Origin of the sequence: Halalkalibacter alkalisediminis (assembly GCF_028610705.1) — a bacterium.
In the GTDB taxonomy this organism is placed as follows: Bacteria; Bacillota; Bacilli; order Bacillales; family Bacillaceae_D; genus Halalkalibacter; species Halalkalibacter alkalisediminis.
In genome coordinates this window covers 57,672-115,342 of record NZ_JAQQWT010000008.1, presented here as the reverse complement: position 1 = coordinate 115,342, position 57,671 = coordinate 57,672, and the positions used below count along the sequence as shown (strand labels likewise).

The 57,671-nt window shown below is 38.1% G+C and carries 45 protein-coding genes, 1 tRNA gene, 2 pseudogenes and 1 riboswitch (2 of these 49 cut by a window edge); of the genes and pseudogenes, 38 read left to right on the top strand and 10 right to left on the bottom strand.

Annotated features, from left to right (window positions below; genetic code table 11):
• The 11 genes from PQ474_RS13825 to PQ474_RS13775 form a co-directional block, all read left to right on the top strand.
• Positions 1–286: the end of a glycoside hydrolase family 3 protein gene (locus PQ474_RS13825; protein WP_273844303.1), read on the top strand. It extends 3,185 nt beyond the left edge of the window; only the last 286 of its 3,471 coding nucleotides appear in the window; the start codon falls outside the window, past its left edge; its stop codon occupies positions 284–286.
• Positions 287–524: 238 nt separating this feature from the next.
• Entirely contained in the window at positions 525–2,267 is a 1,743-nt protein-coding gene (locus tag PQ474_RS13820; protein ID WP_273844301.1) for a sensor histidine kinase, read from the top strand.
• The gene (locus PQ474_RS13815; protein WP_273844299.1) at positions 2,268–3,755 is read left to right on the top strand and encodes a response regulator; all 1,488 of its coding nucleotides are present in this window, start codon (positions 2,268–2,270) and stop codon (positions 3,753–3,755) included. It begins immediately after the preceding gene.
• A gap of 328 nt (positions 3,756–4,083) precedes the next feature.
• Positions 4,084–5,394: an ABC transporter substrate-binding protein gene (locus tag PQ474_RS13810; protein ID WP_273844297.1), complete on the top strand. Its 1,311-nt coding sequence runs from the start codon at positions 4,084–4,086 to the stop codon at positions 5,392–5,394.
• Positions 5,395–5,465: 71 nt separating this feature from the next.
• Positions 5,466–6,350: a carbohydrate ABC transporter permease gene (locus PQ474_RS13805; RefSeq protein ID WP_273844295.1), complete on the top strand. Its 885-nt coding sequence runs from the start codon at positions 5,466–5,468 to the stop codon at positions 6,348–6,350.
• Positions 6,351–6,368: 18 nt separating this feature from the next.
• Positions 6,369–7,250, top strand: coding sequence for a carbohydrate ABC transporter permease (locus tag PQ474_RS13800; protein ID WP_273844292.1), 882 nt, complete (start codon positions 6,369–6,371; stop codon positions 7,248–7,250).
• An 85-nt stretch (positions 7,251–7,335) separates the two neighbouring features.
• Positions 7,336–8,013 (top strand): YesL family protein, encoded by a 678-nt coding sequence (locus tag PQ474_RS13795; RefSeq protein WP_273844290.1) that lies wholly within the window; start codon positions 7,336–7,338, stop codon positions 8,011–8,013.
• Positions 8,014–8,043: 30 nt separating this feature from the next.
• Positions 8,044–9,612: an alpha-L-rhamnosidase-related protein gene (locus tag PQ474_RS13790; RefSeq protein WP_273844288.1), complete on the top strand. Its 1,569-nt coding sequence runs from the start codon at positions 8,044–8,046 to the stop codon at positions 9,610–9,612.
• A gap of 347 nt (positions 9,613–9,959) precedes the next feature.
• Positions 9,960–13,751, top strand: coding sequence for a DEAD/DEAH box helicase (locus tag PQ474_RS13785; protein ID WP_273844285.1), 3,792 nt, complete (start codon positions 9,960–9,962; stop codon positions 13,749–13,751).
• On the top strand, positions 13,744–14,508 hold the full coding sequence (locus PQ474_RS13780) for a hypothetical protein (RefSeq protein WP_273844283.1): 765 nt from the start codon (positions 13,744–13,746) through the stop codon (positions 14,506–14,508). Before PQ474_RS13785 ends, PQ474_RS13780 begins: the two co-directional genes overlap by 8 nt.
• 91 nt (positions 14,509–14,599) lie before the next feature.
• Complete coding sequence (locus PQ474_RS13775) at positions 14,600–16,027, top strand: MFS transporter (protein ID WP_273844281.1); 1,428 nt, start codon at positions 14,600–14,602, stop codon at positions 16,025–16,027.
• A gap of 64 nt (positions 16,028–16,091) precedes the next feature.
• On the opposite strand, the gene ilvA is transcribed toward PQ474_RS13775, so the two are convergent.
• Positions 16,092–17,297 (bottom strand): threonine ammonia-lyase, encoded by a 1,206-nt coding sequence (gene ilvA, locus PQ474_RS13770; RefSeq protein ID WP_273844279.1) that lies wholly within the window; start codon positions 17,295–17,297, stop codon positions 16,092–16,094.
• A gap of 363 nt (positions 17,298–17,660) precedes the next feature.
• On the opposite strand from ilvA, the gene PQ474_RS13765 reads away from it, so the two are divergent.
• The 4 genes from PQ474_RS13765 to PQ474_RS13750 all read left to right on the top strand — a co-directional run bounded on the left by PQ474_RS13765 (position 17,661) and on the right by PQ474_RS13750 (position 23,310).
• Positions 17,661–18,296 carry an HAD-IA family hydrolase gene (locus PQ474_RS13765; RefSeq protein WP_273844277.1) on the top strand — a complete coding sequence of 212 codons (636 nt, stop codon included), beginning with the start codon at positions 17,661–17,663 and terminating at the stop codon, positions 18,294–18,296.
• A gap of 438 nt (positions 18,297–18,734) precedes the next feature.
• Complete coding sequence (locus PQ474_RS13760) at positions 18,735–19,121, top strand: hypothetical protein (RefSeq protein ID WP_273844275.1); 387 nt, start codon at positions 18,735–18,737, stop codon at positions 19,119–19,121.
• Entirely contained in the window at positions 19,108–19,746 is a 639-nt protein-coding gene (locus PQ474_RS13755; protein ID WP_273844273.1) for an O-methyltransferase, read from the top strand. The genes PQ474_RS13760 and PQ474_RS13755 overlap by 14 nt, the downstream gene beginning before the upstream one ends.
• 351 nt (positions 19,747–20,097) lie before the next feature.
• Positions 20,098–23,310, top strand: coding sequence for a DEAD/DEAH box helicase (locus PQ474_RS13750; RefSeq protein WP_273844271.1), 3,213 nt, complete (start codon positions 20,098–20,100; stop codon positions 23,308–23,310).
• 60 nt (positions 23,311–23,370) lie between these two features.
• On the opposite strand, the gene PQ474_RS13745 is transcribed toward PQ474_RS13750, so the two are convergent.
• Positions 23,371–23,883: a TetR/AcrR family transcriptional regulator gene (locus PQ474_RS13745; protein ID WP_390186851.1), complete on the bottom strand. Its 513-nt coding sequence runs from the start codon at positions 23,881–23,883 to the stop codon at positions 23,371–23,373.
• A 276-nt stretch (positions 23,884–24,159) separates the two neighbouring features.
• On the opposite strand from PQ474_RS13745, the gene PQ474_RS13740 reads away from it, so the two are divergent.
• The 5 genes from PQ474_RS13740 (at position 24,160) to PQ474_RS13720 (ending at position 31,344) form a co-directional block, all read left to right on the top strand.
• Positions 24,160–26,160 (top strand): efflux RND transporter permease subunit, encoded by a 2,001-nt coding sequence (locus tag PQ474_RS13740; protein ID WP_273844268.1) that lies wholly within the window; start codon positions 24,160–24,162, stop codon positions 26,158–26,160.
• Positions 26,161–26,162: 2 nt separating this feature from the next.
• A complete protein-coding gene (locus PQ474_RS13735) occupies positions 26,163–27,968 on the top strand; it encodes a YhgE/Pip domain-containing protein (RefSeq protein ID WP_273844266.1) in 1,806 nt (601 codons plus the stop codon).
• 21 nt (positions 27,969–27,989) lie between these two features.
• Positions 27,990–28,139 carry a hypothetical protein gene (locus PQ474_RS13730; protein WP_273844265.1) on the top strand — a complete coding sequence of 50 codons (150 nt, stop codon included), beginning with the start codon at positions 27,990–27,992 and terminating at the stop codon, positions 28,137–28,139.
• Positions 28,140–28,441: 302 nt separating this feature from the next.
• A complete protein-coding gene (locus PQ474_RS13725) occupies positions 28,442–30,379 on the top strand; it encodes an IucA/IucC family protein (protein ID WP_273844263.1) in 1,938 nt (645 codons plus the stop codon).
• Between the two features lie 194 nt (positions 30,380–30,573).
• Positions 30,574–31,344 (top strand): IucA/IucC family C-terminal-domain containing protein, encoded by a 771-nt coding sequence (locus PQ474_RS13720; RefSeq protein ID WP_273844261.1) that lies wholly within the window; start codon positions 30,574–30,576, stop codon positions 31,342–31,344.
• Positions 31,345–31,584: 240 nt separating this feature from the next.
• Here PQ474_RS13720 and PQ474_RS13715 read toward each other — a convergent pair whose 3' ends face one another.
• The 4 genes from PQ474_RS13715 to PQ474_RS13700 all read right to left on the bottom strand — a co-directional run bounded on the left by PQ474_RS13715 (position 31,585) and on the right by PQ474_RS13700 (position 35,088).
• Positions 31,585–31,830 carry a DUF2535 family protein gene (locus tag PQ474_RS13715; RefSeq protein ID WP_273844257.1) on the bottom strand — a complete coding sequence of 82 codons (246 nt, stop codon included), beginning with the start codon at positions 31,828–31,830 and terminating at the stop codon, positions 31,585–31,587.
• A gap of 198 nt (positions 31,831–32,028) precedes the next feature.
• Complete coding sequence (locus PQ474_RS13710; protein ID WP_273844255.1) at positions 32,029–32,367, bottom strand: hypothetical protein; 339 nt, start codon at positions 32,365–32,367, stop codon at positions 32,029–32,031.
• Positions 32,368–32,726: 359 nt separating this feature from the next.
• A complete protein-coding gene (gene nspC, locus PQ474_RS13705) occupies positions 32,727–33,854 on the bottom strand; it encodes a carboxynorspermidine decarboxylase (protein WP_273844252.1) in 1,128 nt (375 codons plus the stop codon).
• A gap of 1 nt (position 33,855) precedes the next feature.
• A complete protein-coding gene (locus tag PQ474_RS13700; RefSeq protein ID WP_273844250.1) occupies positions 33,856–35,088 on the bottom strand; it encodes a saccharopine dehydrogenase family protein in 1,233 nt (410 codons plus the stop codon).
• A gap of 666 nt (positions 35,089–35,754) precedes the next feature.
• Here PQ474_RS13700 and PQ474_RS13695 point away from each other — a divergent pair.
• The 10 genes from PQ474_RS13695 (at position 35,755) to PQ474_RS13650 (ending at position 48,574) form a co-directional block, all read left to right on the top strand.
• Positions 35,755–36,687: an ABC transporter substrate-binding protein gene (locus PQ474_RS13695; protein WP_337956360.1), complete on the top strand. Its 933-nt coding sequence runs from the start codon at positions 35,755–35,757 to the stop codon at positions 36,685–36,687.
• Between the two features lie 145 nt (positions 36,688–36,832).
• On the top strand, positions 36,833–37,921 hold the full coding sequence (locus PQ474_RS13690) for an FAD-dependent oxidoreductase (protein ID WP_273844248.1): 1,089 nt from the start codon (positions 36,833–36,835) through the stop codon (positions 37,919–37,921).
• Between the two features lie 262 nt (positions 37,922–38,183).
• A complete protein-coding gene (gene brnQ, locus PQ474_RS13685; protein WP_273844244.1) occupies positions 38,184–39,521 on the top strand; it encodes a branched-chain amino acid transport system II carrier protein in 1,338 nt (445 codons plus the stop codon).
• A gap of 955 nt (positions 39,522–40,476) precedes the next feature.
• Positions 40,477–40,591, top strand: a riboswitch (SAM riboswitch).
• A 91-nt stretch (positions 40,592–40,682) separates the two neighbouring features.
• Positions 40,683–41,060 carry a peptide-methionine (S)-S-oxide reductase gene (locus PQ474_RS13680; RefSeq protein ID WP_273844241.1) on the top strand — a complete coding sequence of 126 codons (378 nt, stop codon included), beginning with the start codon at positions 40,683–40,685 and terminating at the stop codon, positions 41,058–41,060.
• Between the two features lie 257 nt (positions 41,061–41,317).
• Complete coding sequence (gene dcuS / locus PQ474_RS13675) at positions 41,318–42,895, top strand: DcuS/MalK family sensor histidine kinase (RefSeq protein WP_273844238.1); 1,578 nt, start codon at positions 41,318–41,320, stop codon at positions 42,893–42,895.
• Complete coding sequence (locus PQ474_RS13670; RefSeq protein ID WP_273844235.1) at positions 42,888–43,595, top strand: response regulator; 708 nt, start codon at positions 42,888–42,890, stop codon at positions 43,593–43,595. The genes dcuS and PQ474_RS13670 overlap by 8 nt, the downstream gene beginning before the upstream one ends.
• 126 nt (positions 43,596–43,721) lie before the next feature.
• Entirely contained in the window at positions 43,722–44,912 is a 1,191-nt protein-coding gene (locus tag PQ474_RS13665; protein ID WP_273844231.1) for an NAD(P)-dependent malic enzyme, read from the top strand.
• Positions 44,913–44,942: 30 nt separating this feature from the next.
• The gene (locus PQ474_RS13660; RefSeq protein ID WP_273844228.1) at positions 44,943–46,274 is read left to right on the top strand and encodes a 2-hydroxycarboxylate transporter family protein; all 1,332 of its coding nucleotides are present in this window, start codon (positions 44,943–44,945) and stop codon (positions 46,272–46,274) included.
• Positions 46,275–47,000: 726 nt separating this feature from the next.
• Positions 47,001–47,945, top strand: a complete 945-nt coding sequence (locus tag PQ474_RS13655; protein ID WP_273844225.1) for an SGNH/GDSL hydrolase family protein — start codon at positions 47,001–47,003, stop codon at positions 47,943–47,945.
• 20 nt (positions 47,946–47,965) lie between these two features.
• Complete coding sequence (locus PQ474_RS13650) at positions 47,966–48,574, top strand: YpmS family protein (RefSeq protein ID WP_273844221.1); 609 nt, start codon at positions 47,966–47,968, stop codon at positions 48,572–48,574.
• 94 nt (positions 48,575–48,668) lie between these two features.
• On the opposite strand, the pseudogene PQ474_RS13645 reads toward PQ474_RS13650, so the two are convergent.
• Both PQ474_RS13645 and PQ474_RS13640 read right to left on the bottom strand, forming a co-directional pair.
• A pseudogene (locus PQ474_RS13645) lies at positions 48,669–48,873 on the bottom strand (transposase); the annotation flags it as partial.
• 375 nt (positions 48,874–49,248) lie between these two features.
• Positions 49,249–49,476, bottom strand: a complete 228-nt coding sequence (locus PQ474_RS13640; RefSeq protein WP_273844218.1) for a MarR family transcriptional regulator — start codon at positions 49,474–49,476, stop codon at positions 49,249–49,251.
• Between the two features lie 197 nt (positions 49,477–49,673).
• Between PQ474_RS13640 and PQ474_RS13635 the strand changes: the two genes are divergently transcribed.
• From PQ474_RS13635 to PQ474_RS13620, 4 genes are all read left to right on the top strand, one after another.
• On the top strand, positions 49,674–50,270 hold the full coding sequence (locus PQ474_RS13635) for a cell wall hydrolase (RefSeq protein WP_273844214.1): 597 nt from the start codon (positions 49,674–49,676) through the stop codon (positions 50,268–50,270).
• Between the two features lie 326 nt (positions 50,271–50,596).
• The gene (locus PQ474_RS13630; RefSeq protein WP_273844212.1) at positions 50,597–50,689 is read left to right on the top strand and encodes a YjcZ family sporulation protein; all 93 of its coding nucleotides are present in this window, start codon (positions 50,597–50,599) and stop codon (positions 50,687–50,689) included.
• A gap of 469 nt (positions 50,690–51,158) precedes the next feature.
• Positions 51,159–51,626, top strand: coding sequence for a hypothetical protein (locus PQ474_RS13625; protein ID WP_273844210.1), 468 nt, complete (start codon positions 51,159–51,161; stop codon positions 51,624–51,626).
• A 177-nt stretch (positions 51,627–51,803) separates the two neighbouring features.
• On the top strand, positions 51,804–51,989 hold the full coding sequence (locus tag PQ474_RS13620) for a hypothetical protein (RefSeq protein WP_273844208.1): 186 nt from the start codon (positions 51,804–51,806) through the stop codon (positions 51,987–51,989).
• A 534-nt stretch (positions 51,990–52,523) separates the two neighbouring features.
• On the opposite strand, the gene PQ474_RS13615 is transcribed toward PQ474_RS13620, so the two are convergent.
• Positions 52,524–52,598, bottom strand: a tRNA-Gln gene (locus PQ474_RS13615).
• Positions 52,599–52,833: 235 nt separating this feature from the next.
• Between PQ474_RS13615 and hprK the strand changes: the two genes are divergently transcribed.
• Together hprK and PQ474_RS26620 are read left to right on the top strand one after the other, a co-directional pair.
• A complete protein-coding gene (gene hprK / locus PQ474_RS13610) occupies positions 52,834–53,769 on the top strand; it encodes an HPr(Ser) kinase/phosphatase (RefSeq protein WP_273844205.1) in 936 nt (311 codons plus the stop codon).
• Between the two features lie 137 nt (positions 53,770–53,906).
• Positions 53,907–54,053, top strand: a pseudogene (locus tag PQ474_RS26620) (FIMAH domain-containing protein); the annotation flags it as partial.
• A gap of 117 nt (positions 54,054–54,170) precedes the next feature.
• Here the strand turns inward: PQ474_RS26620 and PQ474_RS13605 are convergent.
• Positions 54,171–55,115 carry an AraC family transcriptional regulator gene (locus tag PQ474_RS13605; protein ID WP_273844203.1) on the bottom strand — a complete coding sequence of 315 codons (945 nt, stop codon included), beginning with the start codon at positions 55,113–55,115 and terminating at the stop codon, positions 54,171–54,173.
• Positions 55,116–55,394: 279 nt separating this feature from the next.
• Between PQ474_RS13605 and PQ474_RS13600 the strand changes: the two genes are divergently transcribed.
• A complete protein-coding gene (locus PQ474_RS13600) occupies positions 55,395–56,438 on the top strand; it encodes an autoinducer 2 ABC transporter substrate-binding protein (RefSeq protein WP_273844200.1) in 1,044 nt (347 codons plus the stop codon).
• 55 nt (positions 56,439–56,493) lie between these two features.
• Positions 56,494–57,671: the 5' portion of a sensor histidine kinase gene (locus PQ474_RS13595; RefSeq protein WP_273844194.1), read on the top strand. The gene runs 577 nt beyond the window's last position; the window shows 1,178 of its 1,755 coding nt (coding positions 1–1,178); its start codon is at positions 56,494–56,496; its stop codon lies beyond the right edge, outside the window.

Sequence of the window (57,671 nt, the reverse complement as noted above, 5' to 3'; positions counted from 1 at the left end):
TGCAGGCGGAAAAATAACGTTACATGCAGATTCTGTTGATAACAAACCTTTTGCTGAAATTGAAGTTCCGAAGACTGATAAGAACACGTACACGATTGAAAATGCCGGTGTGACGGTAAATGAGTTAGGTTACACAGATGTAACGGTTGACCTGGGTAATAACATCCCTAGGGGACATGGGATAGTCTACGTTGTGTTTCACGACCCTGATGTACGAATTGACAGCTTAACGTTTAAAAATGCGTCAACTAATAAGGGTAACTCTAATCAAAAGGGTGCTAAATAATATTGATAATATGGGTTAAAGAATTTGAATGAAAGGAAACACAGCCGTTGCCGTAAGGCAGGGCTGTGTTCTATTTTTAAGCTGAGTCTTAGAAGGAACTACATTACTTTTATTAGCTGAGAGTAACTATTAATAAAGTAAACAAATACTAGATTATATCATTTTAATGAAAGAATAAGAGCTATAATAGAAAAGATAAAAAGAAAGAATGTTCTTTCAATCTTAGAGGATGATGGCAATGAAACAATTTGTTCGAGGCTTTTTTCAGCTTTTTCGCATTCAGAAAATTAAAAATAGAATTTTGGCAGCATTAATTATTTTGTCTGTATTTCCCATTTTGCTGCTGGGCTTGATCTCATACAATCTAGCAAACCATGCTTTAGTTGAAAATCATATTGAAAGCAATCAAAGTCATCTTAAAACGACAAGTGAAATTTCAGATATCATATTGCGTAATATTATTAATACGCAAAGATTAATCCTTTCAAACCGTGCTCTAAGACAGGAAATAATAGAAAGCGGAAATAGTCACAATGATCAAAATGTGATTGGATGGCAAACGTATATTCAACTGCAAAGAATATTATCTAGCTACCTAGTTGATCAAAGATACATTGATTCTGTCTGCGTGCTAGATAATTACTTTCGTTCTGTATGTTATGGACGATCTAACAAGATAAACTACTTTGAAAATAATCCTTCCTTGATTGCAGAAACAGCTTGGTATCAAAAAAGCGTTGAAGCAAGAGGGAAAGAAGTTTTTATAGATCATAACGTCCTAGAAGATCAGAAGGACACATTTTCTTCTGTGAAATTACTCTTAAACCCAGATCAATTTAGTCACGAACCCATTGGACTATTGGTCGTGAATATAAAAAAATCTATGTTCTCAAATATGTTAAATAAAGAAAACGAGGGGATTATTATTCTAGATTCCTCTGATGGTGAAGTAAGGACTGTATATGATTCGCGTCCACCAGATAAACATATTCGTTCAACTAAGAACTTGTTGTCTACTTTTACAGAACTAGAGGACAAGGGGTATATTCTTAGCCATTACACGAACCCTACAACAGAGTGGACATACTTATCAGTCATTAAAAATGAAGAACTATTAAGGGATTCTCGTCAGATTAGAACGGCTACTTTTTCAATAGCCTCACTCATTACATTACTCGTCTTGATTCTATCAGTGATTTTTACTAGTAAACTAACGAGTCCAATTCAACAAATAAAAAGAATGATGATGGATTGGTCAACGGGCTCAGGTAAAACGACTACTGCTAAGAATGAAGATGAATTCGAATTAATTGGAGGAACTTTCAAGGAAATCACAACAGAAAATAGAAGTCTGAATGAGCAGCTGATCCGATCTCAATTAAAGGGAAAAGAAGCTGAGCTACGTGTTTTACAAGCCCAGATCAATCCACATTTTTTGTATAATACACTCGATTCTATTTATTGGATGGCGATGATAGAGAAGAACGACCAAATTGCCAAGATGGCAGTAGCTCTATCAGAAAGCTTTAAAATAAGCTTAAATCATGGAAGAGAAACGATTCCACTTTATAGGGAATTGGAGCATATCAAACATTACTTGACGATTCAAAATATAAGATTTAACAATCGCTTTCAATATATTCAAGACATTGATGATGAGCTAATGGATAAAGAAATACTGAAGTTATTACTTCAACCTATTATTGAAAATGCTATTACTCATGGATTAGAAAGAAAAGTGGGAGAAGGAACTGTCAGGTTAACTGGAAGATTGAATTCTGAGACAATGGTATTCACAATTGAAGACGATGGTGTCGGGATAGAAGATGTGGCAGTGACTGAGAAAGGGTATGGGCTGCAGAATATCCGAGAGCGTTTGTCACTTTATTATGGGCCATCTAGTTCTCTCTCGATCTCCAGTGAAGTAAATAGAGGCACTGTTGTAGAAATTCGTTTGTCTAAAGTAAAGGAGGGTTCTTAAATGTTGAAAGCAGTCATTTTCGATGATGAATATATCGTGACACAGGGTCTGAAAACGATGATTAATTGGTCACAATATGGGATTGAAGTAGTTGGAACCGCTAGTGATGGGATATCAGCATTGAAGCTTTTTAAACAACTTAAACCCGATATTATTTTTACTGATATTAGAATGCCTGGAATGGACGGTTTAGAATTAATTCAAGAAGTGATGCAGGAAGTTCCTGAAACGATTTGTATTGTCTTCAGTGGGTTTAATGAATTTTCTTATGTTAAAAAGGCGATTAAATTAGGTGTAGCAGATTATTTAGAGAAGCCAGTCACCATTCCTATGATTGAAGAAGCGATTCAAAGAACACTCAAAAAAGTAAATGAGCAAAATGAAATGACAACGTTGAAGTTAGAGAGAGAAAAAACGCAACAAGAATTATTGGAAAAAGCGACGTTGGATTTGTTATTGAATCGACAAGGCGCTTACAGCAAATGGTGTGAGCATTTTGGTCCAGAAGTCAATCGTGTTGTGGCTGCTACAGTTATCGCATATTCTGGAGATGAAAAAGTCTCAATAACTAATGATTTATTTAGGATGGTACCAGTCTGGAATGGTTACAGAGATTTGTTGGTAGTCTTTCATTTTAGTGAAGAGTTCGGGCTATTTGAGAGGGAATTAGCAAGTTGGATGAAACAGACGAACGGATTAGTTGGGGCAGGGCACACGTATAAAAGGATAAGCAACCTATCAAAAAGCTATAGTGAGGCATTAAAAGCATTAGAATATGGCTCTTTTATTGAGGAGGAAGGATGGATACATGTTGGTGATCTTCCAGATGAAATGGTGATTCCTGAGTATCTTTCTGAACAGGTTAAGGGCATTCTCTCATCTATGCGTAAAGGGGATGAGGAAGAAACCGAGCACTCCCTCGATCAATTTATAAAGTGGATCGAGATGGAAAAATTTGACCGAGATATTTTAGAACGTGAAATACTAAAGATGATCTATTTAGGGATTGAGGTTGTAAAAGAAATTAGCGGAGGGCAACTATCTAATTGGATAGCATCTTATCAACCATATATTGAAATACGTAACGTTAAGACTAAAGATGCAATGGTGAAGTGGTTAAGAGATCAAATGAAAGAGATGATGGATCGGATCCTAAAACATAGTTCAACGAAAAAGCACTCCGCCATTAACCAAGCACTTGAATATATGAAGGAACATTTCTGTGAAGATCTTACTCTGCAACAAGTAGCTGAAAAAGTAGATATGAATCCTACGTATTTAAGCTATCTTTTTAAAGAAGAAATGGGTGAGTCTTATATTAAATATTTAACGCGTCTTCGTATGGAACAAGCTAAATCATTGCTCCGTTCTGGACAAAAGGTCTCCACCGTAAGTGAACAGGTTGGCTATCAAACTTACAGACACTTTTCGGAAGTTTTTAAAAAACATACAGGAATGACTCCAAGCCATTTTAAGGATTTTAGGTAACCTACGATCTATGTAACTGATCACTAGTAATTAAACTTATCATCACCTCATTTGATTTTTAGTGCAGGGTCTTGGTTTCAAGGCTCTTTTTCTTATATGGAACTTCTTCTTGCACACAACTAACTTATTTAAAAAACTTCTGCATGTACTCAAAAGAAGTAAAATAATGCAAAATTTACATTACATGACTGGTGCGCTCTTCCAACCAAAAAAACTCGGACACAATCAGAAAAATGAGGCACTTAAAAACGACCTTGTTTACGCTTACAATTACATTAAGAACAAAAACAAGTTCTTATTCTATTAAAAAAATGAAGGGGGAAACAGCATGAAGAGAAACAAATGGTATGTGCTAATGATGACTGTAATCGCTTCCGTACTTTTGGTTGTGGGATGTTCAAATGATAATAGTTCACAACAATCAAGTGGTGAAGGTGTTGAAACAGAGGGAGAGGCTAAGACAATTAAGTACATGTCTGAGAGAAATGAAAATGAAGGTCAACCTCGTGTAGTATTACCTATGGCAAAAGAGTTTGCAGAAGCAAATAATCTTGATTTTAATATTGATCTAGAAGTAGTAGAGCAAACAAATACAATACAGAGAATTCAGTTGCTTGCTTCAAGTAACGATCTTCCTGAAATGTTTACGTATGAACCAGGAAAACCACTTCAAGAATTAATTGATGCTGATCTAGTCGTTGATATGGAGGCAGCTTTTGAAGAAATGGGTATTCTTGATAAACTCAATCCTGGAGCGGTTGACTTACTTAAACAGTTAAGCGGCGGTAAGGGCTTATATGCGATTCCGATGGAACTGAACATTGAAGGTTATTGGTTTAACAAGCAAATCTTTGAAGAAAATGGTTTAGACATTCCGACAACTTGGGACGAATTGTTAGTAGTGAGTGAGACACTTAATGAAAATGGAGTTCAACCATTCGCAGTGGCTGGTCAAGAAAGATGGCCATTGACACGCTATATTAACGCATACGCAACTCGCCTATATGGTGTAGAAGCAATGGCAAAAGTAAATGATGGAGAATTATCTATTTCGGATGAAGGATTTGTTGAAGCTACTACAATGGTTCAAGACATGGCTCAAAAAGGCTATTTTGGACAGGGTTTTAATGCGATTGATTATCAAACAGCAAACGATATGTTTCTAAACGGTCAAGCCGCTATGCTTTATATGGGAAGTTGGGTTTTATCTGACTTGAATGATGAGTCAAGAAATAATATGGGTGGTGCTGAGAATATTGGTTTCTTTAATGTACCAGTTGTAGAAGGTGGAGTAGGTACAGCACAAGATTATAATATGAATGCCGGACTTGTAACCGTTTTCGCTAAAAATAAATTTGACGATACAATGAAGGAATGGGCTAAGTATCTATATTCCAATTATGCAGATCGTGCACTCTCTGATTATGGAATGATTAGCGGGTTATTGGTAGAAGAGACTCCTGAGGATTCTAGCTCGTTAACACAATTAGTAACAGAAGAACTAAACAAAGTCCAAAATGCATCGCTTTGGTTTGAGGCTTATTTTGATGCTAGAACGAAAGATGCAGCAGAAATAAATGCTCAGTTACTTGTGAATGGTGATCTAACACCTGAAGAATATTTAGCTGAATTAGAATAAGAAAGACAGATGAATGAAGGTCCAGTATTTGGACCTTTCTTCTTTATAGTCTGTGGAAAAGGAGTGGGAGTATGAATAAGGTTTTACAAGATAGAAAAGCAATTTTCCTTTTTATAGGGCCAGCAATGTTATTATATTTTTTAGTTTTATTAATCCCCACCTTTTGGTCTGTTGGGTATTCATTTTTTGAGGGATCCCCCATACGAGGTTTTGAATTTGTCGGAATAAGTAATTACTTAGATGTCTTTAGTGATAAGAATTTCATGAATAGTTTAGGTTTGAGTGTTAAGTACGCAGCATTAGTGACGACGGGTCAGGTTGTCTTAGGGTTAGCGTTAGCTTTATTATTTGTTTTTTATTTGAAAAAAGCATCATTTATAGTCAGAACCTTGGTGTTCTTTCCTGTTATTCTTCCAGCTGTTGCAGTAGCTGAGATGTTTTCTAAATTATTTGAATATACACCTCAATTAGGGTTAATTAATAGCCTTTTGGTCGGTTTAAGTTTAGACTTCTTGGTTCAACCATGGTTGGCACAAGGAGATACAGCTTTTGCAGTTCTTGTCATAATGGACATTTGGAAATCAATGGGTTTTTATGCTGTGATTTTATTTGCTGGTTTGATTGACATTCCAGAAGATATCCTAGAAGCAGCAAAGCTTGATGGAGCAAAAGGACTAACACTTGTATACAATATTGTTCTTCCGATGATTCGTCCGATCTTAATCTCAGCCATTATTTTTAGTTTAAACGGTACGTTAAAAGTATTTGAAACAGCCGTTGCATTAACTGGTGGAGGACCAGGGAATAGTACAACGATGCTATCGATGTATATGTATGATACATCCTTCACATATGGTCAATATGGTTACGGAAGTACGATTGCCGTGTATCTATTGTTGTTATGTCTAGGAGTCACTCTACTAGTTTATAGATTTGCACGTAAGGACGTTGCCTAATGAATGGAGGGGAAAAAGATGCAAACAAATGTAGAAATAAATAAGCAAACAACAAAAGACAAGACAAAGAAAAGTTTCCGATTTGGCTCCGTTATCGGAATGACACTGATCTTTTTGTTTGTACTTATTTTAATCTATCCAATTATATGGCTATTGCTATCCTCATTAAAAACACCAAATGAGATTGCTGTAAACCCAATGTTTGCTTTGCCACAAGGTTTTCATTTTGAAAATTATGTGACGGCGTGGACGTCAGGGAATATGAATATATATTTTAAAAATAGTGTGATTGCCGTGTTTCCTGCATTGTTTTTTATTATCATGCTAGGTTCCATGGCAGCATTTGCTATTGAAAAGATGAAGTGGAAATTAAAAGATAAGGTCATGCTCCTCTTTTTAGCTGGGATTATGATTCCTGTTCAGATCGTTTTATTACCACTCTTTACGATGTACTTTAACTTAGGCCTTCTGAACAACCTTTTCGGTCTGATGCTTATTTATACGGTTTTCGGGTTGCCTTTAACAATCTTTTTATTTGTAGGTTACTTCAAATCAGTACCTAATGAATTATTAGAATCATCCATTATGGATGGAGCGAACATTTACCAATTCTTTTTCAAAATAGCGTTTCCCTTATTGAAAAATGCGATTGTAACCGTTGCGCTTGTTCAGTTTTTCTTTGCTTGGAACGATTTAATTTTTGCTATGACCTTTATAAGTGATTCTAGCTTACGAACGATTCAAACAGGATTAATTAGCTTTACTGGTGAATATGGAGCTCGTCAATGGGGGCCTACTTTTGCGTCTATTTCATTAGCTGTCATTCCTACATTAATTCTCTACCTGTTCTTAAATAGGCTTGTCATGAAAGGTATGACTAGTGGTGCTGTTAAAGGGTAGGAGCTAATGGTTACTCTCTGTGCGTATCATCTACATGGGAGTAACCGATTAAAACATAAAGAAAGTAATTAGAGGAGGGTCTTATATGAGGTTTGGGGGGATGGTTGGAAAATTTCATGTGGTGACAGATTGGGTCATTAGATTTGTTTATGTCAATATTCTTTGGATCCTATTTTCCTTGCTTGGTCTGGTTTTAGTAGGCTTTTTTCCTGCTACAACGGCCATGGTCGCTATTGTACGAAAATGGATCATGGGAGAATACGATATTCCTATTTTTAAAAGCTTCCTAAAAGCATTTCAAACGGATTTTAAAAGGGCAAACACCTTAGGATACATTTTGATTGTGATAGGAGCTGTTCTCTATATCGATAGTCAGATTTTGCAGCAACTATCTAATCCATACTGGCAACTTCTGCATATCCCTATGGTCATTGTGTTCGTTATATTTGCAGTAATGGTTCTTTATATCATTCCTTTATACGTTCACTATCATTTGAGTGATCTATTCATCATTCGAAATGCGTTACTATTAGTTTTTAAACACCCTGTTATGACAATTTTACTCGGTTTATCTTTATATGGACTCTATGTCATTTCGTTAAACTACCCAGCTGTTGCCGTGTTATGTGGCGGAAGTGCGACCTCTTTTATTATCATGCGTTTCTCGATCATTCTATTTGAAAAAAATGAGCAGAGACAAGATGAAACGATAAAAGAAAAAACAGCCTTCTCTAAAAAACATATATATAGCTCAGCTGAATGAAAGCCATAAATAAAATAGGAGTGAGTAGGGATGAATATCCAAGTAGAAAAGGATAGAAAGATCATTCGAAATGAAGCGTTTATTAAAAAAGCGGAGGAGTTAAAGCCATCACTTAAAACCGAAGTGGCGAAACCCATTCATTTAGTAAAAACGATAGAGGATAAAGACATCATTCACGGTTGGAAATGTGTTGAGATTGAACCAGCTGTGAACCTTGTTGAAAAGGATTTTAAAAAAGGAGAAAGCTTCATCGTTGATTTTGGTAAGCACCAAGTTGGTTATTTATCCATGCGGGTCCGTCCTGTTGGTAGTCCGCCGGATGCCCCTTTACATATGAGGCTTACATTTGGAGAAATGCCAGTCGAGGTCTCTGTTCCTTTTTCCGATTACAATGGATGGATCAGCAGCTCATGGCTCCAGGAAGAAACCATTCACGTAGATGTTCTGCCCGGAACTGTCTCTTTCCCAAGGCGCTATAGTTTTCGTTATTTAAAAGTGGAGATTCTAGATACATCGGTGAAATATAATGTTGCTTTTGACGAGGTCACTTGTGAAACCGTAACATCAGCAGACAGTAGTACATTAACCGAGCTTCATCATCATGACAGAGAACTACAACAAATTGATGCCGTCAGTATTAAAACATTGGAAGATTGCATGCAGGATGTATTTGAAGACGGACCTAAAAGAGACAGACGATTGTGGCTCGGCGACCTCCGCTTACAAGCCCTTGCAAACTATGAGACATTTAAAAATAATGATCTAGTAAAACGTTGTTTATATCTCTTTGCTGGTGTTCCGAATGACCAAGGGCAAGTATCTGCTAATTTATTTATTGCTCCAACGTTGGTACCAGATGATACGTATTTATATGACTATTCATTATTCTTTACGACAACACTCTATGATTATTTTCAGGCAACAAATGATAGAGAAACACTAGAAGAATTATGGCCAATAGCTTACCGCCAAGTAGAATTAGCTTTAGAGAAGCTAAATGATAGAGGGATCGTAGAAGACAGTCCGACATGGTGGTCTTTTATCGATTGGCATGAGGAGTTAAATAAACAGGGCCCGTCGCAAGCTATCTTGATTTATGCATTAAAGAGGACGATTACGTTAGCTGAGATTCTCGTTGATAATAAAAAGAGTTTTTTAGAAAAGAAATTAACAGAGGTCGTCGATTCTAGTATTCAACATTTGTGGGATGAGCAACAGGGGTTCTTTGTAAGCGGAGAAACTCGCCAAGTGTCTTGGGCAAGCCAGGTTTGGATGGTGCTCGCGCAGGTATTAAGTCAGAAAGAAAACAAAAAGCTAATGAAACGACTACTTGAACAGAATCCAACAATAGGGATGAACACTCCTTATATGTATCATCATCTTGTCGAAGCTTTGTTATTGATTGAAGAAAAAGAGAAGGCCATTGACATGTTGAAAACATACTGGGGTGGAATGATTAAGGATGGAGCAGATACATTCTGGGAGCTGTATAACCCTAATGATAAAGCTTACTCACCGTATGGAAGTTATTTGATTAATAGTTATTGTCATGCGTGGAGTTGTACGCCGACTTACTTAATTAGGAAGTATGATTTATAAGCTACTGGCGGAATTCTGAAGTAGTAAAACAAACTATCTATTGTTCAAAGCCATACTAGGTGTGTAAGTGGTATGGCTTTTTGTCATATGTTTATAATAAGTCTGATTGAGGTGATACTTTTTATATAACAAAAAACGGTAATCATCATTAGACTAATCATAAGAAAGGTCTACTTCCATAAATTAGAAAAATATAACACACATACAAGTACCGGACTATCTTGTAAGTCTTCCATTACACAAAAAAAGTCTATCTTGCTAAAAGGTTGAGTTCACACTATGCTATAATTCATGTAGGTAATAACCATTTTAAATACTATTTGTTGCTGACAAAAGCAGGTGGACATATGATAAAGAGACAAATTACGCCATATCGTTGTCCGGTAACTTTGACAAGTAAGGCGAAGGACAAGATGCGGGAGCTCAGGCTTGATGAGCGCTCGTTTTTTTCGTTGCAGAAATCGTTTCACGTTTATATAGAAAAGTATCCGCCAGCGGCCGATCGCCTTATGTCGGTCGCATTGTTCTTTGACCATGAGACGAATGGGCGGATGGCCGATAAATACAATGAGTTTGTAGTCGTTCTGCATTGTGTGGTCGAGCAGGATCGGTTCATTGCGACGAATGTGACGACAAGAGCGTTGCATACTCCGGTGCAGACCAATTGGCGTCGACCGGTCGATCTCAAGATTGATTTGAACGTACAGCGTGGGGAGCGGATCTCGCTTGATTTGTTGAACTTGGTTCATGAAATGCCGGTTGCGCAGGAAAGTTCGATGTATGTGAAAAAGCGGATTGCGAGCTGGGAAGGCTATTTGAAAATCCAGGAGCGGTCTGCGGATATTCCGGACATGACGTCGCGCTACTTGCGTCTTGTGTTCAATGGTGATTTTAGCCGCGTGACGATTACGGGCTTGGAGCTCGGTGATAAGGAATGGAAGTCACTCAAAGATTTGAGCGTCAAACTCAAAGGGATGGACCAGGATATTGGGAAAGTGTTGAAAGCGAATCGTTCGGCTCGTACGGTTGAAGTGGAGCTGCACGGGTATATGGAGGAACGAGCTAGACAGCAGCGGCTTGACGTGAATCCTAAAGAAGTCGTCTTCAGCAACTTTGCGACATTAAGCCAGGTGAAAAGACTGCGGCAAGGGTTTAAGCATTTAGAAAACGGCCTGGCTGTGAATCCGGATCTTGAACGCCTTTTGTTTGAAAACAAGCCACCGGTCCGAGTGCCGAAAAAGCAAGTCGCGCTAAAGTTTCATAATCGATTGAACGAGTTTCAGCGGGAAGCCGTTACAGGGGCGATGTCTGCGGAAGACTTATACGTCATTCAAGGGCCGCCTGGAACCGGAAAAACAACGGTTATTTCTGAAATTTGCCTGCAAAATGCGAAGGCGGGACTGCGCACATTGGTCGCTTCGCAGTCGAATTTGGCCGTCGACAACGCCCTTGGACGGTTGCTTGCGAATAAAGACATTCGTATTCTTCGCGTCGGGCGTACAGAAAGCATTGAAGAAGAAGGCAAGAAGTTCATTGAAGAAAATGTAGGGAAGTATTGGAAAGACCATACATTACAAGAAGTCTCCACTCAATTTGAAGCACGAAAAAAACGAGAAGACGAGATCGAAGCTGACTGGGCTACGAATGAACAGAAACAAAAGGAGCTGCAGTCGGTGTTTATCCGTGTGGAAGCTGAACTAAAAGCCAAACAGGAAGCGGAAAAACAGTTTAAGGAAATTCAGTCAATCATCGATAAGCAAAAAAAGAACGTGCATGTAGCCGAACAGGAACAACAAGCGGTACAAGAGCATGAACAGGAGATTAGGCACTCTCTATCTTTATTGAATGCCTCCATGGAAAAAGACGAAACCTTTCTTCGTGACGAGCCGGACACTGGCGAAATTCAAAAAGAGTGGGAAGCTAATGAGCAGTTGATTGAGAGGTTGCAAAATAGCATCGCCATTCAAGAGCTTGAAAGTGAGATTACTGAGAAGAAACAATCCATCGGGGAAGTCTCGACTGAATGTGAAAAGTGGGAAGAGGCAGCGAAGCAAATAGAAGCTTTGACCGAAAAAGTAACAACGGTCAAACAAATTGATGGCTTAAGATGGATCATGCTAGAACAAAACATGAAACGCTCACTAACGGTTCAGCAATTGCTCGAAAAACTGGAGAACATTCGCGGCGAAATAAACCAGCTAAAAAAATTAAAAGAATATCACGACAAACTAAACAACGCGATTTCCTATATTGAACGACTTTTGGAGCAGAGAATATCGACTGGCCAGGTACAGCAGCGTGCGATGAAGGCGGCCGTTGGCTTTACCGCCGTGGAGATTGATCAATTCTTAGAAGAACTGAGAAGCAGATTAAAAGGGAATTCAACGATCTACCCGCAAATGCTTATGTCCTCTCTTGAAGGATTATACGCAAGGAGACACTTTATCCGGCAAAAAGAGGAACGGTTCAAGCCGTTTAACACTTATAAACAACTGGCGCAAGAAGCCTTTCAGTCGCTGAAGCAGGAACTGTTAGAGGGGCTTTTGCCTCAGCAACGTGATCACAAGTTGTTGCATCAAAGGTGGGTGAGGACGTTGGGCGAGGCGAGAACTGAACTTCATATTCTTCAAAACAAGCATAAGGAAATGATGGCGACAGCGGAATTGATTCCGAATGCAAAAGAAATGCTTTCTCAAAAAGAAGCAAAAGCGCTTGAACTGCAGAAGAAGAAAGAGCTGTATGAGCAAGTGAAGAAGCGGGTTGAAGAAAATAGCCAGAAACGCACAAGAAAAATCAATCAACTTCAGGAAGTGTTACAGACACTTGCTCAAATTGAAGCTCGCCTTGACCAGTTGCATGATGAGCTCGACCAAAAGGAAGAAGAACAAATTCCTTTAAATGGCATTTTGGCTACAGAACCAGAACGAGAGCATGAAAAGGTATTAACGCAATTGGCAAGTCTTTCTTTGAAACGGGAGTCCTTAAAACAGGAAAAGCAGAGACTTCCGCTATTTCAGTCCATCCAAGGGAAATGGATTTCTTTACTAGAAGAAGCAAGTGACCACGATTTGGATGAAATACGCAAGCTTTATGTGAAGCATGCCAACGTCATTGGGACAACATGTGTGGCATCGGCACGAAAAGATTTTATCGACAGTTATCCCGAGTTTGATGTCGTAATCATTGATGAAGTATCAAAAGCAACCCCACCTGAGCTGCTTTTACCGATGCTAAAAGGGAAAAAGATCATTTTAGTCGGCGATCATCATCAGCTTCCTCCTCTTTTAGGAAATGATACGCTAGAAGAGACGCTACAGGAAATGGCGGACGGAAGTGACGACTTTGAAGGAAAAGCAGAATTAAATAAGCTTTTAAAAGAATCGCTCTTTGAGAGGTTGTTCAAAAACTTGCCGAAAAGCAATAAAACGATGCTCGCCATCCAGTATCGAATGCATGAAAACATTATGGAAACCATCACGCCGTTTTATGAGCAGGAAAACGAACGCCTTCAATGTGGCTTGACCGATTCTGATTCGGACCGGGATCACTTATTGGAATCACCACTCATTAAGCGGAACAATCATCTTTTATGGCTGGATATGCCGAATGAGTCTGCCTTTTTTGAAGAAAGAATGAAAGGTGGAAAAAGCCTGTATAACCCGGCTGAATTGGAGAAGATCGGTGCCTTGCTGAAGGAATTGGATGAAGCAGCGGCACAGGCGAAGCAAGCTGGAAGAATGAAAAAAGATGAGAAAAAAAGCATCGGAGTCATCAGTTTTTACGGGGAACAAGTCAAAAGGATCGACCGCTTGATTCAGCAGGAGCTTCGCTTGAACCACTTGACGATTCGAACGGGAACAGTGGACCGCTTTCAAGGGATGGAAATGGATGTCATTTTAGTAAGCATGGTACGAAATCACGATCATCCAAAGGATGATATCGGTTTCGCAAAAGACTATCGAAGGTTAAATGTCGCTCTATCGAGGGCAAGGGAACTTCTCGTTTTAATTGGAAGTACAAAGATGTTTACCGAGCGAACGAAACAAAGAGACACAAGAAAGATGTACACGCACGTATTAGAAGCGGCAAAAAAACAAGATGGACTTCGAATGCTTGAAGAGGTGATTCAGCATGGATAAATGGATGAAACGTTTACGCGCAACCCTGCTTGAAAATCCAGCTGTCGAAATCAAAGAGTCGGCAATGTGGCATTTGCCGGTCGTGACATTTGATGTGGAATTTAAGCGGGTGAAGCGCTCGAAAATGGACATTCTCATGAAAATGATGCTGCTTGCGTTTGAGGAAGCGGATATCCGCCGGGCAGCCAATTTGTCTGAAATGCTGTTAGTAGAGGAGCTGTTCATCGCTGATTTAATTGGAAAAATGCAGCGAACAGGCTTAATTCAGCCGGAAAAAGGTATCTATAAGCTCACTACGAAAGGGCATGAGCAGCTGAAGACGGGCATCATTGAAGAAGAAATAGAAGAAGAGTGGACCGAGCTTCTTTACAATGCAGATCATGATGAATTTTGGCCGGAGATGACCGAATCAATGCCTGAAACAGACGAAGAATTGACGCTTTATCGGTATGCGAATGATCGGGATCTGATCAATGCGGATCGAATTTTGCAGGTTCTTTCCGAGAGAGAAAATGGGCTGGAGGAAAACGGCTTTCAAACGGTAGTGGCTGACATATTGAGCTTTGATCAACGGATGGTCGAACATGCTCCATGTCTAGAATTTAAAATGTACAACAAAGAACAGGACATGTTTTACGCGCGCGTCTGGAATACGTGGCTCGAACGCTGGGATGATACGCTTGAAAAGCAAATAGAAGAGGAAGAACGGGTGCAATGGCGGGAGAAGTGGGCGTCGGAAGTTGAGAGAGTTGAGTGAATACACTGTTCTATCATCGACAGGTACTTAGCACCTGTCGATGATAGGTTTTTCCCAAGCACTTTACTGGATTTTTTCAGTTGTTCCGTTTATGGTAATAAGTAGTTTACAAATTATAGAAAAAGGATCTGAGGAAGTGATGACTAGTACTGGGCAACAAAGTGCGGAATACAATCTAAATGAATCAGAAAAAAAGAAGATCATCTTCTTGATGTGTTCTGTCTTATTATTTTCTGCGATGAATGGAACCATGTTCATGATTGCCATACCTGATATTGCAAATTCCTTTTCCCTTTCGCCCTCACAAGTAAGCTGGGTTGTAACAGGGTATATCATTCTTTATGCAGTCGGGGCATTGATGTATGGGAAACTAGCCGATATATATCCATTGAAAATCTTATTAACAGTTGGGATTAGCTTCTTTGTGGCAGGTTCGCTTTTAGGCTTTTTTGCACCAACTTATTTGATTGTTATCCTTGCACGGATGATTCAGGCAGCGGGGGCAGCTTCTATCGTTGCACTTGCTTTTATTGTGCCAACTAGGTATTTTCCGGAAGAAAGAGGGAGAGTACTCGGGATTGTCTCAAGTACGATGGCCTTTGCCTCAGGGATTGGACCGGTGATCGGCGGTTTTGTTGCGGGTGCACTGAATTGGCAGTTTTTATTTTTAATATCTGCACTCATTATTTTTACGATTCCATTTTTTCGTATTTGGATGCCTGAAGAAAAAAAGAAAGAAGGCAAAGTGGATATCCTTGGTGCGTTCCTTATCGCCATTGCGGTAGCTACTCTTATTCTTTTTATTACGGCTTTTGTTTGGTGGTACATCGTTATTAGTATCTGTTTCTTTAGTTTGTTTGCTTGGAGAATCTTCCATAGTGATAATCCGTTTATTCATCCTGACTTGTTTAAAAACGCGCCTTATCGAATAACCATTATGGCCGGTTTTTTTGGAATCATGACGATGTTTGGCATGATGTTTATGATGCCTCTCATGCTAAGTGAGGTCAATGGATTAAATACCCTATTTATAGGATTAACTCTCTTTCCAGGTGCCATGGCAGCAGCGTATGTCGGTAAGTGGGCAGGGGTGTTAACGGTTAATAGGGGAAGTAAGCAAGTCGTCTATATTGCCTTTGTGCTCATGACGCTAGGATTCTTCCTGTTATCGACTTTTACGGGAAGTAGTGCTTGGGTGATCAGTATTGTCATCATTATAAGTTATATTGCTTTTCCCTTTATTCAGACGGGGACGGCAAGTTTAATCTCAATAGCTCTGCCTAGCAATGAAATAGGAGTTGGGATAGGGATCTATAATTTATTTAATTTAATGTCTGGTGCCTTTGGGAGTGCCATAATTGGGAAAATGTTAGATAATCAAAGCAGCATGGCCTTTAATGTGTTTTCTGTTGCCCAAGGTTCTGGGATCATCTATAGCAATGTATTTATCGGTCTTGCTTTGTTGACGATATTAAATGGAGGATTCTTTTACTTTGCTTTTAAAAAGCTAGTAATCTGAGCCTTATACGAGTTCCAGACCGCCAGTGCTTGCTAGTACTGGCGGTCTGGAACTTTTTTTCATTTTAGATCAATTCCGTTGTGTACCCTTTTTTCTGCAACGCTTTAAAGATTTCTTCGATATGGTGTCGATCTCTAGTTTCAACAGAAATGGATAATTGTGCATAGCTCGGATAAATTTTATCCCCCATATGGCTAAAGGAAATATCCAATATGTTTCCTTGATGTTCCGTCACAATATGTAAAACCTTTTCAAGGTTTCCTGGCTTGTCTTTGAGAATGGTATTGAACCGCATAAAACGTCCGGCCTCTACCATACCTCTTTCAATAATTCGAGAAATGAAACTTACATCTACGTTTCCTCCACTTATAACAGGCACAATTTTCTTGTTTTTTATAGGAAGCTTTTGATTTAACAGGGCAGCAAGTGAAACGGCGCCTGACCCTTCTACGAGTAATTTGTTCCTCTCAAGTAGCATGAGCATTGTTTGGGCAATTTCCGTTTCATCAACGGAGAGCATGTCATCTACGTATCGTTGAACTAAAGGAAAGGTGTGTTGCCCTGGCCTTTTAACCGCAATACCATCTGCCATTGTTGGGCTAGCATCGACTGTAATGGGTTCCATTTCCAATAGCGACTGGGCCATACTCGGACAAGCCACTGCTTCCACTCCATATACTTGGACGGATGGATTTTTTTCTTTCACTGCTGCCGCGAGTCCGGCGATTAATCCACCACCTCCAACCGGGCAGACAATGGCATCGACCTCGGAAATCTGTTCCATAATTTCGAGTCCAACCGTTCCTTGTCCAGCGATGATGGCCTCATCATCAAAGGCATGAACAAATGCAGCGCCACTTTGATCCTTTAGCTCTAGAGCATAGGCAAGGGCTTCATCGAATACGGCTCCTTGCAACTCAACGTTGGCACCATATTCTTTAGTTGCTTGTACTTTACTTAACGGGGCACCTGCTGGCATGATAATGGTAGAAGGGATGCCTAGCATCGTACTGGCATAAGCAACACCCTGTGCATGATTTCCTGCAGAAGCAGCAACGACCCCATTTTTCAATTCTTCTTTTCTCAATGAAATCATTTTATTGTAGGAGCCACGTACTTTAAAAGAACCTGTCTTTTGCAAATTCTCAAGCTTTAAATAAATATCGTTATCTGAATATTCGCTAAAGGTAAGTGAGTAGTCTAACGGAGTTTTATGTACAATGCCCATCATTTTTTCGTGGGCTGTTACAATATCGTTTAACGAAACCATTTGTGCCCCTCCTTGTTGTAGTTTAAACCAGTTGAACTAGTATTACGTTAGTTTTTACAAGAGGAAAAAGGTTATTCAGAACAAAATTCAAACATAATTGAATCTCTTATTTAATAGGGCATTAACTACTTTAGTATTTATCACAGTATCCGCTTGTTTCCACCTTAAATGAGTACATATTAGGGCTAGAAGTAATATCATATATAAGTTATAAGAGGCTATAAGGTGGGTAGAACGGAATCAAATGCCTGCATTGCGACCGTTCACGAATAGAAACACAAATTTTTACTGCTTATTGAGAACGGTGGATCATCTATATCTAATGTATGAACCATACTGGCTAAAGAGACGAGGTCACAACAAATGCTTAAATATATTATTTTCGATTTTGACGGAACGCTTGCCGACTCCAGACATGTTTTCATCTCTGCATGGAACAGTTTGGCGGACAAACACAAGTATGAGAAGATTAACCGTGCAGAATGGAATACACTTAGAAAACTACCAATCCTTGAGCGAATCAAGCGGTTGAACTTCCCAATCTTTAAAACGCCACTCATCATTTCAGATTTCTACCGTTTCTATCGAAAATATGCAAAAGAAATCAAGTTGTATCCTGGAATGAAAGAAGTGCTGGATACGTTAGAGAGGAAAGGTTACAACATTGCGATTATTTCCTCTAATTCTGAGGATGTGATCAAAGAGGTATTGCGGCGAAATAACGTAAGAAATATATCACAGATCATGAGTTCGAAATTCATTTTCGGCAAAGATCAATTAATCCGGAGATTTCTTAAGGAACAACATTTAAGAAAATCGGAAGTTATGTATGTGGGGGATGAACAAAGGGACATTTTTGCCTGTAAAACAGCAGGAGTCAAGATCATATGGGTGAGTTGGGGCTATGATGCTAAAGAGCTTGTACAGTCACAAAAGCCAGATTACTTTGTGGATTCACCAAAGGGGATACTAGAGGTTGTTTATCAACAAGATAGATAAAAGTATAACGGTAAACATAGGCGCAATCATTAAGGGGAGAGCGTCTTTTTTTGTGTGTAGAAGGATCCTAAAGAAACAGGGGGCAGGCATCTTTTTCAAACTTTCCATCTTCATTCTTCTCATAACCCTTCTCTCATAAGGATCGTCATCCTAATACAAAGGTGCTGCGGCAATTGAAAATCAGTAGTTTGTTTTTTGTGAGAAAAGATAAAAATGAACACAAAAAGCATCATATATTGTGCGAAAAATAGGTTGTGCTCCGAATAGGACAGCACCGATCTTAGATTGGTAATGTTCCTACAACAAAGTAGGGACACTTTAAAAAACAGATTACTTTAACTTGGTTATTTAATAAATAAAAATTGACAATGTGCATACAAATGTATACAATTACCTTTATAACAGAATGTATACATATGTATACAAGGAGGGTTTGTATTGAGAAACGACTTTAACGATTTTAAGAAAGAGGGACATCATCGCGGTGAACGTCACAAAGGAAGAGGTGATTTTTCACAACATCGTGGTCCTAAAACCTTTCGCCGAGGCAGAGCTATTGCTTTTTTAGAAATGATGAATCTCAAACGTTCAACGATAAAGCAACAGTTAGAGCAAGCAGAGTTTCAATCTATCCAGCAAATTTTAGTTGGTGAATTAAAGGCGATTGATATGGTCATTAACGAATTTGTTCAACTATTTGAGATCCATGAAACCGAAATAGAAACAACCAATAAGAAAAATGAAGAAACCGAACCTTCTGAGGTTGAAAGCAAAGAAACTTTAGATCATGAAGAGAGAGGAAGTGAAGAGAATGAAACAAATTAACAGCTATATCGATTTATGGTTTGGTAAACAGGACGATTTATTGGAAGAAGTCCTTTGTTCCATCAAAGAAAACGGGATGCCGTCGATTTCGGTATCTCCTTCCTCTGGAAAGCTTCTCACTATGCTTGTCTCGATTTCAGGAGCTAAAAATGTCTTGGAAATAGGGGCTCTTGGAGGTTTTAGTGGGATTTGCCTTGCAAGAGGATTTGGTCAAGAAGGGAGATTAACTTCCCTAGAATTAGAAGAAAAATACGCAAAACTGGCACAGAGCCATCTATCTAAAGCTGGCTTTGGCGATCAAGTATCCTATATGACTGGAGAAGCGTTGCACAGCCTTGAACAACTAATGAAAGATCAAAAGCGATTCGATTTACTCTTTATCGATGCTGACAAAGTAAATTATGAACATTACTTAAATTATTGTATTAGACTGGCGGAACCTGGCGCTTTAATCGTGACTGATAACGTACTTGCAGGTGGCAGTGTGGCAGACACGGGTGTTAAACCAAAACGGTACACGGAAATAATGAAGAAATTTAATGAAACTGTAGCGAATCATCCTCAATTAGAGTCTGTGCTTCTCCCGATCGGTGATGGGATGACCATTTCAAAAGTAAAAGAATAAATATGACAGGTACTTGTTCATTCTTTTAGAGTGAATCAGGTACTTTTTTTCATGAATGATCTGAATGATTTCAATTTGAATCGCAAGTCATATAAGGCTTACAAGACGTGAAAAGGTGCCAGCCAAAAACTTGAATTAGTTGGTTGCCACAAATGACAACCTGGAGAAAGACTCCCTTTATTTTTTAAGCGCAAGGAAGCCGTGATGCTAGTATCATTTTCGTGACTTAGAAACCTTTTGTGTTCATATAATTTGTGTTAGGGTTTAATAAAGCAGTAACCAAATGACTTTAATAGAGGATAAATACGAAGAGCTTGGTCTCGTTAAACAAAAAGGAAAGAGCGGAAGTGCATGGAGATAAAAATAAATCACAAGATGATTAAAGACATTTGCGGTACTGTCTCCTTTAAAAGAGGGGACTCTTTTTATCGCTCTAATAAAGTGACATTTAATCAGTATAGCCCGGATTTCTGTGAAGCCACCGTTAGTGGCAATGTTGACTTTCATGTCATCATTGCAAGAGGGCAAACAGGGGACATTCAGATGATATGCAGCTGTCCTACTTTAGCTAATTTTCAAAAAAAGTGCCAACATATTGCGGCCGTTTTATTAACCATTTATGGATTACAACGACAAGAGACGTCACCTTCTAGTGTACAAGTTGAACCATCTAATTATGGTGAGCTAACAGAAGACTTCATGTCTCTCTTTAAAGACAGACCGACACGAATAAGTGGACAACAACTTTATTTTGAAAAAAGAGCAGTTCTTCCTGTCAGGTTTACCAGTAAACCAGTCCCGCTCGGAAAGGATCAGTACTTGCTGGGAATGGAAGTTAAGATTGATAGTACAAAAGTACAAAACATACGAGATTTTCTACAAGATGTAAAACAAGGGAAACGTAGTGCAATATCACCTACCGTTACCTATGACCCAAGCATTCATTGCTTTTCAGTTGAAACAGATGCGGTTATTCAACAACTTATTCGGGTTATTCATGATGAAGTGGCCTTTCTAGAAGCGATGCCTTACGCTTCTGGCGATAACGTTACGAATCAGACATTATTAATTCCACCCTCGTCTTGGGAGGATCTTGTCCCAATACTTACAAAAGCCCCATTCGTTTCGCTAAGACATGATGGTCATTCTTTTGAGAGATTCCAACTGGTAGAGGGAACACCTCCTATACAGTTTACATTCGAAGAAACCGAGGGCGCTGATTATCAATTGACGATCAAAGGCTTTGAACGAATGGTCGTTTTACCCTTCTATCGTGCTGTGCTGTGTGACGGGAAAGTGTTTCAGCTAGAAGGACAGGATTGTGAACGATTATACGAGTTAAAACAAATGTTAGCCGCTCCGAGTAAGAACCACATTCCAATTCCACATGAACAAATCGATTTTTTTCTAAAAAAAATCGTACCAGGTCTGAAAAAAATGGGTGAGGTCAAACTATCGAAATCATTATCTCAGGAGATGTTGAAAAGCCCACTTATTGCCAAGTTATACTTGGATCGTTTGAGAAACCGACTGCTCGTAGGAATAGAGTTTCAATATGAAAATGTCATTATTCAACCATTGGAAAGCCGAGACATTCCAAAAGGACCCTTGATTATAAGGGATTTGGAAAGAGAAGAGGAAATCCTTCAACTCATGGAGGAAAGTGGGATTTCAAAAACAGATGGCGGTTATTTTATGCAAAATGAAGCACTTGAGTACGACTTTTTATACCATGTCGTTCCTAAGCTTCAGCCAATCACCCAAATCTATGCAACAACAGCTGTCCGAAATAGACTCTTGAAAAAGAATGCCCATCCAAGAATTAGAGTTAAGATCAATGAAAAAGAAAGAACGAATTGGCTGGTATTTAAATTTGAAATGGATGGGATTGCCGACAAAGAGGTGAAGGAAATTTTAGCGGCACTAGAAGAGAAGCGAAAATATTACCGTTTTCCAAACGGGTCACTCCTGTCTCTTGAGACGAAGGAGATGGAAGAAATTCATCGTTTTTTGAATGCTGTTCCTCTTCAGGATCAAGACTTTGAAGCTAGTCTCAATATGCCTATGATTCAAGGGCTAAAATTTCTTGATTCTATTGATGATAGCCAAGTCTTTCAGGCAGAGGAATCGATTCGTCAATTCCTTGATCAGCTACTGAACCCGGGAAATCTGGAATTTGAGGTGCCACAAGACCTAGATCTTGTATTACGGGACTATCAAAAGCGTGGATATCAATGGATGAAGACACTGGCAAGTTATGGGTTTGGTGGCATTTTAGCCGATGATATGGGGCTAGGTAAAACGTTACAAAGCATTACATTCATTGTTTCTGAGCTTTCGCGTATTCGAGAAAGAAGGGAACCGGTCCTTATTGTTTGCCCATCCTCCTTAACGTATAACTGGTTACATGAAATCATGAAATTTGCTCCGGAACTTCAAGCGGTCGTGATAGATGGACATAAATTGGATAGAGAACGAATACTAAAAGATACGAAAGAATTAGATGTAATAATTACGTCCTATCCTTTACTTCGTCGTGATAGTAAATGGTATGAGAAGCAAACGTTTCATACGGTTTTCTTTGATGAGGCTCAGGCGTTTAAAAACCCAGTGACCCAAACCGCTCGTGCCGTTAAAAGGATCAAGGCAGAACATCGTTTTGGGCTTACAGGAACACCGGTGGAAAATTCACTTGAAGAACTTTGGTCGATTTACCATATAGTCTTTCCGCAGCTTTTCCAAGGATTAAAGGAATACAGTCAGCTATCAAGAAAGAAAATTGCTCTTAGGGTTCGCCCATTTTTACTTCGTAGAATCAAAGAGGATGTGCTTTTTGAATTGCCTGAGAAAGTGGAATCACTTGTATCAGCAGAGTTGCTACCTGAACAAAAGAAGCTCTATATGGCCTATTTAGCAAAGTTAAGACACGAGACATTAAAGCATCTGGATAAGGAGACCTTGCGAAAAAATCGGATAAAAATATTAGCAGGATTGACCAGGTTGCGACAAATTTGTTGTCACCCAGCTCTGTTTGTAGACGGTTATAAGGGAAGCTCAGCAAAGTTTGAGCAGCTTCTACAAATCGTTGAGGAATCCAAACTTTCTGGCAGAAGAGTGCTGATATTCTCCCAATTCACGAAAATGCTTGAGCTAATAGGGAGAGAGCTCACAATGCGAGGTCAAACCTATTTCTATCTGGATGGACAAACTCCTTCAGAGGAACGATTGGATCTCTGCAATCGATTTAATGAGGGTGAGAGAGAGTTGTTTCTTATTTCCTTAAAAGCAGGAGGAACAGGGCTGAATTTAACAGGTGCAGATACGGTCATCTTATATGATCTCTGGTGGAACCCGGCGGTCGAGGAACAAGCGGCAGACCGAGCTCACAGAATGGGACAGAAAAAAAGTGTGAACGTGATCAAGCTAGTGGCCCGTGGCACCATTGAAGAAAAAATGAATGAGCTCCAAGATAAAAAGAGAGATCTCATTGCAGAGATTGTGGATTCAGAAGAACAAGCATCAGTAGCGTTAACGGAAGAGGATATTCGTGAGATTTTAAGATAGGGTGCCTGGGATCAGGCACCTTTTTTATGAAAAGCTTATAAATGATAGATTGAATGTTCATTATAACCTGAATAAAGAAGAAAGTCCTTTATTCGTTAAATTATTGATTATTTCAGCCAGTTCCTGAGGGGTTTTATCCATTCCGTTATCCAACCAACTTTTAATCACATGAATGCTTCCACTAACGACAAACATACTGATGTACTCTGAAATTTTTGGGTCGAGGATGTTGATAGCCATCCAGTTTTTCATGGTGAATTGATGAGTGATCTCCATGGCCCTTTTTTGAAAGCTTGTATCACTATGTTCACTTAAGAGAGTTTGAAAGATCTCTCTGTTTGCTGCGATATACTCTAATATTTTCTCCGTCATCTGCAATGCTTCTTCTTCCTTCGTAAAATTGTATGTACTTAGTGTCAGGTTCATATCCTCTATAATTTCTTCTTCAATTTTATTTAGAAACTCAAACTGATCCGAGTAGTGGGAATAAAAAGTGGAACGGTTGATATCGGCCAGTTCGCAGATTTCCTTTACCGTGATCTTGGAAATGTGCTTTTTTTTTAATAGTTTCATGAGGCTGTCCTTTAGAACCATGCGGGTATATTTCTTACGTCTATCTAATTTAGAAGTCAATGTGTATCACCTTTTTCTATATTTATTAACGTAATCCAACATAATGACGTAATCTGTTGGGCATAAAACGTATGCTTTGAAACTGTTTGTTGAATAAAACAACACTGTGTCTTTATAATGATAAAGTCAAATGGATATTAGCACAAGAGAGGGTGAATTCTTATTGGCTTTTCAGCACGAATTATCAAACAGAGTAAAGTAATTGTCCTTGTTTTTATGATCATTGCCGTTGTCTCGACCATAGCGCAGTTTTTTGTGTCGGTGAATTATAATATGGTAGATTATTTGCCTGATGATGCTCAGTCTACACGAGCGATTCAAATCATGGATGAAGAATTTACAGGGGCTGTCCCAAATACAAGAGTCATGATCAAAGATGTCACGTTGCAGGAAGCTCTCGTGTTTAAAGAACAGCTTGCCGCGATTGATGGTGTGACGGATGTGATCTGGCTTGATCATGTAATAGATGTGAAACAACCGCTTGAAATGGCAGACGAGAAGATTGTTGAAGATTATTATAAAAATGGTGACGCACTATTCTCGTTCAGTGTTAGAAGTGGTGATGAAGTCAAGATTACCGATGCCATTTATGAATTGATTGGAAAGGAAGATGCCCTTGCTGGAGAAGCGTTAGATACAGCGACTTCACAAAAAATGGCAGGGCAGGAGTCCTTTTACGCGGCTGCACTGCTAGTGCCAATCATTATTCTGATCCTTATTTTATCAACTACTTCGTGGATTGAGCCATTGTTTTTCCTTACCGCGATTGGGGTTTCGGTATTGATTAACCTAGGGACAAACATCTTTATCGGAGAGGTTTCCTTTGTCACACAATCGGTGGCCCCGATCTTGCAATTAGCCGTATCGTTGGATTATGCCATTTTTCTTCTTCATAGTTTTTCAGAGTATAGAAAGAAAACGAATAATCCGGAAGAAGCGATGCAGCTTGCGATGAAAAAATTGTTTCCGGCAATTGCCGCAAGCGCAGCGACAACGTTTTTTGGTTTTACAGCCTTGATGCTCATGAGTTTTGAAATTGGAGCAGATCTTGGGCTAAACTTAGTAAAAGGGATTTTACTAAGTTTTATTAGTGTAATGGTGTTCTTACCTGCATTAACTCTATGTTTCTATAAATGGATGGACAAAACGGAGCATAAAGATTTTGTACCTAGCTTTAAAGGGTTTGGGGCTAAGGTTTTTAAACTAAGAATTCCTAGTTTACTTATTGTTTTCGCTATTTTAGTTCCAAGTTTCTTGGCACAAAGCCATACGACTTTTACTTATGGTCTTGGAGATCAACCGGAGACGACCCGTGCTGGGAGCGATTTTCTCGTAATTGAAGAGGCATTTGGCGAGACCACTCCGATTGTTTTATTAGTGCCTAAGGGTGATTTAGTAAAAGAGATGGAGCTCGTGCAAGAGTTGGAAGAGATTGACCACGTTACAAGTGTCATTTCGTATGTCAATATGGTAGGGACGGTGATCCCAACAGAATATCTAGATGAATCGGTAACAGAAGAGTTCTTCTCCGAAAACTACAGCCGCATTATAATCTATACAAATGCTGCTAAGGAGGGAGATGTCCCCTTTGCCATTGTAGAAGCCGTTCAAGAGACAGCTGCCTATTATTATGGGAATGAGGCGCTGAGTCTCGGTGAAAGTGTCACATTATATGATATTAAAAATACGACGGCTAGAGACAACGTGGTGGTCAATATATTGACTGTCGTTGCGATCGCTATCGTTCTATTGATTACATTTAAATCCATTACGATACCTGTCGTTCTTTTAACAACAATTCAAGCTGCCGTATGGATTAATTTATCGGTTCCTTATTTCACAGATACTTCTTTAGTGTTCGTCGGATACCTCATCATTAGTACGGTGCAGCTGGCGGCAACGGTCGATTATGCGATTTTATTTACAGAGGCTTACAAGGAAAATCGGAAAGAAATGACGGCTGTTGAGGCCATTAAAAAAACGTTGGATGAAAAAACGTTTTCGATATCGATTTCGGCTGCGATTTTATCGAGCATTGGATTTATTTTATGGATTACCTCCTCGAATCCGATCGTTTCTTCGATTGGCTTACTTCTAGGAAGAGGGGCTTTACTTGCCTTTGTTATGGTCGTTTGTTTCTTGCCAGCGCTGTTATGGATCATGGATAAATGGATTAGTAAAACAACCTATAAAGCAAACTTTTATAAGGGGAAATGATGATGAGAAAAAAACAAATCATGCTAGTTGCCCTGACTTCGATGTTGGTCTTGCCTTCATTTGTTGTTGAGGCAGCCCCAAATAACCGTACGACAGAAAAAGTGGATGGGGAACTGCTTACCAAAGATGAAGTGGTTTATGCAACGCTAAATGCAAACGGAGAACTGAATGAAATTTACGTGGTGAATATGTTAGATGTTACGAAAGCTGGTACGATTATTGATTATGGTACCTATAGCAGTCTGAAAAATTTAACGGATTTATCGGAACTCGAACAAGGGGATCAGCAGGTTCAAATTGAAGCACCAAAAGGTAAATTTTACTATCAAGGGAACATGGATAGTGGCGAATTGCCATGGGATGTGACCATTTCATATGTATTAGATGGAAAAGAAATGGATCCAGACGTGCTTGCAGGAAAAGACGGACAATTAAGCATTCATATTCACACGTTCGCCAATGAAAAGGTAGATCCCGTTTTCTTTGAAACCTATTTACTACAAATTTCTCTTACGTTTGATCCTGATCTGTATAGCAACATTGAAATTTCAGAGGGGTTGATGGTAAACGTCGGAAAAAATAAGCAAGTGACATTCACCGTTATGCCCGAACAAGAGGGGGAGCTTAGCCTAACCGCTGGTGTGGTGGATTTCGAACTAGAGGGCATTGACATATCAGCCGTTCCATCCTCCATGTCGATCGACGCACCTGATATCGATGAGATGAGTGGGGAGATGGAGTCATTAACAGATGCCATCGAAGAGGTAAACAAGGGTGTTGGACAATTAAAGAGTGGTATTTTCGAATTAAATAATGGTGTAACTAGCCTTCGTAATGGTTCCGAACAATACAAAAATGGTATGTCTAATATCAATCGCGCATCTGCCGAACTGATTCAGGCGTCGGGTTCAATTGACGAAGCTCTAGCAACGATTAGTAATAGCCTTAGTGATTCAGAAGAATTCGATTTAAGTCAGTTGCATGATTTACCGGAAGGTCTCAGAAAAATGGCAAATGGTCTTAACGAAACAGCAAACGGATTAGCTATCTTAAGGGAGAACTACAATGTTGCATACAGCTCATTAGATGATGCCATGGAGGCCATTCCTTCCTATTCAATTACGGAAGAAGACATACACGGGTTATACGCGAGTGGTGCAAATGCTAGTGTAGTTGATAAATTGGTAGAGACGTATTCCGCTGCACAAGTGGCAAAAGGTACTTATTCAGGTGTGAAGCAAGGTTTTTCGGCTGTAGATACAACATTAAAGGAGATAAATGGCTCTATTAGAGAAATGGGCGGTGCATTGTCTTCGATCGCGAATGGACTTTCTTCCTCTTTGGAAGGAATGGATGATATGGGTTCTCTCACTCAATTACAAGAAGGGTTGGCGACACTGTCTTCGAATTATGGAGAGTTCCACTCTGGACTAGTGGATTATACAAACGGTGTAGGTCAATTATCAATCTCCTACAATGAGTTACATTCAGGCATTGTGGAATTGTCTGGTGGTACGAATGAATTAGCAGGAGGAGCAACGGAGCTTCACAACGGTACAGGTACATTAGCGAAATCAACTAGCAAACTACCGGATCAAATGCAAGAGGAAATCGATCGAATGATCGCAGAGTATGATAAATCTGATTTTGATCCCGTATCCTTTGTCTCATCCAACAACGAGCAAATAAGCACCGTACAGTTTGTGATCAAAACAGAAAGTATCAAAAAAGAAGAACAAGAAACAAACGAGCTTCAAGTAGTTGAAGAAAAAGGTTTTTGGAAGCGCCTATTGGATTTGTTTTCTTAAGGATGTGGTGCCTGAGCGCCAGTGCTATTAAGCACTGGCGCTCAGGCACCTTTTTTTAGTGAAAAGAGGATGGAAGAAAAAGATGAGAAACGAGCTATACAGCTGCAGGAAGCGAATCATCAACTTGTTGAAATTCAAAGCCCATCTAACAGAGCTGCATTACGTGATTAACCGAAAGAAAGGAGAAAAGCTACCTTTTTGTCTACCAAACAAGTGGATTCGTATCAGGAAAGTGAACCGGTTTTAAGGAATGGAATGGAATGGAATGAATGATACGTAATCATGATACATACAGGTTAATATCTGCTTTCAATATAAGGGTAACTTAAATTTCAACGATGACAGCCTCTCAATAGGAATTTGCCTAGCTTTATCCGAATAAATATTAAATACGTCCTCTTACTAAATACAATCGGTTATGTCTAAGAGTATGGTGCGTAGTAAATAGTGTGAGTTACAGGTGGAGGGATCAAATGTCATTAGCTGAATTGAATTTACAGAAAAGAGAAGAAGAAATCTATTTTTTTATTAAAGCTACATACCCTCAGTTTTTACATTTATATATTGAGACAGTCCCAAACGCACGCTTTATGATCATGGAACGTATGATTAATGCAATTCTGAGAGAAGGATTTGTAGAAAGGGAGGTAATTGAAAGGAAGGTGTCCCATTCGAATCATATTGAGCTTGATGTAGCAAACGGGAGACTGAGCATAGCAATAAAAGAACGGTATAGTTATAATCGCTTTAAGCTAGAGAAAAATCCTAATTATCATCATGAAACTGGAGAAGTCGTCGAGATTATCCACCCTTCTTTTCTACTTCATCTAATCAGGAAAATGAATGAAAAAGAGACCTATACGAATTTTGATGGGTTTCAGGCTGAATTGGCAGATAGTGTGGCAAATATGGGCTTAGCGTTATTTTTTCAAAAGGTTACCCGTAGAAAGCTACAGTCCTTGAATATGGAGCATGGCGGTAATACAATCTTAGATTTAGTGAACCATTTAGTGAAAGAAAATGATCGTCTATTCGATCCTTCTTTGTTTTTTGAACAATTATGTGTGTCAGGGCATTTTCTCCATCCTTGCACTAAATCAAAAATGGGGTTAAGCATTGAAGAGATTATGAATTTTTCTTCTGAGTATGATTCATCTTACCAGTTGCATTTTGTAGCTATACATAAAGATTATGCTTACTATAATCCTAAAATTGAGAGGAAGAGTATCAAGCAGTTTTGGTTAGAACAATATCCTGATCTCTATCTGGAATTCGAAAGAAGTTGCAAGTCACATGGTCACAATTGTGAAGATTTTTTCCTTCTACCTGTGCATCCATGGCAAAAGAAGCATGTACTTCCTCGGTTATATAAAGAAGAAATAGAAAACGGACATATCATTTCGATTCCGCATCCGATGTTAGTAAAGCCCACCTTGTCTTTTCGCACCGTGTTGCCAATGACAGGTGAGGCGAACTATCATTTTAAGCTACCGATTGAGATTCAGATGACAAGCGCGATTAGGACTGTTTCAGCGAATTCCGTTCATAATGGACCGGAACTGACCTTGATCTTAAATGACATCTTGTCGGTCGAACAGTATTTTGATCAAAGTTTTCATATAATAGGGGAAGAGATTGGTTTACGTTTTCAATCAAAAGAGGTGAATGAGCTTCATTTTCAAGACCGAAGCAAAAATCTTTCCTATCTAATTAGGCGAAACCCTACGTCTCTTGTAAGTACAGAAGAACAGGCCATTGTTGCTTGTGCTTTATTCAATCAATCGCCTATTACGGAACAAACACTAATCTGTGAAATAATTGAACAATTTCATTTGCAGCAGCAGGCTAATCAATCATTCGAAGAAAATATCTTCTTATTCTTTAAGTTATATGTCAAAAATCTGCTTGCTGGAGTGATTCCATTAATGTCCAAGTACGGTATTGGTTTAGAAGGTCATTTACAAAATACACTGATTGTTTTTAAAGATTGGAAACCTGTGAAAGTGTTGGTCCGTGATTTAGGTGGTGTCAGGATCGACCAAAGGCGTTTAGTGAAGAAAGGCTTTGTTGGAAGCTATTTTCCTGGTTCTGTCACCATTAATGACGATGAAGTGGAAATGCAAAATAAAGTAATCCATACGGTCTTTCAAAGCAACATTGGTGAATTAACTTATCATTTAGCAAGTGAATACAAGTTAAACGAGCAAGTTTTTTGGGAGATCGTCAGTAAGATCTGTCATGACATTTTCGACCAACTATCACAAGATCAGACGTTGCAAGGAAATGTTGATAAGGATAAAGAGGCGTTATTTAGTAAAACAGTTCAAACAAAAGCACTAACTTTAATGCGTTTGACAGACGATGTAACAGATTATGCATATATTCTTGTACGAAACCCGATAGCTAACTGACACATAAAGGCTGTGTGCGCTACCATCCTGCTATGAAGATGAAGCATAGCAGGATTTCTCTCTTTCGTCCAAGAATAAAGAAAGCAGTAAGAGCTTGTTTTCTTGAATATGTTTGACAATGAGAATCATTATTGTTTAAGATGTTACTAGTGATATGGATAAACATCCTTGAAGAGAAAAATAGGGAGGTTGCCATGCGGAAATGCTCATTACAAACCGAAGACCGGTTATTATTAGAAAACTACCGTATTTGTTTTAAAGACGAGCAAAGAACATCTTACATGGATGTGAACGATATATTAGATCAAGATAAATTATCGTCTTTTTTAACATGGGTACAAAACGAATTACAGGCACCCGACCTCCTTGTGGCGGCGTCGGCTTTTTCAAAAAGATATAGCTATCTTATGGTTGTACCAGCACTCTTTACTTTTTCTTTACTAAACAAACAATTAAATATGTCTGTTTCAAATTTAAGTCTATTGTCGTCTATATCTGAAAACAAATGGTTGCCTCGTCTGTTTATAAAGGACCCAAATGCTTTTTTGTTTGAGACTGACCAGGAACGAGCAGAGAGTAGGGATAAGCTAATTGAAACTATCTTTGCTCACCATTTAAGTCCTTTGTGGGACAGGTTGTCTGTGATCTCAAAAATACCGCAGTATATTTTGTGGGAGAATACAGCCGTGTATCTTTTTTGGGTTTATGAATCTTTATTAAACAGGGCAGACCTGACGGCGAACGATAGAGTTGTAATTAAATCAGATTTCAATTATATCATTTATGAGGCGCATGCCCGTTTATTTGGCTGCTTTACAAAAGATAATCCATTTGAAACGTATTATAATCATAGAAAAAAGATAGATGGAACATACATAAGAATCCGTAAAACTTGCTGTTTCTCTTATAAACTTTCTGCCGATCTGAAAATGTGTAACAGCTGTCCGAAAAAGGATCGCTGCTAACTTCTCGTTTGATCAGAAGGAGTAACCCAAATAAAAGAATCTCAACAGGTTAACACTGGACGACTGTAAATTTAAGCGATTCTGTTTGAGTCTATAGTAGCACTTGGGGTCAGGCACTGTTTAGTATTGCTATATTTAAGATGAGATAGTGTGGCTGCCTCATAAATGTGTAGACCGTTTATTTCTTCCATTATGGATTTAGAGGAGGGAGCTTTGCTTCTCACTCTAAATCAGCCCCACTCAAGCGTTTTCCCGGACTTCATAAAATAAATCCTCGAAATCAGACCATTTTATTTTTCGTTTTAAATACTCTCGAAAGGAATAGCAGCTTTTTTCCTCGGGGTTATTGTAAAGGGATGAGATAAAGATTTGCAAACGAGCTTGAATCATAAAATAATAACGATCAGTTGATCCTACTACAGGGATTTCAGTAACTTTTACCTTCTGACCCGTAACATTTCTGAACTCAATTCTCTTATAAAACACAGTATCAGCCTCTTTTTTACCCGTTTTATATTTATTATAACCAATATAGTTAGAACAGTCTAAATTTAATGTAAGTTAGATTGTACGTTTTTTGTAAAAACTAGTTCCTTTTTTATAAGAAATAAGGGTCGTGTCACCAAATATTATCCTCTTGACCTATCCTCATATAATAGATAACTAAGATATTAAATCCAGACTTTATTTACATTTTGTATGCTTACTTTTAATGATGACCTTCATGATGTTGTTCATTACTCTTCTTAGGCAATGAATCGAATCTAGTTCGGAAAGAGAACCAACGGTAAATTGTTTGGTTGGCATAACTTTAGATTCACTCGTATTTGCTACCAGCTTAACAAAGTATAGACCCTCGTCTTCAATAATCGTAGTAACTCTATATATTCCGTTCCCTACATCTGCATGTTCAGAAAAGTATTGCTTTTTCTGTTCTTCTCCGTTCTTCCAAATAAAAAACTCTATATGTCCTAATTCAGGAACTTCACCATCAAATTGTGACAAAAGGGCTTGGATATCCAAAACTTCACCTGGGTCTATTTTCTCAGTCATGAAAATTTTAGTATAGCCTGGTGAACTTTAAGTGTGTCATGGAAAAAGTGACTAATTATAGAGCTACTTATAAAAATGAGCAACTTTTTATCTATAGGAGCGAACAGTTTACTTAACGGGATCGAGTCCCACGGGGGCGACGTTCTACTGTTTTAATCAGACATATAGAAAAAGGTCAACCAGGAAAATCTGGCTAACCTTTTATTACGAATGGATGCATTATTCCGACAACAAGGGAAACAACAGAAAAATGTACCATGTCTTTGGAGTAAAATGAATGACAATCTGGTTCGTTAGAGGACTTCCTTTGTGGAGGTCCCGTTACTCTATTAAGCAAGTCTCATCTTAAAATCTTCATAGCCAAACTCACGCACGATACGATAATCTCCATCTTGATCTTTAACGGCAATCGCTGGTAATGGCATGCCATTAAAAGTGGTGTTTTTCACCATCGTGTAGATCGCCATGTCACCAAATACTAATCGATCTCCACTTTTTAATGGATGATCAAATGAGTATTCACCAATGACGTCGCCAGCAAGACATGTTTGCCCGCCAAGTCGATACGTAAATGATTTCTCATTGGCTTCCCCTGATCCAAGAAGGGGAGGGCGGTAAGGCATTTCTAATACGTCTGGCATATGGCAGGTTGCAGACGTATCAAGGATCGCAATCTCCATATCATTTTCTAGTTTATCAAGAACAGTCGTGACGAGAAAGCCTGCGTTAAGGGCAATCGCTTCTCCTGGCTCGAGATAGACTTCCAAATGATATGTATCTTGCATTCTCTTAATACATTTTTCAAGTAAGGCAATGTCATAATCTTCTCTTGTGATGTGATGACCGCCACCGAAGTTGATCCATTCCATTTGTGACAACCAAGGCCCGAACTTTTCCTCAATCGCATTTAACGTGGTTTCTAGGTCGTCAGAGTTTTGCTCGCAAAGTGTGTGGAAATGAAGACCTGACACACCATCGAGCAAATCTGGACGGAAGTTTTTGATTGTTACACCAAAGCGGGAACCAGGAGAGCATGGATCATAGATCGCATGCCCAACCTGTGTAGAGTGCTCAGGATTGATACGTAAGCCCACTTTTTTTCCAGCTTGAAGCACTTTGTCTTTAAACTTTTCAACCTGTGAGAAAGAATTAAAGATAATATGGTCACAATAGGAGATAATTTCATCGATCTCATCATCGCGATAAGCAGGGGCAAAGCAATGATTTTCTTTGCCCATCTCCTCATAACCAAGTCGTGCTTCATATAACCCGCTTGAAGCCGTACCACTTAAATACTTCCCAATTAGTGGATACATCGCAGACATCGAAAAGGCCTTTTGTGCAAGGATAATCTTCGAATCTGTCCGTTCCATAACTCCGTTTAGGATCTTAAGATTCTTTTCTAACAGGCCCTCATCTACTACATAACAGGGTGTTGGTAATTCCTCAAACCTCATCTTAACGGACAGTCTCCGCTTCTTTGATCGGTTCGTTATCCACAAGCACTGGGTTATTGCTTTCTTGCCATGGCAGACCCCATTTGTTTAATGCTTCCATGAATGGATCTGGATCGAATTCTTCGATATTGAATACGCCTGGTTGGTTCCACTTACCAGTCAAAAGCATCATCGCGCCAATCATCGCAGGAACGCCTGTCGTATAAGAAACGGCTTGTGAGCCTACTTCTTTAAAGCACTCTTGGTGGTCACATACGTTGTACACATAGTATGTTTTCTCTTTGCCATCTTTTTTCCCTTTGAAAATACAACCAATGTTTGTTTTTCCAACTGTACGGGGTCCAAGAGAAGCTGGGTCAGGCAATAACGCTTTTAAGAATTGAAGGGGAACGATTTGTTGTCCCTCGTATTCAATCGGCTCAATGGAAGTTAGACCAACATTTTCAAGACATTTCAAGTGAGTTAAATAACTCTCACCAAACGTCATAAAGAAACGAATTCGTTTAATGCCAGGGATATTTACAGCAAGAGATTCAAGTTCTTCATGATACAGTAAGTACATATCTTTTTCCCCGATCTCAGGGAAGTTGTACACTCGCTTAATTTCCATAGGATCCGTTTCGATCCATTCACCATTCTCCCAGTAACGTCCATTTGCAGACACTTCACGGATGTTGATTTCAGGATTGAAATTCGTCGCAAAAGGATAGCCGTGATCCCCTGCGTTGCAGTCAAGAATATCAATGTACTCAATTTCATCAAAGTGATGCTTTAAGGCATGGGCAGAAAAGACACCAGTTACCCCAGGATCAAAGCCGCTACCTAAAAGAGCTGTAATCCCAGCTTTTTCAAAACGCTCACGGTAATCCCACTGCCATTTATATTCAAATTTAGCCGTATCTTCAGGCTCATAATTAGCTGTATCCATATAGTTTACTTTTGTTGCAAGGCACGCATCCATAATCGTTAAATCTTGGTACGGTAACGCTAAGTTCATAACGATATCTGGTTTAACCTCTTCTATTAAAGCGATTAGCTCATCAACATTGTTGGCATCCACTTGCGCTGTCGTGATTTTTGTTTTTCCGCCATCTAATTTCGCTTTTAAGTCATCGCATTTAGATTTCGTACGACTAGCGATACAAATCTCTTCAAACACCTCGCTGTTTTGTACACATTTATGAATGGCTACTGATGCCACCCCACCACAACCAATAATAAGTGCTTTTCCCATTATCCATATCTCCTAACTAAATAGATTTTGCAAATGCAAAAGAAGTCCGTACAACTTGACATAGTAGTAGCTTAACTGTTGAGGATGTCTTTAGCAAAAATAACGCTCAAAAGACTTTTTCTACAACAAAAAAGCAAGTGTACAACGCGCATCATCGCGCACAACACTTGCTAAGATATCATCATCAATATTAAAAAAGCAGGAGTCATTCCATGACAAAAAATAGATGTATGGGATCTATATCATAAATAAAATGGAACCATTATGATAGAAAGCTCTTTAATATTTAAAATATCTTAATAGGATCAGAGTCTATATAGCAAATAATTACTTCTTAGCACTCTTATTGACCGTTTCACAAGTTGATGTGCAAATGCACTGGTTATAAAGTAACCAACTTATAAAATTTGAGCTTTTAACTCAATCAATAAGGCAACTTAAGTTGCCAGTCGGCATTTGACCCAGCTGTCCGTATGGCTTTAACTTACATAAGTAAGTGGTCAAAATTATCTGCTTGGAAAGACCTGATTTAGTAAGTAAATATTAGCTTTCCAATTAATGCTTCTCTAGATTATCAACTTATAATTAAAATATCAATAGGGATATAGAAAAAATGTGAAAAAAGATTGAAGTGCTAAAAATAGAAATAAGCATGCCGATACTCTTATTTACGAAGTTGATCCCGAAAAGCTGGGGTATTATGAAGAAGAAGGGCTCGATGTTGAAGTCGTCGCCTTGCCTGGACGTCCAGCAGAAACGACTGGATTGGTGGTAGCTGGCCAAGCTGACTTAACCATTGCTCAACCTGACGCCCACATTTATCCGATTGCTGAAGGGAATGATCAAGGTCTTATCTGGACTTTTACGCCTTACCAGGGTCCGGTGTTCGGCATTGTCGTAGACGAATCAAGTGAAATTACGGAAGCGAGTCAGCTTGAGAACAAGACGGTTGCGATGACGGCATTAGGGCCGCCATTTGAATCGTTCATGAATGCCAATGTCATCGAAACAGGAGGGGATCCATCAACCATTGATACGGTAGCGATTGGTAGTAACCCAGCTGCGATGGAGGCGCTTCGCAGTGGGGGAATCGAAGCGATCGTTGGAAATCGATCTGAAATGGCACTTGCATCCCAAGTGACTGGGACTCAAACGAGATTACTACCTTTGCCTCCTGAAGTAGCAGATGGTTTAGCAGCCGGATTCATCATACGGAAAGATTCTGATCAGACGGAACGAGAAGCAATTGCACGGTATATCCGAGCGGTTGTGAAATCAGCGATTTTCGCACAAGAAAATCCAGATAAAGCAGTTCAACTAAGCTGGGAGCTCTATCCTGCATCCAAGCCAACGGATAAGCCAGAGGAGCAGGCTTTGGAGGAAGCTAAAGTATCACTAGCGGAAACAGTCGATCAGTATCGCCCTTCGTCCGATGGTGTGTGGGGATACATTTCTGAGGAGCGTTGGCAGAAGTTTTTGGAATCTAATGGATTTAGTGATAAAATTCCAGACGTGACAACCCTCTACGATTACTCTCTGCTCGACTTGATCAACTCATTTGATGAAGAAGAGGTAAGGGAACAAGCGAGAAACAAGTAGAGTGATCGTTGCCTGCATGCTAGGTTTCTGACAATCTCTCGTTCAAGACAGAATCTTAATTGTAGCTTAAATAGTAGAGTGACTCGTGTATGTTCATTTAGTTCCTATAAAACTTATTTACACTAAAAATGAGGGGGAATTTAGTATGAAATCTAAGTCTGAATTAAGAGTTGCGATTATTGGAGGGGGGATTGGTGGTGCTGCGACTGCGGTTGCTTTACAACGAGAGGGCATTCGTGCAGATATTTATGAGCAAGCACCAGTGATCAAGGAAGTTGGTGCAGGAGTTGGGCTGCGTCCTCCAACTGTTCACTTTTTCAAGAATTGGGGAATCTATGAAGAAATAGAGAAGAAAAGTTCGAAGAGTGATTTTATGCAAGTAGTAGCGTGTAATGGGGATGTCTTAGTGAGTGAAAGATGGCCTTTGTTAACCGATAACCCAGAAGGAAAGTGGGCGAGATTGATTCATCGTGCCGATTTAATCGAGACTTTTCTGAATCAATTACCATCCGATTCCATCCATTTAAGTCACAGGTTAGAGTCGATAACCGATCAAGGAGATCATGCAGAAATTCTTTTTGAGAACGGTCATTCCATTGAAGCGGATTTAGTCATTGGAGCAGATGGGATTCGGTCCACGATTCGTTCAAAGTTATTTAGTGATACAAAGCCTATTTATTCCGGAACCCATGCATACCGGGCTATTGTGAATGACAAAGAGGCATTCGAATTAGTTCTTGATCACACCTTTAAAGTATTTGTCGATGGTGGCATTCAAATCTATATCTTACCGTTACACCATAGAAATCAAGTTTCATTTGATGTGACTCTCCAATCTAAAGATCCATCATGGAGACCGATCGTCGAGAAAAAAGACATTGTCAAACATCTAAAAAACTTTGACACTAAAATCCAGAAGATCGCAGAAAATGTAGAAGAGTACACCTGTCGATCCATATACGATATAGATTCCATCGAACGTTGGCATTCAAATTGTGTAACCCTGCTTGGTGATGCTGCACATGCGATGCTTCATCATACAGGTCAAGGAATACAAGATGCTGGAGTTTTGGCTGAAGCCCTGCGTGAAGCCGATTCCATTCCAGAAGCGCTCCAAACATTTCAGGCTCGAAGAAAACCAGTAACCGATAAATATCAAGAACTCTCTCGTCAGGAACCATCTATAGAATCTGAAACGGCTTTTCCGGAAAAAGGTCACTTTGAAAAGGCTTGAGGCTGGTTAAAATATGTTAAAGTCTTATTGAAATTGAAAAAATATAAGAAGCAGGTTTCCTACGAGGGAATACCTGCTTTTAAAATTTAATGTTCTAATATCATTTTATTTTCAGAAAAAAATTGTATTAGAACTTTTTTTGTGATATATTATCATCCGTCGCAAGATGAACCGCGTGCATTTCCAAAACTATAATTTAGTAATATTCTATTTAGTTTTGGAATTCAGGGTGTGGTGTCTGCGTATTTAGGAGGATTATAAAATGTCATCAAGAGATTCATTTGCAAATGTGATTGCAGTAGGGTTTATGTTGTTCGCTTTATTTTTTGGAGCTGGGAATTTAATTTTTCCTGTTATGCTTGGTCAATTGGCTGGTGAGAACATCTTTGCAGCCAATGCTGGCTTTATTGTGACTGGTGTTGGATTGCCGATCTTCGGAATTTTGGCTTTAGCCTATTCTGGTAAAAGTGATTTACAATCACTAGCCAGTCGAGTACATCCGTTGTATGGGATCATCTTTACGGTTGCTCTTTATTTAGCGATAGGACCACTTTTTGCCATACCTAGAACAAACACAGTTTCTTTTGAAATGGGAATCAGACCGTTTCTAGGTAATACCGATAGTTTTCTACCATTGTTGCTTTTTACGATTGTCTTCTTTGGGATCACGTTATATTTTTCCTTGCAATCTAGCAAACTTGTTGATATTGTCGGAAAGGTATTAACACCATTATTGTTAATTTTCATCGGAATCCTTATTGTTATTGCTTTTATCAATCCTATTGGACAAGTTCAAGCTCCGACTGAATTATATATGACCAATAGCTTCTTTAAAGGGTTCCAAGAGGGATATTTAACGATGGATGCCCTTGCTGCTTTTGTGTTCGGTATTCTTATTATTAACATTATGAAAGATCGAGGGGCGACGACGAAAAGGGTACTCATGGTTTCTACCTTAAAAGTTGCCTTGGTCGCTGGAATTTTGCTTGCAATCATCTATTCATCTCTTTCCTACATGGGAGCAACAAGTGTTACCGAGTTAGGGCGTTTAGAAAATGGAGGCGTCATTTTAGCTAGTGTATCCCAGTATTATTTCGGTGGATTTGGTAAAGTATTATTGGCTTTAATCGTTATTGCAGCTTGTTTAACGACAAGCATTGGGTTAATCACTGCTTGTGCCTCTTACTTTACAAAATTAGTGCCTGCGATCTCTTACAAAAGATGGGCTATTCTTTTTACTATTCTTAGTGCGGTCATTTCGAATTTTGGCTTATCGACCTTAATAGCGATCTCGGTGCCTGTATTATACATGCTTTATCCATTAGCTATTTGTTTAATGGTATTAACATTTTTACACCCCTTTTTCAAAGGGAAAACGGAAGTATATCAAGTTAGTATGTTATTCACATTGACGGTTAGCATTTTTGAGGGGTTAAAAGCAGCAGGTATCCAATTCGGGGTCATTGATGATCTATTCACTGCGATTCTTCCTTTGTATTCTGTTGGTTTAGGTTGGGTTGTTCCAGCTGTAGTAGGTGGAATCATAGGAAGCTTGATTCGTTTAAGAAAACATGAATCCCCCTTAGTGGATGGGAATTAATTGGGAATATTTTGAGTGAAATCCATGTAATCATTTGATTAAAAGGCTATCTAGCAACCTAATGTAATGGGTGTTAGATAGCTTTTTATATGTAGATTACAGATGAGAAGTTTCTTAAATACTTCAATCATCATATACTTGGTGTAATGAAAAAATGGTTAAAAAGAGAGTGGTGTGGAACATAATTAATAATAGGAAAAAACTAATAAATCTTCTAAGTAAAACGAACATGATGATTATTTTTGGTATAGCTTTCCTTATATCTCAAGTTATCATATTAAATATACTAAAGAACTTAAGCTTTCGAGATGTTTTTATTTTGCAAACAACCTTTGATCCTTTAACGTTTTCTTATATTGTGAATAAATGGATTTCAAGAGGGTTAATAGATGAGTATTTTTTACATTACTATTTTGATTTTATTCATCCATTTTTTTATGCTTCATTCTTGGGAGCCATTATCAGCAAGGCGTTAATGAAAGGAATAGTTTCAGCTAAATATAGTTTTATTGTTTATTTACCCTTTTTAGCAGGTTTGTTCGATATATTTGAAAACATTCTTCATCTATATATGATACATAAAAATATATTTACAACCGAAATAGTCGTGACAAGTGCCATTTTTACAAATTTAAAATGGCTACTATCTTTTTTTTGCTTACTAGTATCTCTACTATTTATGAAGAAACGTAAACAGTTGAAGAGTTAGGAATTGTAGAACCATTTGTTTCGAGGAATTTGAAAGTTTTATAAACTTGGTTAAACTCTTGCCCCGAGTGCTTTAAAGGAAGGCACTTAAGCACTCGCGGTCAGGAACCTTTTTTTGGCGCATTCCTTATCAGAAAATAGATCTTATTCATTATTCTTAAAATATTACTTGAATTTTAGATAAGTGGTTGTTAATATTAATAACAATAAAGTTGTTAAATAATAAAAAAATTAAATAGCGATAAACTTCTTATCCAGAGTGGTAGAGGGACAGGCCCTATGAAACCCGGCAACCATCAAGTTACATGTTGACTTGAACGGTGCTAATTCCTGCAAAGGTGTTAACCTTTGAAAGATGAGAGCAATGGTATTTAATTATACGAACCTCTCTTTAAATCAAAGAGGGGTTTTTTTAATGGATAGAAGGCTTATCGCTCAGGAGGAGCGGAAATAATGGAAAGAGCAGTGTTTGGAGCAAGCGAATTTTTCAGTCAAGAAGCATTTATTACAGATTGTCGTGGTATTGACTATGTTCAAATAGGACAATTAAAAGGGACAAATATAGATATAGTAGAAATTTGGTTTGATCCCTGGAAAGTATCTTATAAGGAATTATTAGAATTGTTTTTTGACTTACATGACCCAACAACTAGAGAAGGTCAGCCATTTAAAAATCAATCATTCATTTTCTTTTCTACTATTAATCAATTAACAGTAGCTAAACAAAAGAAAAACGAACTAAAACATATAGTGAAAGATGAAGTGATTACAGAAATTACTCCAGTATGGGAACATAGTAGTAGCTTGAAAGAGATCAAATTAATCTCTTAATGAAACCTTACATGAGCACCATATCAAAGATCATTTCATTACATGGATCTAAGCTAAAACGTACTTTAGGTGTATTACATGAGGAGGGCACTGTAGTCTAAGACTTTAATTGATATTTTATATCTTCAACAATAAGCAGCGAGATGCTTTCGACGAGTGTCAGGCACCGTTTCTAATTGAGAATAATGAACTTATTGACTATCATTAGATTTATATGTAAGAAGGAAGTGAGGAAGCTGTTAATAAGAAAGTTTAAAATGCGCACGATTATTCTCTGGCTTGTCTACATAGTCGTGGTTTTGTCCTTGTTATTTACTGATCTCTTAGTAAGTAGATCCATCAACGATAATAGTATAAGGTACGAGGAAGAAAAGGCGCTTACAGTCGCAAGAATTGTGTCTCAAGCAGAGGTGGTACAAAAAGGGTTGACAGAAGAATCGGCAAAAGAAATCCAACTGTATGCCAATGACATTCGTCAATCAGCAGATGTTCTCTTTGTTGTTGTGATGGATATGAAAGGAATTCGCTATTCTCATCCAAACAGCGAGCAAGTGGGAAAACATTTTGAAGGTGGGGATGAAGCTCCTGTGCTTGAGGGGGAGGAGTATAGTTCGATATCAGAAGGGACGATTACAACTTCACTTCGATCGTTTACCCCAGTGATGAATGAACAAGATGAACAAATCGGTGCAGTGGCTGTTGGGATTTCTCTAGAACATATACAACATATTATTAATCAAAACCATAGAAATATTATTGTCGGTTCTCTTCTTGGACTGTTAGTAGGGTTGATTGGTGCGTTGTTGATTGCTAATTACATAAAGAAAACGTTATATGGGCTAGAACCTCCTGAAATTGCAAAAATGCTAGAAGAGAGAAATATGATGCTTCAGTCTGTCCACGAAGGAATCATTGCGGTAGATAGGAATGGACGGATTACACTTGTCAATAAATCAGCTCTTAAATTGTTCAAAAAAGCTGGATTGCCAGAACAACCGATAGGGATGGATGTTACGATGTATTTACCGATGAACGGTCTTGAGCGTGTTTTAAAAACAGGAGAACCGGAGCTAGCAAGAGAGATCGCCATTAATGAAACCTCATTATTAGTGAACCGTGTCCCACTCATTGTTGATAATCAGGTGATCGGCGCGATTTCGACCCTCCGAGATAAGACGGAGGTCAAAGAGCTTGCACAGGAATTAACTGGAGTGAAGCTATATGTGGATGCTCTTCGTGCGCAGTCCCATGAGATGAAAAACAATCTTCATGTGATTTTAGGAATGGTGAGAATCGGAGAATATGAAAAATTGAAAACATTTATTCTTGAATTGGTGAATCATAAGAATCATGAAATTGGACAAGTGACAGACATTCAAGATGCGGTCCTATCAGGTTTCTTGTTAGGCAAGTTAAGTTATGCTAGAGAATGTGGAGTGAACTTATCCATTAAAAGTAAAAATGTGATTCCAAAAGCTGAGTCAAAAGACGTCATTCATGAGATTATTACGATCTTAGGCAACTTAATTAATAATGCGATCGAGGCTGTAGAAGATGGTCCATTTAAGAAGGTTGACGTGGTGTTACATCTTAAAGATCAGCAATTGAAAATGGAAGTGAAAGATACGGGAGCCGGTATAAAAACAGAGGATTTAGCCGAAATATTTGAAAAGGGGTTTTCAACAAAAGGAGAAGATCGAGGGTATGGTCTAGCTCTAGTGAAAGCAAGTATTGACGATCTTAATGGCAACTTAACGATTGATTCGTTTAAGGGGTCCGGGACAACGGTTACAGTTGAAATTCCATATGAAATAAAGGAGAATTCTATTGATTAAGGTGTTAATTTTAGACGATGATCCAATGGTAGCAGAATTTAATAAGCGCTATTTAAATGAAGTCGAAGGTTATGAATTAGCAGCGATGGCAAAGTCTTTCACTGAAGCGATGGAAGTCATTAAAACAGTAGACATTGATTTACTGTTATTAGATATTTATATGGCCGGAAAAAATGGACTCGAATTATTACAGCATATAAGAACGAAAAACAAATGGAAGATCGATGTGATCCTAGTGACAGCGGCCGATGACGTGGATTCGATCCAAACGGCACTAAGGTACGGGGCGGTTGATTATATTATCAAACCGTTTGAATTTGAACGATTCAACCAAGCCTTAACCACTTATAGGGAAAAGTATCATTTGCTTAACAAGCAAAATTCTTTTAATCAGGCAGAACTAGATCGTAAAATTCTTCATCAAAATGAGAGCAAACATGCATCGTTACCGAAGGGGCTAACACCAAATACACTAAAAGTTATTGTTGACGCCATTCTAGAAAAAAGAGACGAACCTTTTTCAACCGATGAAATTGCCGAACGAGTACAAGTGTCACGGGTATCTGTTCGAAAGTATATTAAATTTTTAAAGGAAATGGGTGTACTTGGAGAGCGAATGACATATGGGGCTATTGGAAGGCCGGTCTATTTATATGTAAACAAAGACCTGACTAAATTAACATTTCAGCACTTTTCTTAAGCGGCCTCTGGTCGCTTTTTTTAGTTACAAAAAGTTTCTTAAGTTTCATAAACTGTCACAAGTTATTCAAATTTATTAAACTATGTTTAGAATGATTGAAACCGATTACAACAGGGGGAGAATAAAGTGAATCATAAGAATTTAAAAGAACTAGCGATTCAATTACATCGTCAATATAAAGGGAAAATAGAAGTAGTTAGTAAAGTAGAGATTAATAGTGAAGCAGACTTAAGCCTTGTGTATACACCAGGTGTAGGAGATGTTTGTAAAGAGATAGAGAAAAATCCTGAGGAAATCAATCATCTTACATCAAGAGGCAATATGGTAGCGGTCGTAACGGATGGCACAGCGGTTCTTGGTTTAGGTGATATTGGGCCAGGGGCGGCAATGCCGGTGATGGAAGGAAAATGTATGTTGTTTAAAACGTTTGCCGATATTGATGCATTTCCTATTTGTTTGGATACAAAAAATGTAGATGAGATTGTCGCAGTTGTGAAAGCGCTACAACCAACGTTTGCCGGTATAAATTTAGAAGATATTTCAGCGCCACGCTGTTTTGAGATTGAAGAGCGGTTAAAAAGAGATCTTAATATACCTGTGTTTCACGATGATCAACATGGGACGGCAATTGTTGTGTTAGCTGGTTTATTAAATGGTGTAAAAGTAGTCGGGAAGCAAATGGAAAAGGTGGAAATTGTGATTAATGGGGCAGGAGCCGCAGGAATTTCGATCGCAAAATTGCTATTACGAGCAGGCTTTGTAAATATCACTCTTGTCAGTTTAGAAGGGGTTGTTCATAAAAGTGAAGACTGGTTAAATCCAAACCAGCAGAACATCGCTAAAGTAACGAATAAGAAAAACATTAAGGGGACATTGCAAGATGTCATTATAGATGCAGACGTATTTATAGGAGTGTCTGGACCAGCTGCCTTAAAGCCAGAACTGGTGAAGAAAATGGCTAAGGATCCCATTGTATTTGCAATGGCGAATCCGATTCCAGAAATTTACCCTGAGGAAGCACTAGCAGCAGGAGCGAAAGTAGTTGGAACAGGCCGTTCAGACTATCCCAATCAAATAAATAATTTACTCGCATTTCCAGGTATTTTTCGGGGGGCAATGGATTCAGGTGCTACAGATATAACGGTTGAGATGAAGATTGCTGCTGCTTATGCAATCGCAAACATGATACCAGAAAAAGAGTTGAGCTCAAGCTTTGTCATTCCGAATGCACTTAACAAGGAAGTTCCTAAAGTTGTTGCAAGAGCTGTTGCAGATTCAGTGTTAAAACAAGGTCAAGTAAGTATAAAAACAAGTTAATCATGGATATGAAGAGGGGAAGTGGGAAATATGGAACAAACAGCTAGAAAATTAGAAGAAAAAGAGTCTATAAAAAAAGAATTAAAACTACATGAGCTTAATCCCAATGCTCAATTAAAAATAATGGGTCTTCCCATTCTGTGGTTTGCACTCTTTTTACTCGTGACGATTGTAACCGTTTATACTGGTAACTTACCGACAGGGATGATCGGCAGTTTACTTGTAATGGTCGTGTTTGGTGAAGCACTTGGTTGGATTGGTGATCGATTACCAATTGTGAAAACGTATTTGGGTGGAGGAGCAATTGTCGCTATTTTTGGATCAGCTTATATGGTCTACAGTGGAATTTTGCCAGAGAGCGTTTCAACGGGTGTTAATGAATTTATGACAACGGGCGGCTTCCTTGACTTCTATATTGCTGCTTTAATTACGGGAAGTATTTTAGGAATGAACTCAAAAGTACTCTTGAAAATTGGTGTTCGTTATTTTGTGCCAATATTTGGAGCCGTTATTGGAGCGATGGCAATAGCTGGGTTAGTAGGGATTCTAATTGGTTTCTCTATTCAAGATGCCGTTTTAGTTATTGCACTACCAATTTTAGGTGGTGGTATGGGGGCAGGTGCCATCCCAATGGCACAAGTATATTCTGAATTTTTAGGGAACCCACCGAGTTATTATATTTCGATTTTAGTTCCTGCTTTAGCACTTGGGAATGTTTTCGCTATCGTGTTTGCAAGTCTTTTAAATAGTCTTGGTAATAAATTTCCTTCTTTATCAGGGAATGGACAGCTTATTCCAGGTTTTAAGATAGAAGAAAAAAAATCAAAGTTTGATCTTTCAAAAATGGGAATGGGATTACTTGCCGCATTACTATTCTTTGCATGTGGTCACTTGTTAGGGGCTATTATCCCACTTCATCCGTATGCTTTAATGATTATATTAGTAGCTATTGCAAAAATTGGGAATCTCATTCCAGAAAACATAGTTGAAGGTGCGAGCCAGTGGTATCAATTTGTTGCAAAGACATGGACCCTTGCTTTATTATTCGGGATTGGCGTAGCGTTTACCGATTTAAATGCTGTACTAGCTGCATTAAGCTTACAATACATTTTACTAGTTGCAGGTGTAGTGTTTGGTGCTGTATTAGGTGCAGCTCTACTAGGGAAGTTAGTTGGCTTTTATCCGATTGAATCAGCGATCTCTGCGGGATTGTGTATGGCAAATATGGGAGGAACAGGCGATGTTGCAGTGTTATCAGCAGCAAAACGTATGCAGTTAATGCCGTTTGCACAGATTGCTTCTAGACTAGGTGGAGCGCTAATTTTGTTATTAGCAGGTCTGATCATTCCCCTATTTGTTTAAACAATAGGTATAGCCATGCTACCCTTGGTTCGAGAGGTACAAAAAGATTGCTTTTAAATGGGTGCTCTATATGGGCACCTTTTTTTGTGTGTCCTCCATCTTTAATACTTGTCTTAGAAGGTAAGAAGATTTAGATGTTACAACGACCAGCTACCTCAACCAGACTGGGATAGTCCCTCTAGACATCGAAATAAAAGGATAAGGCACTTTGATTATCATAGGTGGTTGGCACAAATGGAAACAAGTACGTCAGCAGGAATATTACATGTTTTTGAGCAAAATGATCACGGATAATGCTCTTTAGTAAGAATGATGACTTTCAACAAGAGCTAACAAAAGCATTGGAATTGAATGAAATAACCTTTTGCTATTTCATCACAATTAAAGGCGACTATATGTATGAGAAACTCTCTTGCTTCCCGACAGGAACTGCAAGGGGGAGCGTGGAAGACAACTATATTCGGGTAGTCTTTTGATGAATCCCGTATGGAAAAAAGTGAAGTTCCCCTGTATACGGTAGTGTTAACCTAATTCATAACAATAAAAATTGTATGATACCTTCACTACATGTCTACCATTCTTTTGATTAAGCTACTATAATTTGTTGTTTTACGAAATATTGGTATGAATGATAAAATGAATTAACTGTTTTTCCTAAGGATTGAGTAGCTTTCGTTTAGAGAAATAGATGATGATATGACTATAAATGGTAGGTGTGATGTAACTGTGCAAGGAAAGAAAGCAGCAATCATGATTGCTAGTTTAATAGTAGTGTGTTTCCTTCTATATTTATTTCTTCCAGATTTTAATCAAACAAAACTAGAAAGAGAGAAAACGGTATCTTCAATCATTAAGGGATCAAAAATAGAGAATCATTTAGGAGATAATGTAGTAGAAGAAGAGGAACAACTAGTAGAAGAGAACCATCATGATAAACCAATAACTGAACAAATTAAGGATAAGGTCAGGGAAGTAGTAGAAGGAGCAATTAATTTAGTCAAAAAGGATCAAAAGATTGTGGCGATTGGTGATTCCCTCACTCAAGGAATAGGAGACGAGACAGAGAATGGTGGTTATGTAGGGATCCTAAACCACACGTTCGAAGATCATAACTTAAAACTCACAGTAGAAAACTTTGGAAAAAGAGGAAACCGTACAGATCAATTGTTAAAACGGCTGGACCAAGAAGAAATTGTATCCTCTATCAAAGAGGCTGATATTATTTTAATAACAATTGGTGCTAACGACATTATGAAAGTTGTACAAAACCATTTTACTAATCTTACTATTGAGCCTTTCCAAGAAGAAAAAGTGGGATATATAGAGCGATTAACTGGTATTTTTAATAAAATGAATCAGTTGAACCCAGATACACAAATTTTTTTGATTGGTTTTTATAATCCATTTGAACGTTATTTTAGTGAGATTGAACAATTAGAAATGATCGTGGATGATTGGAATGATGCAGCTAAATCAGTGACAGAAGAATTTAGCAATGTGTATTATATTCCAACAAAAGACTTATTTATTAATTCCGACCTAGAGTTATTAGCTGATGATCATTTTCACCCAAACACGAGTGGCTACAAACTAGTTGCAACGCGTGTTTTAGAATATTTGATAATGTTCAGTGAAGAAACCGAGATCGCCAAAGAGAATATAGAATTATGACAAAAGAAAGGTGAAATAAATTGGATCAACCAAGAAAAAAATCGAAATGGAAAATTTTATTTCTAAGTTTAGCAGGGATTAATGGACTTCTCCTTGGCCTTTTCCTACTTCTTCTTTTGTGGCCCGTTTCTCATTCAGAATTACCAGAAAAAGAGTTTATTGAAGAGGTTTCGGGGGCCGAGTTCACGGTCCATTCGAGTAAGCAAAATTTAAACGAGCTTGTGAATGGGTATGCAGATAAACTGCTGAAGGATAAGGATAATAAATATTTTGTTGAATTCGATGATGATGTCCATTTGTTAGGTTCGATTGAAGCCTTTCAAACTGACATTCCCTTTTCAATTACCTTGCAGCCCTTTGTCCAAGAAAACGGGGACCTTGTCTTACGTCCAACTGTCATGTCTCTCGGTTTATTACAGTTGCCGAAAAAGAAAATACTTGAATACGTTAAGAAAAATACCCCAACACCGGAGTGGGTAGAAATCGACCCTAAAAACGAAATGATCTATATTGCTGTTACGCAAATGGAAGTGAAAAGTAATTTCAAAGTAAAGGTACAACAATTTGATTTGAAAAACGATAAAATTTCCTTCCGTATTAAAGTGCCGAATAAAACATTAGGATTATAAGAGTGATTTCAAGTAAGGATAACTAAAGTTAAGTGCCTAGTCCTAGTGTAGTAAATATCTTATGTAAGAAGTCTGTACGCTAGTTTTAGATTTTCTCGCGGATACGAGCAACCTTTGCTTTTTGTTTACGCCAGTTACTTGAACCGAACACACGCCTTGATATGATTTGTTGAGCTTTCGCTAACTTTTCCTCTGAGGACTTAAATAACAGTTGCTGTTATATTTCGTACCATCTGATAGGATAGCGAAGTCCTTAATCCAACATCAACACCTGTATTAGAATTCGTTTTAGGTACCTGAAAACTAAGTGAAGAGGATTTTGAGGTAGGTAAAAGGAGGTTTAGGTACCTGAAAACTAGGTGAAGAGGATTTTGAGGTAGGTAAAAGGAGGTTTAGGTACCTGAAAACTAGGTGAAAAGGATTTTGAGGTAGGTAAAAGGAGGTTTAGGTACTTTAAAACTCGAGATTTCAATTTTGAGGTGCCTAAAGAGTCTCTATAGTCCTTCTATTATTTCAAAGAACTCAAAACCTAAAGTGCTTGGGGTAGGTACTCTTTTTATAGTCTATTCAACTTTAGTTACTTAGAGATTCATTTTGTTTCTTTAATTTCTTATGAAGAAGGTTTAATTGGTACATCAATTGTTCGTATTCTTCAAACTCTATATTGCATGAATTTAACTCAGTAGCGATTTTTCCCTGATTGCTTGTTTTTCTTCTAAAGCTTTTGATTGGAGGAAAATAGAGACTTTACGTTCATCGGCTGTAGAACGCTCTTTTTTCGCCCAACCATTGGCTTCCATCCTTTTAACCATTGGTGTTAAGGTTCCTGTACCTAAATTTAATCGCTCGCCTAATTCCTTTACGGTAAGACCGTTTTCCTCCCAAAGTGCTAATAAGGCCAAGTACTAAGGATCGGTAATAACCAAGGGTAATTGTTTTATCTAGTTTGCCCAACCAACAATCCCGGTAGGATCATCAGCAATGAATGAGGAACAACAACAATTGGTTAACCTACCAATAATCTACTAATGAGGTTATTAGGTAAACCTGTTAGCCTTTTAGATGGGCCTGTACCATTCTAAAAACAGGAGGTTAACAAATGAAAAAATTATTTACCTTATTACTTACAATGATCCTAGTAATGGGTTCTTATACTATTCTCCCTGCCATTCAAGGAAATGCTGAAGCAGAGAAATCTACTCAAAATGGTGACATCGTAAAATTATTATGCGGGAAATATGATATCGACAAGACAGAAAACCACTTAAAAAACGTATGTTTAGACGATGAGATTAATCCTTTACTGACCTTGCCTGAAAACATAGAGAAGGCTCTAACTATCTCAGACAAAGAAAAAAAGTTACTAGCTCAACTGGTTCATGCGGAAGCAAAAGGTGAGCCATATGTTGGTAAAGTAGCGGTGGCAACGGTTGTATTGAATCGTGTAGAACACGAAGAATTCCCTGATACAATTGCGGAAGTGATTTATGAAGAGAATGCATTTGAACCTGTTCAAAATGATTCTATAAATGAACCAGCTGATAAGGATGCGTATAAAGCTGTTACAGAAGCTTTGCTTGATCAAGGAAATGAAGAGGAGGCACTCTTCTTCTATAACCCTGATACAACAACAAGCGATTGGATTTTTACTCGTGAAGTGATTAAGATCATTGGAAATCACGCATTTGCTATTTAAAAAGGTCGTACAGTTCATTTAAATGAAACTGTACGTTTTTTTTTTGACTTTATCTTTTCTCAAAAATCAAATATTCACACGAATTCTATAATCATAAGTATATTAGTAAAAATGAAAAGGTAGATAAACAAATGACTCGTGTACCACTTCTATTGATGGTCCAACCCCCACAGAGACAGATATGGTGGTAGAACAAGTTTGTAATTTTAAAAAACATTAGTTTGAAATTGAGTAAAAAGCCGTCAACATACATCGTGTCCATATAATTTCGAACAACATAAACTAGTTAGTGCGAAGGATAGTTCATTAAAAAGGAGTGACATGATATGTCTTACGCACCTGTAAATAACTTTGCGTTAATCGTCGTGCTGTTTATCTTATTGATCATTGTCGGAACATCGTTTGTTAAGTCTTACTAAGCACGTTGAAAAGAGTCAACATTTATACATGTTGACTCTTTATTTTTTCAGTGGGTTTGGTACGGAAGTGAAAAATGATGTGCAACAATTGATCATTATGTCATAGTCGTTCATATTCTTTCTCTAGAATCAGGCACCTTTTCTATGGTTGTATAAGTATAAAGGAGAATGATGTAGTGTGCCAAAGCTGTCACAGTAATGGTTTGGGTAGGTATCACTTAGTTGGACAAAGTGACTAATGAAAAAAACTTGATAAAAACCCTAGAGGGAGTCTGTTTAAATCAGAGTTTGATTAAAAGTTAGTAACCTGTGATAGCTCATAGCAGGAAAATATTGTGTTTAAAGCACCACAGTAATTGTAGGTGCATTTTTATGATTAATGATTATGGGCTAAAACAGATATGAATATAGGGGCAAAAATCTAAAAAAAACATAGGATATAATGAAATCTTAAAAGTGGGTGAATGAATTGAATGATTATCCTTATCGACAAGATTGGTCTTCTGTTTTAGAACTTTTAAATTACAGTTTATATGGCGAAGGAATGGTTTGTTCCATGAGTACACAACTATTTCACATCCCAGCTACAGAAAATCTAGAAGGTAACCCTGAAATGCATAATCATCTGGTTCCAGCTTCTTATCATCGAGTAACAGCAGTAGGTTGTGTCCAACGATTACAACGTGACGAATATCATAATTCGATAATTAAAACTTTAATTTCCTGTGTGAATAATGGATTAAGAGAAGACCAAGAAGTAATGAGATGGTTACACGTAATGAGAGACAATGCACCTACTGAATATAGGTCGTTTATTGAAAGCATTATCAGTTGGCAGCAACAAACCGAACAAAGTTTAGCTTCTGCTCAACAGCTTTTAAGACAAATGGGATTTGAAACTCAAGATCAAAACCAATATGGAGAATTTGTTTATTAGTATTTCTTAAGCCAACACTTTTTAGAGGTTGGCTTCTTATTCTTTCTGGATTTAAGCTTAGCAGTCTTTGATAAGCGGGTTATTAGCGAAGTTTGCGGAAGCCTCTTTAATATGCCAAAAACGATAACGTATAATTCTCTTTCTAATTCTCATAATAAAAAAGAAGGAGTGATACAAATGGCGAAACGCAATGGCAAGACAAACGCAGATCAAAAGAATAAACAAGGGTTTGACTCAAGTAAAACCGATTCAGAGTTCTCTAAAGAACTAGGCGGCAGTGCAGCTGCTAATCGAGCGCACAAAGAAAAAGCTAAAAAAATGAAATCATCGAAAAACCAAGGAGAATGGAATGGGATGAATTAATTTATTTTTATGATTTTGCACCGCAGTCATAATGAGTAAGTTATGACTGCAGCATAAAGTCTTCCTGTTACCAAAGGCAGGGGACTTTTTTGGTTGGAGCTTAGTTAAATGCAATAACAATAGCTTGCGTTAATTAATAAAGGCTGTTGAGAAGAGATAATCCTATCTAAACAACCTGAGGAATGCACATAATTACTGAATTTACTGTGGTTGTCTGTGTATCAGTCCCTTTATAATCATATCAAGAATTTAACCAATAGTTAGTTAGTGGTAGAAAGGTGAATAGCAAAAGGATGGATGTATAGAACCGTGTACCAAATAAAGTGCCTGTCCCTCGGCTCATTAAAGCATTACCGTACTGGAGGACAGGCACCTTTTACGATTTATTTCTAGCATCAGAAGAGTCCGATTTTATTAAATGGGCTGTATTGAATGTAGATGGTGGGATGATAAAATAACTATTTTGTTTCCTGACCTCCAGATATTAAGATACTGGGAGCCCGGGACTTTTTTATATAGGGATTAATAAGTAAATGGCTGGGCTAGCAGGATTCGAACCTACGCATGACGGAGTCAAAGTCCGTTGCCTTACCGCTTGGCTATAGCCCAACAACATTTTTATTATGGATTTTATTAAACGAATTATTCGTTTTAAATTTTTTTCTTTTGAAGTAGAATAGGTTCCTGACCGTCCAGTGGATGAAAGTGCTAGGGCAGGAACCTTTTTTTTTACATATTGGTCTAGCTGGTAATAATCTTAATTGTGCCGTATCATGAAAGATGCACTTTTAGAGTATTTATTTAGGGGAAGAAATAAGCAGGCAATGATGGTGGTGAATAAAAAATGAAAAAACTAACTGTAGAAGACTTGGTAAAGAAGTTTTCATTGAAAGTATTAACTGGTGAAGATCAGTTACAAAAAAACATTACTCAATCACGTTCGCATCGTCCCGGTTTGGAATTTGTTGGACATTTTGATTTTTTTCCGACGGAACGCGTTCAAATATTAGGAAGAAAAGAAATTAACTATTTGCATAAGTTAAGCAAAGAGGAACGAAGAATAAGGATTGGTAATATCGTTCATTACCACCCTCCATGTTTCATCGTGACGGCTGGTGAAGTAGAACTTACCTATTTAACTCATTATTGTAAAGAAGATCGCATCCCTTTATTGGTAACAGATACAGTAGAAACGACATCTGAATTTATTATCATGTTAGATGCCTATTTACTAAAAAACTTGGCACCGGAAATCTCGATCCATGGAGTTTGTATGAATGTGTTTGGGGTTGGGATTTTGCTTCGTGGGCAATCGGGGGTGGGAAAAAGCGAGCTTGCACACACTCTCATTGGGCGAGGACATCGTCTTGTGTCAGATGATCTGGTCGTCTTAAAGAAGCTTAGTCCGCGAACCCTTCTAGGAACCCATGATGAAAAAACAAAGGAATTTTTGGCTCTCCGGAGTATTGGGTTATTAAATGTTGTCAGGATGTATGGTCGAAAAGTATTTCAAGATGAAACAAGAATTTCTCTCGATATTAACTTAACGAAATGGGAAAAAGATTCCTTGAATAATGAATTGGAACATGATGCTGCCTATACAGATTATATGGGGGTAAAGGTTCCTTCCATTGAAATTCAACTTCAGCCTGGACGAGACATAGCAGGACTTATTGAAGCAGCAGCAAACAACTGGTATTTAAGGCAGTCAGGATACAGTGCGGCAGAGGAGTTTATGAGTAGGATTGAGGCGGATTTGTCGAATGATAGAGGGGAATGAGCTGTGGGATGAGACCGAAATAGGAACATCCCTTTTTCTGGAGAATGTAATTAAACTTTTAAAAGAGTATATTAGCTCTAAATATGTAAAAATTCCTTTTACGAATCAACTAGAAAATACTTTGAAAACAAGTTCAACACCATCTAAATAAGAGATCAAAGAAACAAGCAGAACAGCATATGAACAACTTCTTAAAGCATTTAGAAAATAAAGATGCAAACGTAACAGAAGTAGCAAAGATTCATCTGCTAATAGGAGCTCATTCGCGAAGTAGCAGTTGGTAGTTATTTTTACTTTTAACAGCTCTACTAGAATTAGTTCAATTGATACTCGCAGCCAACCCGTCATACAAAACGGTTTGGCTGATTTTCTTTATATAAATTTCTTGCTACGTTAAGTTCTTAAAGCTTGCTTGACTTTCGGTATTTCGAAGGAGTTGTATGATAAACTTTTTGAAATTGTTTATAAAAAAAACTGACATTGTTATATCCTACTTCATTGCAAATTCTCTCAACTGTTAAGTCCGTGTTGTCTAATAAAGTGGCCGCCTCTCTAATTCTTTCCCCGTTCATTATTTCCTTAAGAGTTTTAGAGGTTTTTCGTTTTAATAAGCTGCTTAGATAATTTGGGTGATAATTAAAATGCTCTGCCATAGATTGTAAAGTCAGTGTTTTAAAATTAGCCTCGATATAATTTAGAAGGGTAGAGATAACAACCTTTTCCTTGTCTTTTGACTTACCTATCATACTAGTTTGATAAACTTTTAGTAATTCTGAAAAAGTTAACACTAAATAACAATTTATAATTTCTTCGGAACAGATAGACTTATCGTAGTATTCACACATTAATTCCACCATAAAATGGTGAATTTTTTTATTCCCACCACTCTTGAAGTGGATATAATGTTGTTTTTTATTTTCATACATTGCATTTATTAAGAAATTAGTCATAACACGGTTATTAGCAAGTCTACTAATTAATGAACTACTAAAATAGTTCTTTCGTAATAAGATATTTATGATTATGTCATTTTCGCCGACTGCGGGAAGCGAATGCTCAACACTCGTGTCTAAAATGCATATTTCTCCTTGTGATAATATGATTTCCTCGTTATTAATAATTTGGGCGATGCTACCGGAATAGACATAAATCATTTCAATATAGTCATGAGCGTGTTTGGGCGTTGTAACAAATCTTGGATGTTTAAGTAAACTTATATTTTCGTTATGGGGAATTAAATGATCGGCACTTAAAATGCTTTTAATAAATTTCCCTTCAAAGTTTTTGGGGTTTTCTTCTATCGGACTCATTTTGAATAACATTTTATCTAAATCTTTAGGATCCATGTTTGTCCCTTCTTTATTCAATATCTTAAGTTTGGTTAGTTTCATCTTAATTTTTGCTATTATATAAGGTGATTATAAAGTATAAAATGGTAAAAGAAAACGTCTTATAGGATTGTCTCCATATATACGATCTAGCATGGCATCATAGCGACTTAATTGATTGAATAATCAAAAAAATCAAGTCAGACGTTAAAGCTATTACATAATGTGAGGAAGGAACTTTTTCTTTTAGGGCTAAGTCTTATCGACAAAATGACAAAATCGAAGGGGCATGGAACTATGAGACTCTCATTTTTACTCTTATATACATTATTAATTGTAAGCGGTTGCACCCCTTTGGGTGATCCGAGTGATAATCAGTATGAGGTGGTTTATAAGATTAATGACATACACTCAACGGAAATTGAAAAATGGAGGAGTGAAGAAATTACGATTGCTTTGGTGCCGAAATTGATCAATATTCCTTATTTTAATGCGGTTAAGGAGGGAGCGCTAGAAGCTGGAAAAGACTTAGGGGTTGAAGTGATTTATACAGGATCCCTTCTGGCAGATGCCAAACAGCAAATAAAGATCATTCAGGATCTAATAGAACAGAGAGTAGATGTCATTGCCGTTTCAGTAAATGATCCAAAAGAATTAGCGCCTGTCCTATTGGAAGCACAAGCTCAAGGGATTATCGTGATAACTTGGGATGCCGATGCAGTTCCTGAAGCAAGAGATTTCTTTATCAATATGGTTGATCCTGAGGTACTCGGTCGTCATTTAATGGACATATTAGCCTGGAATACAAGTGAAGAAGGAGAGTTTGCTATTATGACAGGTTCTATGTCAGCTGCCAATTTAAATGAGTGGTTGGATTGGATAAAAGTTCAACAGGAAGAAAACTATCCAAATATGAAGCTAGTTGAGGTAGTGGCAACAGATGATGATCCTAATAAGGCTTATACGAAAGCGAAAGAGTTATTACTCGAATACCCCAATTTAAAGGGGATTATCGGAAATTCATCGGTAGGCCCACCGGCAGCAGCACATGCCGTGAAAGAGCAAGGAAAGCAGGGAGAGGTTGCAGTCGTTGGGTTATCTTCGCCTAATCAGATGAATGAACATTTAAAAGATGGTTCTGCGCAGATTGTTACCTTATGGAGTCCAAAAAAGTTAGGCTATTTGACGGTTGCCCTCTCAAAAAATGCAGTGAATCAAACGAATCCGTATGACAGACAATATATTCCAAAAGTCGGAAACATTCATGTCATTGACGATGTGGTGATCATGGGAGAACCAATCGATTTTACGAAAGACAATGTGGATCAATATGACTTTTAATTGGCGGAAATTTAGTAACTACCAGCTACGAACCAAATTACTAGTGTCCTATATCATGTTGACAGTCATACCAATGTCGTTGTTAGGCTACATTGCATACAGCCAATATGCAGCTTCGATTGAGGAGCAGGTTGGTGAATATATTCCCAAGTTGCTAGATCAAGCAAATGTGAATATCTCAAACCAGCTTTATGAAATAAAGAGATTGCCAGATTTACTCTATAATTCTAGTCAAGTCATAAGTATTTTAAGAAAAGACCCTTATGATATACGTTCCAAAACATTACAGGATGAGTTTACAGTAAATAATTATTTATCTAGAACTTATATTAACGGGGCCAATCCGCATATTTTAGGTGTATTTATTTTATCCAATAATCGTGTCTATCAAAGCGTCAAGGTCCCTTATTATGATTTCGGCTATGAGTCTCTTCCTTATGGAGAGAATTTTGAATTAAAAGGGAATGAAGAGATGATCATTCTTCCCCATCAAACAACTCTTCATTTTGAAGGAAAACCTCCTTATATCCTATTAATGAGACAATTAACCGATTTTGAAAACCGAAAGAATCTAGGAACCATGTTGATTGCGATTGATAGTAAATTTCTAGAAGGAGTTATAAATAAATTAAATTTAAATTCATATAGCCATGCTGATCTGTGGATGATGGATCAAAGTGGGCGGATCATCTATCATACAAACCCCGAGTACATTGGGAAAGTGGATGAGGAAATCCATCAATACCCTAAAATCAATGGGAGCTTCCGGGCAATGACGGATCATGAAACGAGCCTAATAAGTACGAATCATTTAGAATCTCAGGAGTGGATTTTGGTACATCGCATTTTGGCTAAAGACTTGATGGGAAGAGCAGATATTGTCCGCAATGTAACCATCATAGCGTTTGTGATCTTTGTCATGATTAGTACAGCTATTTCTATTTTAGTAGCATGGCAGGTTTCGAAGCCGCTGAATCGTCTTGCCCGACAAATGGAGCGCGTAGAAAAAGGAACATTCGATGTTGTCCATTCCGATTCTGGAAAAGATGAGGTAGGCATGCTTACGAATCGGTTTAATTCCATGGTCTTAGAAATAAAACATTTAATTAAAGAAAAGTATGAAATTGAGTTAAAGCAAAAAGAAGCTGAGCTATACGCCTTACAATCACAAATCAATCCGCACTTCATGTATAACACACTCGAAACGATTGCTATGGCTGTAGAAGACGACGA

Coding starts and splice junctions, on each gene's coding strand:
- PQ474_RS13600 (WP_273844200.1), top strand. CDS start 55,395: ATGAGACTCTCATTTTTACTCTTATATACATTATTAATTGTAAGCGGT.
- PQ474_RS13690 (WP_273844248.1), top strand. CDS start 36,833: ATGAAATCTAAGTCTGAATTAAGAGTTGCGATTATTGGAGGGGGGATT.
- PQ474_RS13810 (WP_273844297.1), top strand. CDS start 4,084: ATGAAGAGAAACAAATGGTATGTGCTAATGATGACTGTAATCGCTTCC.
- PQ474_RS13680 (WP_273844241.1), top strand. CDS start 40,683: ATGGAAAGAGCAGTGTTTGGAGCAAGCGAATTTTTCAGTCAAGAAGCA.
- PQ474_RS13815 (WP_273844299.1), top strand. CDS start 2,268: ATGTTGAAAGCAGTCATTTTCGATGATGAATATATCGTGACACAGGGT.
- PQ474_RS13750 (WP_273844271.1), top strand. CDS start 20,098: ATGGAGATAAAAATAAATCACAAGATGATTAAAGACATTTGCGGTACT.
- PQ474_RS13630 (WP_273844212.1), top strand. CDS start 50,597: ATGTCTTACGCACCTGTAAATAACTTTGCGTTAATCGTCGTGCTGTTT.
- PQ474_RS13790 (WP_273844288.1), top strand. CDS start 8,044: ATGAATATCCAAGTAGAAAAGGATAGAAAGATCATTCGAAATGAAGCG.
- PQ474_RS13660 (WP_273844228.1), top strand. CDS start 44,943: ATGGAACAAACAGCTAGAAAATTAGAAGAAAAAGAGTCTATAAAAAAA.
- PQ474_RS13805 (WP_273844295.1), top strand. CDS start 5,466: ATGAATAAGGTTTTACAAGATAGAAAAGCAATTTTCCTTTTTATAGGG.
- PQ474_RS13800 (WP_273844292.1), top strand. CDS start 6,369: ATGCAAACAAATGTAGAAATAAATAAGCAAACAACAAAAGACAAGACA.
- PQ474_RS13725 (WP_273844263.1), top strand. CDS start 28,442: ATGTCATTAGCTGAATTGAATTTACAGAAAAGAGAAGAAGAAATCTAT.
- PQ474_RS13780 (WP_273844283.1), top strand. CDS start 13,744: ATGGATAAATGGATGAAACGTTTACGCGCAACCCTGCTTGAAAATCCA.
- nspC (WP_273844252.1), bottom strand. CDS start 33,854: ATGAGGTTTGAGGAATTACCAACACCCTGTTATGTAGTAGATGAGGGC.
- brnQ (WP_273844244.1), top strand. CDS start 38,184: ATGTCATCAAGAGATTCATTTGCAAATGTGATTGCAGTAGGGTTTATG.
- PQ474_RS13740 (WP_273844268.1), top strand. CDS start 24,160: ATGATCATTGCCGTTGTCTCGACCATAGCGCAGTTTTTTGTGTCGGTG.
- PQ474_RS13775 (WP_273844281.1), top strand. CDS start 14,600: ATGGTAATAAGTAGTTTACAAATTATAGAAAAAGGATCTGAGGAAGTG.
- PQ474_RS13635 (WP_273844214.1), top strand. CDS start 49,674: ATGAAAAAATTATTTACCTTATTACTTACAATGATCCTAGTAATGGGT.
- PQ474_RS13620 (WP_273844208.1), top strand. CDS start 51,804: ATGGCGAAACGCAATGGCAAGACAAACGCAGATCAAAAGAATAAACAA.
- PQ474_RS13745 (WP_390186851.1), bottom strand. CDS start 23,883: ATGAAACTATTAAAAAAAAAGCACATTTCCAAGATCACGGTAAAGGAA.
- hprK (WP_273844205.1), top strand. CDS start 52,834: ATGAAAAAACTAACTGTAGAAGACTTGGTAAAGAAGTTTTCATTGAAA.
- PQ474_RS13605 (WP_273844203.1), bottom strand. CDS start 55,115: ATGGATCCTAAAGATTTAGATAAAATGTTATTCAAAATGAGTCCGATA.
- ilvA (WP_273844279.1), bottom strand. CDS start 17,297: ATGGTTTCGTTAAACGATATTGTAACAGCCCACGAAAAAATGATGGGC.
- PQ474_RS13765 (WP_273844277.1), top strand. CDS start 17,661: ATGCTTAAATATATTATTTTCGATTTTGACGGAACGCTTGCCGACTCC.
- PQ474_RS13735 (WP_273844266.1), top strand. CDS start 26,163: ATGAGAAAAAAACAAATCATGCTAGTTGCCCTGACTTCGATGTTGGTC.
- PQ474_RS13820 (WP_273844301.1), top strand. CDS start 525: ATGAAACAATTTGTTCGAGGCTTTTTTCAGCTTTTTCGCATTCAGAAA.
- PQ474_RS13785 (WP_273844285.1), top strand. CDS start 9,960: ATGATAAAGAGACAAATTACGCCATATCGTTGTCCGGTAACTTTGACA.
- PQ474_RS13755 (WP_273844273.1), top strand. CDS start 19,108: ATGAAACAAATTAACAGCTATATCGATTTATGGTTTGGTAAACAGGAC.
- PQ474_RS13700 (WP_273844250.1), bottom strand. CDS start 35,088: ATGGGAAAAGCACTTATTATTGGTTGTGGTGGGGTGGCATCAGTAGCC.
- PQ474_RS13720 (WP_273844261.1), top strand. CDS start 30,574: ATGCGGAAATGCTCATTACAAACCGAAGACCGGTTATTATTAGAAAAC.
- dcuS (WP_273844238.1), top strand. CDS start 41,318: ATGCGCACGATTATTCTCTGGCTTGTCTACATAGTCGTGGTTTTGTCC.
- PQ474_RS13795 (WP_273844290.1), top strand. CDS start 7,336: ATGAGGTTTGGGGGGATGGTTGGAAAATTTCATGTGGTGACAGATTGG.